Raw genomic sequence first — 55,536 nt, 5'->3', positions numbered from 1 at the left:
GCAGACGTGATCCGGGAACTGACGCGGGCCGTGGAGGATGCCCTGTTCCCGGCGGTGACGGCGCCCAAGTAGGGCACGCCACAGGGGAGGAGCGGGGCCCAAAGTCGCCCCCGCCCCGGGCTTTAGGACAGACTGTTACCGTGAGCAACAACCCCCGGACTGCCTTGGCCGTCGCAGGCCTCAGCCTGGGCACGGCACTGAACCCGCTGAACTCCTCCATGATCGCGGTTGCCCTGGTGGTGCTGCGCGCCGATTTTGGGCTCGACGTCGCTGCCGTCACATGGGTGATTACCTCCTTCTACCTCGCCTCCGCCGCGGGCCAGCCGGTGATGGGCAGGCTGGCCGACCGGTTCGGGCCGCGGCGGATGTTCCTGCTGGGCATGGGGCTCGTGGCAGTGACCTGCGCCCTGGCTCCGCTTGCCCCGAACTTCGCGCTGCTCTGTGTGGCACGCGCGGTCATGGCCCTCGGCACCGCCACGGCGTATCCCAGTGCCGTGGTGATGGTGGGGGCGCTCGCCCACCGGGCCAAGGTGGACTCCGCGCGGCCGCTGGGCCGCCTGCAGATGGTCAACACCTCCGCTGCCGCGGTGGGCCCCGTCGTCGGCGGTTTGCTGGTGGCGCTGGTGGGCTGGGAGGCGCTCTTCCTGATCAACGTTCCCCTGGCGCTGGCCGCGCTCCTGATCGTCCGGCGGGCGGCACCGCAGGACCAGGTCAGGGAGCACGGCAGTGTGGCGGAGCTCCTGCGGGATTCGGACATTCCCGGGATCGCCGGTTTCATCGGGGCTTTGCTGCTGGTGATGATGGCCGCGCTCAACGTCGCCCCGGACTACCGCTGGTCGATGCTGGCCGCGGGAACTGTCATCGCGGCGCTGTTCGCCTGGCGTGAGCTTCGCTTTGCCAAGCCGTTCCTGGACCTGCGGCTGCTGGGGCGGAACCGGCCGCTGATGCTGGTGTACCTGGCCTTCGCCGTGTTCAGCAGCGTCTACTACTTCGTCTTCTTCGGCCTGCCGCAGCTGCTGCAGGAGGCCGGCGGCTACGATCCGGGCCTGGTGGGTCTGCTGATGCTGCCCCTGGCGGGAATGTCCGTGCTGGCCACCCCGTGGGCAGTCGCCGCCATGGGACGGTTCGGTGTGCGCCGGGTGCTGATCGCCGGCGTCGTCCTCCTGACCGTGGTGGCCGCCCTGATGTGGCTGCTGACCGGCACCCTGGCCATTCCGTTCGTGGTGGTGCTCACCGCCCTGATGGGCGTTCCGTACGGGACTGTCAGCATCGCGTCCAACCAGGGCATGTTCCTTTCCACCCGGCCGCAGGACCGCGGCATCGCCGCCGGTATCTACCAGACCTGCCGCTACGTGGGAGCCATCACTGCCACGGTGATGATCGGCGTGTTCGCCTCGGGCGGTGTGGACCAGGCCGGCTGGATGCGGATGGTGCTGGCCATGCTGGTCCTCTGCGCCGTGACCTTGGGCATCTCGGTGTTCTGGAAGCAGCAGACCAGCCCCTAGGAACCGGCCTGTCCGCGTGCCATGCTGGCCCCATGGGAAACATGATGACGCTCGGAAACGCCTCGACGTCGGTGCATGCCTACGTCAGTGAACCCGCCGGAACGCCCAGGGGCGGCCTGGTGGTGGTCCACGAAGTGTGGGGCCTGGTGCGCCACACCAAGGACGTCGCGGACCGGTTCGCCGCCGAAGGGTACCTCGCGGTCGCGCCTGACCTGCTGACCGGTGCCGGGGGAACGGCGGACGTCACCGGAGAGCTGCAGGAGGCGGCGTTCGATCCAGAGCAGCGCAGCAACGCCCAGCCGCGGCTGCGCAAGCACATGGCCCCCATCCGCTCGCCGGAATATGCCAAACACGCCGTCGCCGCCCTCCGCGCCTGCTTCGACCACCTCGAGGGCGTGCCGGGACTGGCCGGACGGGTGGCGGCGACGGGCTTTTGCCTGGGCGGGACCTACACCTTCTCACTGGCCGTTGTCGAACCCCGGCTGCGGGCGGCCGTCCCGTTCTACGGCCACGCCGAGTTCAGGGACGCGGAGCTGCGTGGCATCTCCTGCCCGGTCCTGGCCTTCTACGGGGAGAGGGACAGCGCGCTCATGGAGGAACTGCCCGGGCTGAAGAAGCGGATGCAGGCGGCCGGCGTGGAGTTCGAAGCCGTGGTGTATCCGGGGGCGGGCCACGCCTTCTTCAACGACACCAACAAGTACACCTACAACGCCGAGGCTGCGGCTGACGCATGGACCCGCACCCTCGCGTTCCTTGAGCGTCACTTGCAGGAGTAGACCTCGCGGTCGTACTGCAGGCTGTCCCGGACCCTGCTTTCAGCGCCGGAGCCGCGTGCCGCCGTCGTGCCTTTCAGCCTCGTGTAGCATCCCGACCTGGCTGACCACCCAGCGGGGTGACCCGGACCCGCGCAATCCGGAGCCGGTCCATGGCAAGGACAGTCAGCACGTGTCCGGGAATCTGGACCCTGTCGCCGGTTTTGGGCAGGCGGCCCAGCCGGTCCATGATGAACCCCGCCACCGTCTCGTAGTGGCCCTCCGGCAGGTCGATCCCGGCGGCCGCCCTGAACTCCTGCAGGATCAGGCCGCCATCCACGTCGATGGTTCCGTTGGCCACGCTGACGCGGTCCTCGTGCTCGGCGCCGGTGTCGTACTCGTCGTAGATCTCGCCTACCAGTTCCTCCACCAGGTCTTCGAGCGTGACCACGCCATCCGTGCCCCCGTATTCGTCCACCACCAGCGCGATGTGCTGGTTGGTCCTGCGCATGCGGGACAGCGATGGCAGCACCCGGTTGGTGCCGGGCAGCGGGAGGATTTCCCGCGCGATGTCGCGCACCGGTGCCTGGTCCTGCGCCTCATCCCGGGGCATCAGGTCGCGGATGTGCACGAAGCCCAGGACGTCGTCGGGGCTTCTGCCAATGACCGGGAACCGGGAGTAGGGCCCATCCCTGACCATCCTGCGGGCGTCGGCGACCGTCATGGCGCCATCGATGAAGGTGACTTCCGTGCGCGGGCGCATCACCTCCTGAAGCGTCCTGTCCCCGGCACCGAACACGTCCGCGAGGATGGTCCGGCTGTTCTCTTCGATCAGTTCGTTCTCCGCCACCATGTCCCAGAGCTCTTCGGAACTGATGCTTTCCCGCCGGGCGTGCGGGTCACCACCCACGAGCCGGACCACCGCATTCGTGGAAACCGACAGGAGCCAGATGACGGGGCGCATGGTTTTGGCGAGGATGATCAGCGGCGGGGCCAGGATTTTGGTGAAAGGGACGGGTCTTTGCAGCGCCAGCCTCTTGGGCGCCAGTTCGCCCAGCACCAGCGACAAATAGGCCACCAGCAGGGTCATGCCGATGAAGGACACGGGCCCGGCCGCCGCCCCGAGCCCGATGGCCTCCAGCAGGGGCACGACGTTGGGCGCGATCGCCGAGGCGCCGTACGCCGCCGAGAAGAATCCGGACAGGGTCACCCCGATCTGGACGGTGGAAAGGAACCGGTTCGGGTTGCGGGCCAGCTCCGCAGTCCGGGCGCCGAGATCCCCGGACTTTTCAATCCGGCGGACCTGGCTTTCGCGGAGCGATACGAGCGCCATCTCGGCGGCAGCGAAGACACCGCCGAGCAGCACGAAACCGAGCACCAAAGCGACATTGAGCAGGGCACCGCTGTCCATGACACGACATTACCGAGCCGCGGCCGCCATGGCGCCAGGTTTGGACCAGCTCTGCCAGAACGCGGCGGCGCGTCAGGAGGCAGCGGAGCGGGGCCGGAGCCTCAGCGCCTGCATGCCGCCGTCCACGGCCAGGTCCACTCCGGTGGTGGAACCGGAAAGCGGGCTGGCCAGGTAAACGATGGCGGCCGCAACTTCCTCCGGGGAGACCAGCCGCCCGTGCGGCTGGCGCGCCTCCAGCGCCGCCCGTTCCGCCTCGGGATCCGGTGCACTGGAGAGGAGCCTGCCGATCCAGGGGGTGTCTGCCGTCCCGGGATTGACGCAGTTGACCCTCACGCCTTCCTGCAGGTGGTCTGCGGCCATGGCCAGGGTGAGCGACAGGACGGCGCCCTTCGTCGCGCTGTAAAGGGCGCGCTGGGGGAGCCCTGCGGTGGCTGCAACCGAGCACGTGTTCACGATCGCCGCATGGATGGACCGGCGCAGGTACGGTAGGGCGGCCCTGGAAACGCGGACCATCCCCAGCACGTTGATGTCGAACACGCGGTGCCATTCGTCGTCGTCGTTCGCTTCGATGGTGCCCTGGGCACCCACCCCGGCGTTATTCACCACGACGTCGATCCCGCCCAATTGCTCCGCCGCCTCTTCGATAGCCTGGCGGACTGAGGCGCCGTCGGAGACGTCGCAGCGGATGGCTTTGACCCCCGCCGCCTGGTCCGGGTTGAGGTCCAGCACGGCGACGTCGGCGCCGCGCTCCTGGAGCAGTTTCGCCGTCGCGGCCCCGATCCCGGAGGCTCCGCCGGTGACGATTGCCTTAAGTCCCGCAAACTCCATTGTTTGTCCTTTCGTAATTAGCCCTGGAAGAATTCCTGACGCTGGCGGCCCAGTCCCGCCACTTCGATGTCGACGACGTCTCCGGCCTTCAGGTAGGGGAAGCGCCCGGACAGCGCTACTCCCTCCGGGGTGCCGGTGCAGACAAGGTCGCCCGGTTCAAGGACCAGGAACTGGCTCAGGTCGTAGATCACCTGCTCCACGCCGAAGATCAGGTCGCGGGTGTTGGAGTCCTGCCGGATTTCGCCGTTGACCCAGCTGCGCAGCCGAAGGTTTCCTGCGTCGACTTCGTCCGGCGTGACCAGGTACGGTCCGGTGGGACAAAATCCTGCGCAACTCTTCCCCTTGGACCACTGGCCGCCGGACACTTCCAGCTGGAATGTGCGCTCAGACAGGTCATTCACGGTGACGTAGCCGGCGATGTAGTCCCGGGCCTGAGCAGGGTTTTCCAGGTAGGAGGCACGCCGGCCGATAACCACTCCCAGCTCGACTTCCCAGTCGGTCTTCGTGGAACCGCGGGGAATCGCCACGGCATCGAACGGGCCGCCCACGGTGTTCGGGGCTTTGTGGAAGATGATGGGCACGGCAGGGGGAGCAGACCCCGATTCGGTGGCGTGGGCCGCATAGTTCATGCCCACACAGATAACGGAGGACGGCCTGGCGATCGGTGCACCTATCCGGGCGCCGTCCACGGCGAGTTCCGCCAGTTCCCCCGCGGCCAGCGCCGCTGCCGCGCGGCCCGGGCCATCGGATTCCCAGAAATCGGCGTCGATGTCCCGGGCCACCTGCTCCAGGGAGTAATACTTCTTCCCGTGCAGCAGGGCGGGGACTTCCTTGCCGGGGGCACCTATGCGTGCAAATTGCATTCGTTTCTTCTTTTCTCGGTAGTACGGGGTGGTGTTTCTTAGGTGATCAGTCCGCGGTCGCGCAGATCGGCCCACAGCTGGTCAGGGACGGTCTGCGAGGCAAGGACCAGGTTTTGCTTCACCTGCGCCGGCGTCCGCATGCCAAGGACAACGCTGGTGACGGCCGGGTGCTGGTAGGGGTAGTGGAGGGCGGCGGCCGGCAACGTGGTGCCGTAGGATTCGCAGACGTCCGCCAGTAGGTTGGCCCTTTCCAGCAGTTCCTGCGGGGCTGGCGCGTAGTTATAGGTGGCGTTGGCGGCGGGCCGTTCCTTGGACAGCAGGCCCGAATTGAAGACGCCTACGTTCACCACGCCAACCCCGCGCTCCAGGCAGGCCGGAAGCAGGTCCTGTGCTGCGCCCTGCTCAAGGAGCGTGTACCGGCCCGCGAGCATGACTACGTCGATGTCCGTTTCGGTGACAAACCTGTGGAGCATCCCGGATTGGTTCATGCCCGCGCCCCAGGCCCCGATGACCCCTTCGTCCCGGAGGGCGGACAGCGCCGGGGCAGCGCCCTCCACGGCCTCTGCCCAGTAGTCGTCAGGGTCATGGATGTAGACGATGTCGATCCGGTCGGTCCCCAGCCGCTGCAGGCTTTCCTCGATGGAGCGCAGCACCCCGTCGCGGGAGTAGTCACGGACCCGGGTGAGGTCGTCCGGGACGTCGAAGCCCTCTGTGTCCTTGCCCTGGGGTGACGGGTTGGGGCGCAGGAGCCGCCCGATCTTCGTGCTCAGCACATAGCTGCCGCGGTCCTGCCCTGCGAGCGCGGCACCCAGGCGGCGCTCCGAGAGCCCAAGCCCATAGTGCGGCGCAGTATCGAAATAGCGGACGCCGCCCTCCCAGGCCGCGGTGACGGCGTCCACCGCTTCCTGCTCCGGGACCTGCCGGTAGAGGTTGCCGATGGGGGCCCCGCCGAAGCCGAGCACCGGCAGCCGGACATCGGTGCCGGGGATGGTGCGGGTTTCTGCTTGCATTCTCAGTCCTTCTCCTGGTTCATGGCTGTTTGTCCTTTATCCCGGGCCAGGCGATAGACGCGGGCCGCTGTTCCGGAGGCAACACTTCGGCGCTCGCCGCCGGACGCTCCCGCCAGCGATTGTTCTACCGCCCCAATCCAGTCCTGGTACGCGGCCGGGGTTGCCAGCGACACGGGGCAGTCACTGCCGATCATGCAGCGGTCCGGGCCGAAAAGGTGCAGTGTTTCCTGGATGAATGGAAGCGCCTGGGGCGCCAGCGGACGGTGCGGGTCAGCTTCCGCGCCGGCCCCGGAGATTTTGACGGTGACGTTGGGCCGCAGGGCAAGTTCCCGCATCCCGCTGCTCCAGGCAGCGAGTTCGCCGCTGGCGATGGGCGGTTTCCCCATATGGTCCAGCACAATCCCGAGTTCGGGTACACGGTGGGCAAAATCCGCTAATGCCGGCAGCTGTCCGGCACGGATGCAAGCGTCGAAAACGAGCCCCGCCTGGGCCACCTGGCGGGCACCTGCCAAGGTGCCCGGATGCAGAATGAAGGATTCGTCCCGGTCCTGGAAAAGTTGCCGCACGCCGCGGACCAGGGGCCGCTCCAGCAGCTGGTCCAGGTCCTCCGCTACCGCATCACCGCGGCTGATGGGAGCGAAGGCCACCATTCCCGCCAGCTGCGGCCAGGCAGCGTGCAGGCTGGATACCCAGTCCACTTCCTTCAGGGCCTGGTCATCACGGCAGTCGGCTTGGACAAAAACGGCAGCACGGGTGTTTGCCCTGGTGTGCGGGAGGTCTTCAGGCAGGAACGGCTTGTTCAGGGTGGGTGCATCCTCCAGCCAGGTGTAGTCGAGCCGGGCGGGATCCCAAATGTGGACGTGCGAATCGATGACCCGCAGAGAAGGCGTCCCCATCATGACGTGCCGTCGGGCCGGACGCCGATCGTCAGCAGGAGGTTCGCATAGTGCCGGGTGTCCCCGCTGGCAATGACGACGGCGACACTCGGCGAGCGTGCGGCGTCGTAGAAGTCGAAGCGCTGGTGGGAGGTGATGGGCACCTTTGTGCCAAGGGCGCGTTCGTAGCCCTTGACGGCTTCCGTCCAGTTACCGTCCGGGGGAGTCATCACGTCTGCCGCCTCCAGCGGCACGGCGTCGGTGAGCACCTCGAGGATCTGGTCGATGGTCAGCAGGCCGGGCCTCAGGTTCAGGGCAATCCGGCGGGCGGATGCGGGTGCACCGGTGTTGTGCGGGTAGTTGGCGTCGGCAACCAGGATTTGGGAGCCGTGGCCGGACTCGGCAAGCGCAGCCAAGAGGCCCGGATGGGTGAGGGTGTAATTGATCATGCCCCCACCTCCTGCCGTGCGCTCGCAAATGCCACCCGTCCGGGGGCGTTGCCGGCCCGCCAGGCCTGTTCGGCCCGGCCGGGGTCGGTTCCTGCCCAGTAGCTGCCATAGGGAAAGGCGTATTCCTGCAGCGTCTGCTCCTTCAGTTCGGCTGAATATCCCGGGTTTGCCGGCATGACATAGGCGCCGTCCCTGATGATGCACGGGTCCACGAAGTGTTCGTGCAGGTGGTCCACAAACTCCGTGACGCGTCCAGTGAGGTCTCCCGAGACGGCGATGAAGTCGAAGATGGAGAGGTGCTGGACCAGTTCGCACAGCCCCACCCCGCCGGCGTGGGGGCAGACGGGGATGCCGAACTTGGCGGCCATCAGCTGGACGGCGAGAACTTCGTTGACGCTGGCGAGCCGGCAGGCATCCAGCTGGCAGTAGTCGATGGCGCCGGCCTGGAAGAGTTGCTTAAAGAGGACGCGGTTCATGCCGTGTTCGCCCGTGGCTACTCCGATCGGCTGGACCGCCCGGCGGATTTCAGCGTGGCCAAGGATATCGTCCGGGCTGGTGGGTTCCTCGATCCACAGGGGATTGAACTCGGAAAGCTGCTTGACCCAGTCGATGGCCTGCGGGACATCCCATACCTGGTTGGCGTCGATCATGAGGTTGCCGGCAGGGCCGATAACTTCGCGCGCGATGCCGAGGCGGCGGATGTCGTCCTCCAGGGACGCGCCCACTTTCAGCTTGATGTGGCGGTAGCCCTGGTCCACCGCCTCCTGGCAAAGCCTCCGGAGCTTCTCGTCGGAGTACCCCAGCCAGCCGGCCGAGGTGGTGTAACACGGGTAACCGGTTTGGGCCAGCTGCTGGATGCGCTCCTCCCGGCTCGGTGCAAGGCGTGCCAACAGGCCCAGTGCCTCGTCGCGGGTCAGGGCGTCCGAGAGATAGGTGAGGTCGGCTGCGTCGACAATTTGCTCCGGGGTCATGTCCACCAGGAGGCGCCACAAGGGTTTACCCGCGGTCCGCGCTGCGAGGTCCCACACTGCGTTCATCACAGCTCCGAGGGCGAGGTGCTCCACGCCCTTGTCCGGCCCGAGCCAGCGCAACTGGGAATCGCGCTTCAGGTCCCTGTACGTCTCCCCGAGGTTGCGGCCGATAGAGTCAGTATCCTGTCCGATCAGGGGGCGGGCCCGCAATTCCATGGCTGCGGCGCAGACTTCATTGCCGCGGCCAATGGTGAAGGTAAACCCGCAGCCGTACACGGCCGGGTCCTCGGTCCTCAGCACTATGTAGGCGGCAGAATAGTCCCCGTTCTTGTTCATGGCATCCGAGCCGTCCGCGGACAGCGAGGTGGGAAACCGCACGTCAAACACGTCAAAACCGGTGATGCGTGGCATGGTGAGCCCTCCAGATTCAGGCTATGAAGATGACGCTCCAGCAACGATGCGAGCATCATCTGATGTATTTGAAAGTATTTGATGAGAATATAGGAACGCTAGGCATTTTCCAAGCAATACATCAGATGAAAGTGGATTCTCTGACGGGAACCTGCGGAGAAAACACAGCGAAGGGCGGTAGCTATGACGAGCGGCTCGACCAATGGTTCGATGTCCCAGACCGATGTGGTGATCACGGGCGTTAAGCGGATGCTGTCCTCCCGTCGGCTTCGGCCGGGTGACCGGCTACCGGTCGAGAAGGATCTCGCAGCAGAGCTTCAGGTATCGCGCGGCTCACTTCGGGAGGGTGTGCGCGCCCTCTCCACGATGGGCATCCTGGAAACCCGGCAAGGTGCCGGAACCTTTGTGACCCGGCTGGAACCCTCTGCCCTCCTGTCTGCCATGGAATTCTGGGTGGGACTCCAAGATGGGGAGCGGGCAAACCAGGTGCACACCGTTCGCAGGGCCTTGGAGACCGAGGCGGCTGCCGCCGCGGCGGTCTGTATCGGGAAAGACCAGCTGGATCAAGCCGAACGCATTTTGGAGCGCGCCCATTCCGCGATCCACGCGGCGCCGGTCCAGCATGAAGCGGCGATGCAGTGCGACGTGGAATTTCACCGGTTGATCGCCGAGGCGTCTGCCAATCACGTGCTGTCCGCGTTGATTGAGACCGTGTCCACCAACACCATCCGGGGACGGATGTGGCGGTCCATCCACGACAGCGAGGGCCTGCTGGCCACGCACCGCGAACACCTCGGGATCCTTGAAGCGCTGCGCCGGCATGATGTGGACCGTGCCCGGACGCGGATGGCCAACCACCTGTACGCGGTGGAGGACTACGTCACGGCCATCCCCGAACCGGACCTTGAGGGGCCCGCGCGGAATGCCGAGGCAGTTCTAGGCGATGAGGAAAGCGCTCCCTAGGCGGTATTCGTCTGATCTTGTTTCCCAAAAACCCGTGAAAGTCGCGGCTCGGTGGCGTTCCAGTCGAAATTCTTGAATAAAGATCAGATGATTCCTTGACTTACTGAGATGGCCCGGGTCATTCTGTTGGGACGAGGGTTGCGGACATCACACCAGGCAGGCCACGAGGACGTCGCCGGGCAACCCTTGTCCCCAGCTATGAAAGGACATCATCGTGTCGAAGAACCGTGTTACCAGCCGCCTGTTGACAGCGGCAGCGGTGGCAGCCCTCGCAGCGGGCACCTTGAGTGCCTGCGGTTCAAGCGCAGGGTCATCATCCGACGGGGGCAAGGAAGCCTCCTCGATGTACACATGGATCAGCAACGAAAACGACCGGGCGCAATGGCAGGCCTTCGTCGACGCGGCCAAGAAGAAAGACCCAGCGTTCAACCTCACGCTCGAGGGCCCCAGCTTCAACGACTACTGGACCAAAGTGAAGACGCGGTTGTCCAGTTCCGGTGCGCCGTGCATCATCACCACCCAGGCAGCCCGCGCGCAGGAGCTCAAGGACCTGACGGTGCCGCTTGACGACATGGTCAAGAGCAACAACGTTGACGTGTCCATGTACAACAAGGCGATGATTGACGGCTTGACGGTGGACGGAAGCCTCCGCGGCATCCCGTACGACGCCGAGCCCGTAGTCCTCTACTACAACAAGGACCTCCTGTCCGCAGCAGGAGTGAAGGAACCAACGCTCAACTACACCACCGCCCAGTTCACGTCCGACCTGAAGGCGCTGACGAAGGATGGCATCACGGGCCTGGCCGTTCCGCCGGGCTTCGGCGCAGGCCCAGGCTTGCCATTGGCCTTTGCCAACGGCAACGAACCGGTCAAGGACGGGAAGCTGGACCTGACCAACCAGGGTCTCGTGCAGGACCAGCAGTTCGCTTTTGACCTGGCCGCCAAGGAAAAGGTGGCGGCGCCTCCGCAGGCATCGGACGGCAGCGATGTTCCCGAGCAGCAGTTCATGAGCGGCAAGGCGGCCATGATCATCGACGGACCTTGGATGTACGACACCCTGACCACGAAAACGCAGGGCAAGGTGGGTATCGCGGTCATTCCTTCAACGTCGGGACAAAGCATCGGAATGATCCAGGGCTCGGCATTCGCCATCGCCGCATCCTGCAAGGACAAGGAAACGGCCTTCAAGAACATCATGAAGATTACGACGCCCGAGGTGGTTGGGGCCGTCGGGGCAGCCCGCGGGACCGTACCGTCCGTGGAATCCGCGATCAAGGACTGGGCCGGAAACAAGCCCGCGGCCGACGTCGCCGTGGTCGAAGCGCTGCTGAAATCGGGCCGGCCCTTGGTGACAACGCCCACCTGGAACCAAGTTGAAACGAACTTCACGCAGTACTCCGGCGACGGGTTCCGCGGCAGCAAGTCAGCCCAGGAAATCCTCTCCACCATCGCCAACTCAGCCAAGTAATCCTCCGGGGCGGGCTTCATTTCCGGAGCCTGCCCCGCTCAAGGAATAGGTCAACGATGACTGCTTTACCGACGCTCGCCGTAAAGAACGCAAAGAAGCCGGCCAGGGTTACCGGCCACGGGAAGCTTGCCGCTGTGTACCTTGCCCCCGGCATGCTGGGGTTCCTCATCTTTATCGTGGTTCCGCTCATCGCCTCCCTGGTCATCAGCCTGTTCGACTGGCCCCTGTTCGGCACCCCCAAGTTCGTCGGACTGGAAAACTACACCCGCATGCTGGCCGGGGACCCGGTCTTTTGGACGGTCCTGGGCAACACGTTGTTCTTCGCTATCTGCTACACCGTGCTGAATCTCGTTTTGGCGCTGGCGATATCTACGTGGCTGCACAACCTGGGGAGCTGGGGCCCGTTCTTCCGGGTCCTGTTCTTCATCCCGGTTGTCACGCCGATGGTTGCCAACGCGCTGGTATGGCGGCTCATGCTTACCGATGACGGCGTCGTCAACAGCTTCCTGGCCAATTTCGGCATCCACGGACCGTCCTGGCTCAGCAACAGCCAGTTGGCCATGGGCTCGCTAATCGCCATGTCCCTCTGGCAGGGAATCGGCTACAACATCATCGTCCTCGGTGCGGGGCTCAACGGGATTTCACCCAACCTGCTGGAAGCAGCGCGCATTGACGGTGCCGGGGCGTGGCAACGGTTCTTCCGCGTGGTGCTGCCGATGCTGTCGCCGTCACTTTTCTTCTGCACGGTGATGACCATTATCGGATCCTTCAAAGTCTTCACCCAGCCATACCTGCTCACCCTGGGCGGGCCAGGTGAATCAACTAACACCCTCGTGCTCTACCTGTACCGCAACGGATTTTCCTTCGACAAGCTTGGCTATGCCTCAGCGCTGGCATGGGCGCTGTTTGTGATCGTCATGCTTATCACCGCACTGCAGTTCTCCCAGCAGAAGAGGCTGGTCAATTATGACAACTGAAACCATGGCCAAGGACGCCGCCCCCAATACCGGCACCGTGAATAGCCAACCCCCTGCGCGTCGCAGGAAGATGCGGCCGGGAACCTACATCAGCAGGGCAGCCATTATCCTGGCAGGCCTCATTTTCTTCTTCCCGTTCCTGTGGATGGTGGCCACATCCCTGAAGCCGACTTCCGAGGTCTTCTCCACGGGTTCAAACTTCCTGGCTTCCCGTGTGGAGTGGTCCAACTACGTCACCGCTTGGACTGCCATACCGTTCGCGCAGGTGATCGCTAACAGCTTCCTGGTGTCCCTTGCCGGAGCAGCCCTGACCACCGTGGTGTCGCTGCTGTCCGCCTATGCCTTCGCGCGGCTGCAGTTCAAGCACCGCGACAAGCTGTTCCTTGTATTCCTGGGCACCCTGGTGCTGCCGCAGGAGGTCCTGGTCATCCCGCTGTACATCATGATGAACAAGCTGGATCAGGTGAATTCGCTTCCGGCGCTGATCGTTCCGTTCGCGTTCGGTGCGTTCGGTGCGTTCCTCATCAGGCAGTTCCTGCTTTCCCTCCCGGTCGAATTCGAAGAAGCCGCGCGGATAGACGGTGCCGGGTCCCTCCGGATCCTCTGGAGCGTCATCCTGCCACTGGTCCGTGCACCGCTCGCAGTGGTGGCTGTATTCAGCTTCATCGATTACTGGAGCAGCTTCCTGTGGCCTCTGATCGTGATCAATGACGTCTCCCGGGCCACGATTCCGCTTGGCCTGTCCATGTTCTCCGGCGAACGTGGAACGGACTGGGGGCCGTTGATGGCCGCCGCAACCGTAGCGGTGATTCCCAGCCTCTTGGTCGTCATCCTCCTGCAACGCCAGCTGGTCAAGGGCGTCAGCATGGGGGGATTCGGCGGCCGCTGAACAACCACCCAGACCCAAGATTCCCAGAATCACCTATCTGAAATTGGAGTGCAGCATGACTGACAGCACAGCCACGCCTGAAGACTGGAACAAGTTGTCCCGGCCTTTGCCGGAGTGGTTCCAGAACGCGCCGTTCGGCATCTTTATCCACTGGGGCGCCTACTCCGTTCCCGCCTGGGCCGAACCCATTGGCGCCCTGGGCACCATCGAGGACCGCGAGTGGTTTACCCACAACCCCTACGCGGAGTGGTACTACAACACCATCCGCATTGATGGCAGCCCTGCCCAACAGCACCACCGGGAGGTGTTTGGCGGCGAGGACTACGACGCCTTCCTGGACCAGTGGAAGGCCGAACAGTTCGATCCGGCCGACTGGGTGGAACTGTTCAAATTTGCCGGCGCCGACTACGTGGTTCCCACCACGAAGCACCATGACGGCATCGCCCTGTGGGACGCCCCGGGAACGGGGGAGCGGAACACGGTCCACCGTGGCCCGCGCAAGGACCTGATCGGCGAAATCGCCCGGGCAGTGGAGGACAAGGGACTGAAGCTGGGTCTTTACTACTCAGGCGGCCTGGACTGGCATGTGCGTCCCTTCCCGCCGCACATCACCAGTGAAAGCGTCCATGACACATCCCGGCCCAAGGACGCCGGCTACGCGGAGTACGCGTACAACCACGTGGCCGACCTGGTGGACAAATACCGGCCGCACATGCTGTGGAATGACATTGAATGGCCCGACGCCGGCAAGCACTTCGGTGAGCATGGGCTCGGCACCCTGTTCGAACGTTTCTACGCGGCTGTTCCCGACGGCGTGGTGAACGACCGCTGGGGTGACACTCACAAGGACTACGCCACCAGCGAGTACGAAGCTGCCAGGGAGAACGAGTCCGAATCCGAGTGGGAGAACTGCCGCGGCGTCGGGTTCTCCTTCGGCTACAACCAGGTGGAAGGCCCCGAGCAGTCGCTCACCGGCCAGGAGTTGGCGCGCCACCTGGCCGACGTTGTTTCCCGGGGCGGCCACTTCCTGTTGAACGTTGGTCCACGGGCTGACGGCACCATTCCGGAGATCCAGCGGCAGGCCCTGACGGACCTGGGCCACTGGATGGCAACCGCCAAGCAGTTCCTGGTGGGCGGCCGGCCGCTGCAGGCTGGTCCGGCGGCAGGCAGTGACGACGATAGCTGGGTCCGATGGCTGGACCGGGGGTCCGAGGTCATCGTCTTCGTTGACGCGCTCGACGGGAAGACCGACGCTGTGGTGACGCTGGACGCGGGCGCGTTCTCCCCGGCGCAGGCGTCGGTGGAGGGCGGCGGCGGAGCCGTGGAGGCTTCCGGCGGTGCACTCAAAGTGACGCTGTCACCTGACCGTTCCGGTCCTGTCATCGTGCGCATTCCCCGGGCGTAGGTCCCGAGGCTTCACGACGGCGGCTGCCCGCAACGTGGCGGCCGCCGTCGTCGCGCGTCAGGTGTACATCAGTGACCCGGGCGTCGTGAGCTTCTCCCCGGTCTCCAGCCAGGTCTTCAGGCCGGAGAGGATCATCGGCCAGCCGCCGTAAAGCTGTTCGTTGGCGCCCTCGCGCAGGTCGCTGTGCGTGACGGTGAGGTGGCAGGAATCGCCCACCGGTTCGATCTCCCAGGTGACCTTCGAGGTGCCCTCGGCCTTGACGTCCTCGCCCCAGAGGGCGCGCATGGTCTGGACCAGGCGGCGCGGCGGGTCCACCTCCAGGTTTTCGCCCTCGCCCAGCGGTGCACCCGCCTTGGGGTTGTTCATCACGAACCGGCCGCCAAGGGACCAGTCGGCCTCGATGGTGTTGCCGAACTGGTACTTGCTGCGGATGGTGCTGTCCGTGATGGCTTCCCAGAGCCGTTCCGGCGTGGTCTTGATGTAAATCTCGAAGATCTTTTCCATGGGACTTTCCAATCTGGATTTGAGGTCGCTGAGGGCAGCGGCCCATGGTTCTGCGTATTTGCTGACCCACCGGTCGTGGACCAGTCGGATGGGCACCGGGTTCAGGAAGTGCAGTTTTTCCCGGCCACGACGGCGGGTGACCACCAAGCCTGCGTCCTCCAGGATGCGGAGGTGCTTGGCGATCCCGAACCGGCTCATGTCGAACCGTGCCTCAAGGGCGCTCAGCGACTGCCCGTCCTCGCGGAACAGCTCGTCAAGCAGGTCCCGGCGGGTGGGGTCGGAGAGTGCCTTGAACACGTCATCCATAAGGCCAATGATAGGTGACCATATGGTCACCTATCAAGGGTTTCAGTTGCGGGAAGCCAAGCTGCGGTCCCGTTCCTCGAAGACCTCGTCCCCCGGCCCGGTAAAGGCCCGGGACCGCTCCACCGCTTCAATCGAGCCGGTGAACAGCTGCGATTCGTGCGGGTCCGCCGGGGGACGCACACCGCCTGCCACGGGCGACCCCAGCCCGCGCAGTGGTGCGCTGCGCGGGGCGGCCCTGCCGCCGTCGTGCGCCTGTTCCCAGCGCTGGTGCGGCAGTGCCTCCGGGTGCCCCTGCTGCAGGAAGGTGACCATGGTTTCACGCACGAGGCAGCGCAGGTCGAAGAGCGCGGCACTGTCCGCGGCGCTGACCAGGATCCGGACACGGACGAAACCACCCGTGGCGTCGGTGATCTGGAGTACGCCCACCCGCTCATCCCACAGTTCCGTCCCGGCCAGGACGCGGCGCAGCTCGGTGCGCATGTCCTCCACGGGGGCGCGCCAGTCCAGATCGAACTCCACAGTTCCCATCACCTCGGACTGGCGGCGGGTCCAGTTCTCGAACGGCGTGGTGGTGAAGTAGGTGGACGGCAGGATCAGCCGCCGGTCGTCCCACAGATGCACCACCACGTAGGTCAGCGTGATCTCCTCGATCCGGCCCCACTCCTTCTGGACCACCACCACATCGTCCACGCGGATGGCATCGGTGAACGCAAGCTGCATGCCGGCAAAGACGTTCACCAGCGAGGTCTGGGCAGCGAGGCCGGCAACAATGGAAATCACGCCGGCGGACGCCAGCAGCCCGGTGCCCAGGGCCTGGATGGCGGGGAAGGTCAGCATGGCGGTGCCCACCGCAAGCACCACCACCAAGGCCACTGCGATCCGCCGGGCCAGGATCATCTGCGTCCGCAGCCGCCGGGCCCGCCGGTTGTCCGCCACATCCACGCTGTGCCGCTTCAGCACTACTGCCTCAAGGATGAGCAGCACCGCAACGGCCAGCCAGGCGCAGGCACCGATGAGGGCTATCAGGAGGAAGTGGTCGACGGCGCCGTGCCAGCTTTCGGCGCCGGCTGTCATTCCCAGCGCGGCGCGGACGCCCACGAGGCACAGTGCCAGCCGCAGCGGCTGGCGGGCCACCCGGGAGGTGGCCTGCAGTTCGGGACGTTTCCGGTTCAGCCGCAGGACCACCTTGCGCAGCAGCCAGGACAGGGCGAGTCCGGCCACCACGGCCAGGGCCATGGCGATGAAGGGCATTGCTGGGTTCAGGACGTCTTGCATCCTTTAACGTCTATCAACTGCGGCCGGAGGGGCTGAAATCGGGGCCGCGCGCCGGCATGTCTGCCCGGTCCCGCAACAGGGCCTGCTAGGGGTGGGCCAACGGCTGGCGTGGCGCGATGTTGTGGTTGCGCCTGAAGAGGTTGTCCGGGTCGTACCGCTGTTTGAGGTCCAGCAGACGCCCGTACTTCTCCGGCCCGTAGGTCAGGGGCACCGCATTGGGGTCCTGCCGGGCTTCGCTGCCCAGGAAGTTAACGTACTCGCCCGTTTCGGCGAAGGGCTGCATCCGTGCATGCGCTGTGCGGGCAAATTCGCTAAGGCGCAGGTCGTCTTCAGCCGAAGCCCAGAACCCGTAGACATTCAGCAGGTAGCGTGCGGACCGGTTGGGGTAGGCGGTCGCTTCTTCCGGAACCCGCGCAAAGGCTCCGCCGAGAAGGTGGACGTCTATACCGGTGCCCTGCCACCGCACCTCGGAGGCGAACCCGGTCAACACGTCGATGACTTCCCCGTCGAGGCGGGAGAAGGAGACGTTCTTCCAGTAGCCCCTCGATCCGGTGGGAAAGAGGCTGTCCATGGCGCTCTGCCATTCAACCCAGGAAACCGGACCCACCTCCTCCTCGTCCGGCGGGGCGAGCGTGCGCAGCTGGTCGATCAGAGCCAGTCCGGGCCGGTGGTCGGCGCCCGCCCACGCACAGGCGAGGATCAGCCAGGGGTCACTTCCCATCCCGAACTCCGGCGGCAGGACCAGGAAGCTGCTGATGGGGTTCATCTCGTCAGGCAGGTCCCGGCTCCACCGCTCAAAGCCGGCCAGCGCTGTTGTCCAGTGGTCCGGCCGGTAAAAGAGGTTTCCGCCGAGTACGGGCTGGGGCAACTGACGGGCCCGGAAGGTGAAGGAGGACACAACACCGAAGTTGCCGCCGCCGCCGCGCAGCCCCCAAAACAGATCGGGATTCTCCCGGCCGCTGGCCTGCAGCTGCTCACCGGAGGCCGTGACCACAGTGGCGGAGTCCAGGTTGTCCAGCGTCAGTCCGTTGCTGCGGGTCAGCCAGCCAACACCTCCGCCAAGCGTCAGGCCGGCAACCCCGGTGGCACTGATGACGCCCAAAGGGACTGCCAGGCCGTGCTTCGTCGTTGCCGTGTCCACGTCCGCCAGCGTTGCGCCCGGTTCCACGGAGACCAGCCGTCTTTCCGTATCAACGGCAACCCTCCGGAGCTGGCTCAGGTCCAGGACCAGGCCGCCCTCCACGCTGCCGTGCCCGGCCACGTTGTGGCCCCCGCCCCGCACCGCCAGCGGCAGTCCGGTACTGCGTGCCGCGGCCAGGACAGGGGCGATGTCCGCAATTGAGCCGGCACGTGCAACAGCCCTTGGCCGCAGGTCATGCATCCCGTTCCAGATGCGGCGGGCCTCGTCATATCCCGCGTCGCCCGGTTCGATCACGCTGCCTGCAATCCGGGTCCGCAGGTCTTCCAGTTCCCTGGCCACCCGGCGTTCCGGCTCGCCACGCTCCACTAAACCCATGATCCGACCTCGCCAGGGGTGCTGGATCTCCGTCGATCCAGCCGGTTGAAAACGAAAAAAGTGCGCCTCGAAACGGCGCGACAGGCTGCGGCAGTCCAAGTATCCGGCGGCGCGCGGCGGCGGTCAAGATCCACGGGTCCCCTCAAGGAGGTTAGGGGCCCGGCTGCTGCAGGAGGAGGGCCACGAGGGCCGGAACCGTGGCTGCAAGGGTGGCTCCCTTGCGGGAAGAACGCGGGTAGCCTTGGGCGCATGCAGAAGATATCGATCGAAGCGCTGGCCCGGCAGCAGCTTGAGGCTGCGATCGGCTCCACTAACGGGCGTGCGGCGGACACTGTGTACGGCGGCCACGAGAAGGTCCTCCGCCAGACGGTCATGGCCATGACCGCCGGTACCCGGTTGAGTGAGCACCAGAATCCGGGCGATGCCACGGTCTTTGTGATCCAGGGCTGCGTCAACCTGCGGGCGGGCACGGAGTCCTGGCAGGGCAAGCCCGGAGACTTGTTAATCGTCCCGCCCGGCCTGCACAGCCTGGACGCCGAGGAGGATTCCACCTTCCTGTTCACGGTGGCCAAGTACCGCGACTGACTGCTGCTTCCGGAGCTCGGGTCAGCGCGACGGGTTGGTTTTGTCCCCCGGCTCCTCGGGCTGCCCGGAGGGCTGGCCCGGGCCGGGAACCGCTTCGCCGTTTCCGTTCCTGCCGGGACGGTCATCCGGTTTGAGCTCGGCCGGCTGGCCCGCCGCCGGAGGGCCCACCGGCTGGCGGGAATCCCTGGCCGGGACGGCAGGGGTGGCCTGTTCCCTTTGGCCATCCGGCAGGGCGTCCGGGGCCTCCCTCCCGGAGTCCTGGTGGAACGTTGGTGTGTGGTCGTCCGCTGGGCCACTGATCTCCGGAGCGTCCGGCATGGGAGGCTCTGCCCCGGGAAGAACAGCCGGAACACTGGCGGGCAAGGTTTCGGGGGAGGCAGGCACGACGGCGGGCGTCGCCGGGCTCGGTGCCCGCGGCCCCGGCTCGGGGGCAGCGGGAGTTGGCGGGGCCGGGGGTGCGAACGACCGGAAAATGCTGGTGACGGTGCCCTCTGCTCCGCGCCGCAGGTCCTCATTTCCGGCTGCGGCCCCGCCCGCGACGCCGAGCGAGGCAGCCACGCCCAGGGCGGTGAAGGCAAAGCGCCTGTTGCGCCGGGGCCGGCCGGGGTCCAGCCGGGCTACTGTTCCGGAAGCGGCCAGGAGCGCGGCGAGTTCGGCCGACGGCTCCGGGACTTCATCCGTCCGCAGGCTCCGCAGCTGCAGCAGCAGGTCACGCAGCTCTGCGTCCTCCCCGCAGCCCGCTTCGGCAAGCAGCGCGTCCACCGCGCGCTGGTCATCCAGCCGGTGCTGCTGCCGTGACTCGTCGTCGCCCGTCATGACTGGTCCTCTCTCCGTGAGGGGATGAGCTTGCGTAGCCGGCACAGTGCGCGGCGCTGCAGTTGCTTGATGGCCCCGGGGCTTTTGCCCATGATCTCCGCCGTCGTCTCGACGGACAGGTCGGCAACAACCCTCAACGCAATGACCTCCTGCTGGTCGCGCTGCAGGGTACTGAGCAATGATGTGACGCTGGCCGAGCTCTCAACCGCCAGCAACTGGTCCTCTGCGGAGTCGCTGCAGCGGGAGTCCGCGGCCGGATCGTAACCGGTGGTCGGCGGGGCCTTGAGCCGGCGCCGGTGCTCGTCCACGTAACGGGCGTGCGCAATGGAAAAGGCAAGAGACTTTGCCCCCTTCAACCCGCCGGACAGGTCGCCGAGTTTCGGGTAGAGAGCCAGGAAGACTTCCTGGGTGAGTCCTTCGGGATCCTCAACGCCGCGTGAGCGAAGGTAGCTGAGCACTCCGGGGGAGAGCTCCCGGTAGACGACGGAAAAGAAGCCGTCGTCGGTTTGCCCGGGCCGCTCCGCCTCGTGCCTGGTCCCTTGCATCCGCCCCCCTGCGGCAGATCCGGTTGCCCGGTGTGTGGCTGCCATGCCGGGACGATCAAACCGTCCCGGCACGGCAGTGCTTGCTGACAGGCTACCGCCGTCCGCCGCCGGAGTGCTGGGCTGCGTTGCCGCCCTGCTGTCCGGCAGCGCCGTTGTTGGCGGGGGCTGCCTGGCGCTCCGGTGCCTGCTGCTGCTGGACCTCATCCTGTTCCGAACCCGCCGGCTCGTCGTCCCCGTCTGCGGGAGCGGCAACGGTATCGCAGTAGGCGTCGATTCCGCTCTCGCCTCCCGCTGCGTCAGCGAGGGCGGCGTAGGCCACCGATGTGGTGTTCAAGCCGCCATTGGCGAAGGCGTTGCAGAGGCCGACGGCGGCCGGTCCCGTGGCGTCCGGACCTGCGGCCGTGGAGGTGGGCGACGGGTCCGCGGTTTCGGTGGGGACGGGCTCAGGCGCCTCGGTTTCCGTTTCGGTCGGAGTGGGTTCCGGAGCCTCGGTCTCAGTCTCCGTGGGAGTGGGATCCGGCGATTCGGTTTCCGTGGCCGTGGGGCTGGGATCCGGCGATTCCGTTTCCGTTGCGGTGGGGCTGGGTGACGGTGACTCCGTCTCCGCGAGTACCGACGGGCCGTCCGGCAGCGACTCCGCCATGGCGGCCACCCCGGTCCCGCCTACCGCCAGGGCGCCTGCTGCGAGCACGGTCATTGCGAGCTTGTTGCCTGAAAAGGTAAAGAAAGCCATGAGACCCTCCGTTGACGAATTTTATGGATTGCGATCAACTTCGCGGGATGTCCCCGCACTTAATGGATCGAAATCCGCGTCACAGAGGTTACGGGTTTGCGACAGGCCTTTTGACTAATTTGTCATTCCACTGGCGTCCAGGCTGCCGTGCACGTCCTCAGGCGCGTTCTTCCACTGCGGGTTCCGGCCGTTCCTTGACCGGCCGGGGCTCCAGCCACACCTGTTCCCGCGGACCCGGCGGGTAGGCGTGCCTCTTGCCGGTGAGGGTGATCACCAGGGCAGCCACCACCGGAACCGCGGCGGCCACCGGCACCAGCAGCGGGCCGCCCGCCACCAGCGCGCCCGAGCCGTACAGGGCGCCAACGGTGATCCCCAACTGGATGGTCAGCACCGTCAGGCCGTTGGCGGCCTCGCTGTACTCTCCACCGGCGCGCAGGATGGCCGCCTGGTTGTAGATGCCGATCGCACCCAGGCCCGCGCCCCAGACCGTCATGAGCGCCATCGCCAGCACAAGGTTGCCCACGGCCAAAGGCAGCAGGACCATCGACGCGGCGATCGCCGTCGTCGTCACCAGCAGCGAGCGGCGCGGACGCGAATCCACGGTGAGCCCGGCAACCCAGATGCCGAGCAGGCCCGAGGCGCCCAGGACGGTGAGCGACAGGCTGGTGGCATACTCGGGCAGCGCGGCTTCGCGGATGAACGGGGCGATGTAGGTGAACAGCGCGAAGTGGGCCAGCACCAGCAGCGGCCACGCCGTGGCCACCGCCTTCACACCCGGCTCGGCGATGGCACGCCGGATGGATGGCCGGGCGGCGTCGGAAATGCGCCGGACCCTCGGCAGCAGGAAGAAGGCAAGCACGGCAAGGACCAGCCCGAACCCGGCCAGCACCAGGAACGCGGCCCGCCAGCCCAGGAACCCGCCCAGGGCTGTACCTACCGGGGCGCCGATGGCCAGGCCCAGGCTGTTGCCGCTGAACACGATTGCCAGGGCCTTGCCCACCTTGTCCGCCGGAACCACCCGCGTGACGAACGGCGCCATGGTGGTCCAGAGCAGCCCGTGCGCCAGGCCGCCCACCAGTCGCGCGATCATCGCCGTCGTGAAGTCCGGTGCCAGCCCCACCCAGGCGTTGCTGGCCGCAAACGTCAGCACCAGGCCCACCAGCAGCGCGTGCCGGGGGATCCGGGCCAGCAGCCGCGCCACCGGGACCACCGTGACCACAATCACGGCGGCGTAGGCGGCTGCGAGGTAGCCGGCCACGGGCTCCGAAACGTTCAGGCCGGTGCTGATTTGCGGCAGCAAGCCGGAGGGGAGGAGCTCAGTGGTGATCGCGGTGAAGGCGATGGTGGCCAAAACCGCCATCGCGGCGTAGGGAAAACGGGCAGGGGACGGCGCGGAAATCGCGGAAAGCATGGGGGAGGGTCCATTCAAGGGGAGGGTTGGAACGCGGCTCGCTGGCCGGACAATTCCTCCCTTAAATTTACAGGATCAAACCCCCTACTCCGCGCGGTTTACGGCGTGTTCCGCCGTGGCCGGTGCGTGTCCGGCATCCTGCCCGGGGAAGGACCTGGGTTCCTAGTGACGGGGGCCAAAATCGGTGTCCGTGTAGGCTCCGGGCCGGCGGGCGGAGGCACCCTGGCAGGCGCAGTTGCCCTGCACTTCGATGCGCACCGCGGCCGGCACGCCGGCTTCGACGCGCAGGTCCAAAGGCTCAGAATTCGCAGCGGCGATGCGCAGCACCGGGTCCTGGGTGGAAATGGCAGTCATGGTTGTCCTTTTCTTAGGTGAGGTTCTGGTTGATTCGTGAGTCGAGCAGGCCCGCCGCTAGTGCCGGTGCCAGCCCGGGAGCCAGCGGAAGGCGCGGGACCACCAGGCAGTGCCACAGGTGGTAGATGTCCGCCTTGCCGGACCAGACGGTGGAGGTGACGTTGCCGTTCTCGTCGAGTTCCTGCTTCCAGGATCCGTGCTCGTAGTCGATGAACCAGTCGCGGGCGTGGTCCCAGATCCGCTCGTACCAGTCCGCGTATTTCTCTTCGCCCGTGGCGATGTAGAGGGCGGCGGCGCCCCCGATGGCCTCGGCGGGCACCCAGCGGATGCGGGTGGTGACAACCGGCTTGCCTTCCCAGTCCACCGTGTACACGAATCCGGGATGGCCGTCGGGCTGCCAGGCGTCGCGGATGGCGGCGTCGAACAGGCCCCTCGCGTCCTCCAGCAGCCATGCGGGGACGTCCAGGCCGCGGGCCTCGAGCCCGGCGCGGAGGTGGAGGAGCAGGCGCGCCCACTCCACCCAGTGGCCGGGGGTTCCGCCGTAGGCGCGGAACTGGCTGGCCCGGTCGTCGGTGTTGTACTCCGGCATGGGGTTCCACGCAGGGTCGAAGTGCTCGAACACCCGGTAGTTGTTGTTGCGCGCGAAGTCGTGGATGAGCACCTCGGCGATGTGCAGGGCGCGTTCGATCCAGCGGTTTTCCCCGGTCACGTCGGCGACGATCAGGTAGGCCTCAACGGAGTGCATGCTGGCGTTGCCGCCGCGGTAGGCCTCGGTTTCGGTGAAGTCCCGGTTCCAGGAGTCGAAGCACATGTTGGCCTGGTGGTCCCAGAATTTCGTGTCGGCCACCCGCAGCGCCTCATCCAGCAGTTCCCGCGCTCCGGGGCGCCCCGCGGCAACGGCACTGGCGGCAGCGAGGAGCACGAAGGAGTGCTGGTAGCCGGACTTGGTGTCGTTGACCGGGCCGTTGTCATCCACTTCGGCGTACCAGCCGCCGAATTCATCGTCGTGGAGGACACCGTTGAGGGCGGCGATGCCGTGGTCCACCAGGGTCGCGGCACCGGGCCGTCCCATCAGTGCGGCGACGGCGAAGCTGTGGGTCATCCGCGCGGTGATCCACAGGTGGGTTGGCTTGTCGGCGAACACCTTGCCGTAGTTGTCGAGCCAGCCGAATCCCGTGGGGACCTTGGAAGCTGTGGCGAAATTGATGAGCCGGTCGGTCTCCGCCTCGAGCCACCGTGCGTGGGCGGCACTGTCGAGCCAGGTCATGTCATGTCCTCTTTCTGGTGAAGGTGCAAAATGTCAGGTCAGCCGACGGCGTCGGATACGCCGCGGATGATGGTGGCGGCCGCTCCCAGGTAGGCCAGGATGATCAGGAGGATCTGGGCGGCGCGGGCGGGGACGTGCTTGGCGGCGAGGTCACCGAGCACCAGGCCGGCCAGGCAGGCGACGGCGACGGCGACCCACATGGCCAACGGCAGCGCCGGGAACGAGGCGGGGGCGGTGATCGCCTTCGAGACCAGGGAGAACGTGCCGATGGTGAAGAAGTACGGCTGCATCGTGGCCGCGAAGGATTTGTGCTGCCACCGGGTGGCGATGGAGTACATGCTGACCGCCGGCCCGCCCACGCCCGCCGCCGTGTTCATGAACCCGCTGAGGCCGCCGGCGGTGAAGAGGTAGCGGCGGCGCTCGGGCAGGGTGGCGGATTTCAGGACCAGCAGGACCGTCAGGCCGACGGCGAGGAGCACCCCGATGGAGATCTCCAGGATGGCCGGCGGTATGAGCCGGACCAGGATGGCCGCCGGGATGATCCCCAGCAGGGCTGAGGCCGCCAGCATCAGGTAGCGCTTCCAGTCAATGTCCCGGACCACCCGGAAGATGATGGCCCCCGCCGTCACGGCGCCGCACACGTTCACCAGCACTACGCCCTCCACCGGGCCCAGGAGCAGGACCAGGAAGGGGGCAGCAACCAGCGCGAACCCCATGCCGGTGACGCGCTGCATCCCCGCACCCATGACGACGGCGCCCAGCACCAGCCCGGTGGTCAGCATTTACGGCCTCCAGGCCACGTACTGGACCTCCTCGAACTCTTCGAGGCCCAGGCTTGATCCCTCCCGGCCGAGTCCGGACTGCTTGGCGCCGCCCATGGGGGCGAAGGCCACGGAAGGCAGGGGGTCGTTCACACCCACGATGCCTGCCTCGAGCCGCTCGGGGATCTCCCAGCCGCGCTTCGGGTTGCTGCTCCACACATAGGCGGCCAGGCCCATCTCGGTGGCGTTGGCCTTCCGGATCGCTTCGTCCTCCGAGGAGAAGGTGACGACGCCGGCAGCCGGGCCGAAGACTTCCTCGGTCACCAGGAATGCATCGTCCGGGACGTCGGCCAGCAGCGTGGGTGCCATGAACGCGCCTTTGCCGGGTACTGCAGTCCGCTGCGTGACCTGGCGGGCGCCGCGTTCCAGGGCGTCGTCCACCAGCGCCTGCACCGCGGACACCCGTTCGGCGTCGATGACCGGGCCGAGGTCCGGGACCGCCGTGCCGCCGTCGGGAACGCCGTGGCCGATGCTCATCGCGTCAAAGCGTGCGCCGAGCTTCTGCGCGAACTCGTCCGCGATGCTGTCCTGGACCAGGAACCGGTTGGCGGCCACGCAGGACTGTCCGGTGTTGCGCAGCCGGCCCAGGACGGCGCCTTCGACGGCGGCGTCCAGGTCCGCGTCCTCGAACACGATGAAGGGTGCGTTGCCCCCGAGTTCCAGCAGGGGCCGGACCACGCGTTCGGAAGCCGACGCCATGATCTGCCGGCCGACTCCGGTGGAGCCGGTGAAGCTGACGGCCCGGACCGCCGGGTGGGACATTAACGCGCCGGTGACCTCGCGGGAGGGGCCGTGGACCAGGTTGACCACGCCGGCGGGGAACCCGGCGTCGTGCAGGACCTCGAACAGGCCGGTGGCGGCAAGGGGAGCCTTCTCGGACACCCTGCCCACCACGGTGCAGCCGGCGGCCAGCATCGCCGCGAGCTTCCGGGCCTGGATGGAAACCGGGAAGTTCCAGGGCGTGAGGCTGAGGGCCACCCCGACCGGCTTGCGCAGGCTCAGGTGCCGGCGGCCCTGCAGTTCAGGCGGGCTGACGGTGCCGGTGGCGCGGCGGGCTTCCTCGGCGAACCATCGGAAATACTCCACCGAGAAGTCCACCTCGCCCTGTGCCTCCGGGAGCCGTTTACCGGCTTCCAGGGCCAGGGTGTGCGCGAGTTCGTCGCGGCGTTCGGCCAGGAGGTCGGCGGCGTTGCGGAGCAGGTCCGCCCGGTTGCGGACGGTGGTGCGGGACCAGGAGCCAAAGGCCTCCGCCGCGGCATCGGCCGCTTGCGTGGCATCCTCGGCGGTGCCCCAGGCCACCTCGCCCACGGTGCTGCCGTTGCCGGGATCAGTCACGTCCTTGGCGGTTCCGGCGGTGTGCCAGGTGCCGTTGACAAGGTGTCGGGCCGATTTGAGGTTCATGAATTCTGCCTTTCGTTGGCTGGGAGGGCGCGGCCGCCCGCGCAGCCGCCCGTCGTCGTCGTACTCATCCCTTGCTGGCGCCTGCGGTGATGCCGGCCACGAAGTAGCGCTGCAGGAAGACGTAGGCCACCACCACGGGCAGGGACGCCAGGATGACGCCGGCGAACAGGAGCGGGTAGTTGGTCTGGAATTCGCCCTGGAAGCTCAGCAGCGCCAGGGGCAGCGTGCGGTTGCCGGGGGTCTGGATGAACAGCAGCGGGTACAGCAGCTCGTTCCAGTGGATGACGAACAGGAAGATCGCGGCGGCGGCGATGGAGGGGGCGGAGAGTGGAAGGGCGATGGAGGCGTAGGTCTTCCACGGTCCGCTGCCGTCGATGGAGGATGCTTCGTAGAGTTCCTTGGGCAGCGTCCGCATGAACCCGCCCAGGATGAACACGGCGATGGGCAAGGTGGACACCACGTTGGCCAGGATCAGGCCGGCCAGGTTGTCCAGCAGGCCCAACCTGCCGAAGAGCACGTACAGCGGCACCATATTCGCCTGCGCCGGGATAGCCATGCCGAGGACCAGGAAACCGAAGATGGCCCAGGACATGAACCCCTTCAGCCGGGACACTGCGTAGCCGGCCAGGCTGGCCAGGAACAGGGTGAGCGGCACGGAGACGGCCGTGACGATCACGCTGTTCATGAAGGACGAGCCCAGGTTCTGGCCGCCCACCACCTCCGCGAAGTTATCGGGGGCGAGGGAGTGCGGGAGGCTGAACGGCCCGGCGAACAGTTCCTGCGTGGTCTTGAAGCTGCCGAAGGCCACCACGGTCAGCGGAACGATGATGATGACCGCGTAGATCGCCAGGATGGCGCGGCGGCTTATTGAGGCGAGCATGCTGCTAGTCCCCCTTCGGGGTCAGCCGGAGCAAACGGCGCTGCAGCCAGGTGACCAGGGCGATCATCGCCATGAAGATGATCGACTGGGCGGCGGCGTAGCCGAACTCCGAGTTGGCAAAGGTGCTGTAAATGCGGGTGGAGAGGATGTCCAGGGCAGCCTTGGGCGGGTTGCCGGCGATGCCGAGGATCAGGTCGAACGCCTTGAAGGACTGCACGGTGGTGTAGGCCACCACAATGGACGTTGCCGGTGCCACGAACGGCCAGGTGATGGACTTGAACTGCTGCCACTTGTTGGCACCGTCCATTTCCGCGGCCTCGTAGAGCTCCTTGGGGATGGCCTGCAGGCCTGCGATGTAGACCACCATCATCTGGCCCGAGTGGAACCACACCTGGGTGACGGCCACCCAGTACAGGGCCTGGGCGTCGTTGCCGAGGTAGGCGCCGCCGTCCAACCCCACAGTCCGAAGGACCGAATTGGCCAGGCCGAAGTTGGGGTCGTAGATGAACTTCCAGATGAAGGCCACCGACACGGAGGACAGGATGGTGGGGAAGAAGAACAGGGCCCGGAGCAGGATGCTGCCGCGCGAGTTCTTGGTCAGGAGCAGCGCCAGGACCAGGGAGAATGCGGTCTGGGCGATTACCACCAGCAGCACGAACTTCAGGTTGTTGGTCAGTGCGTTGGTGAACAGCGAGTCCTTGCTGAACGCGCGGATGAAGTTGTCCAGCCCCACGTAGTTGAACGCCGCCGAGAAGCCGTTCCAGTCCGTGATGGCGTACTGGAAGGCCTGCAGGGTAGGCATCACCAGGAAGAAGGCGATGACGGCGACGGCGGGCAACGGGAACAGGTACAGGGCCGGATTCACCCGGGTGGGAGAGCGGCGGCGCACCTTGGCAGGGTTGTCGGCATGTTGACTGTCCGGTGCCTTGCGTTTGGCAGCCGTTCCGGGATGGATGCTCATAGCCGTTCGTCCACAATCTTCTGGGCGGCTGCGGCTGCCTGCTCCGGGCTGGTGCCGGAGATGACGGCCGTGGCGCTGGCCTCGACCGCATTCCGGACATCCAGGTTGTTGAACTGGAACCGTGCGGCGAGGGCGGTCTTCTTCTGCAGCCAGGGGCTCAGGCGCTTGAGGTCCGGGTTGGTGTACTCCACCTTGTCCACGGAGACGTGCTGGGCGGTCTGGTTGGCATAGTAGCCGGCGTTTTCGGGCTCGGACAGGAAGTCGATCCAGGCTGCGGCGGCGGCCTGGTTCTTGCTGGCCGAGTTGACGCCCAGGATGAAGGTGGCGTTGTAGGCACCCTCATACTTGCCCTTGCCATCGGAGGTGGTGTTGGGGAACACCAGGTCGATGGGGAACTTGGCGCCCAACCCGCGGACCGCGGCGATATGGTACGAGCCCGTGGCCAGCATGGCGGCCTTGCCCTGCGAGAACAGGTTCTGCGCCGGCTCCACCGCGGTGCCGGTGGCGTTGGGCTGCAGGTACGGAATCAGGTCCTTGTACTGGTTCAGCATCTTGATGAACCAGTCGTCGGTCACCTTGAGCTTGCCCTGCTCGATCTGGGCGCACATGTCGTCCACCGGGGCGTTGTTGGCGATCATGCAGTTGAACAGCTGGCCGCCGTTTCCCACGTCCCCGCCGGGCCAGGAGATGGGGATGACGCCGGCGGAGGCGAGCTTCTCGCACATGCCCAGGAAGGCGTCCCAGTTGTTGGGGGCAATCTCGGCGCCGGCCTTGTCGAAGAGGTCCACGTTGGCCATGGGCATCGGGAACACCACCTGGTAGGGCAGGCCCAGCTGGCTGTCGCCGTTCTGCCCGGCGGAGAGCAGGCCCTTCTGGTAGTTCTTCACCGCCTGGCTGTCCTTGAGCTCCGTGTAGATCCCGGCTTCAGTGAAGTTCTTGAACTGGGCGCCGCGGAAGGTGGCGAAGGCGTCGCCGATGGAGCCGCCGCGCAGCTTCTGCAGGGCCTGGGCGTTGTAGTCGTTGGAGGTGGAGATGTCCTGGGCGACCTCCACGCCGCTGTGCTTTGCCGCGAAGCGCTTGATGAGCTCGTCAAACACGGCTTTGTCCTCGCCGCGCCAGTGCGCGAAGGAGACCTTGCCGGTGACGGCGCCGGTGGACGGGGCGGCCGGTCCGCTGGCTCCTCCGGGCGCGGTGGAACCGCCGGGCCCGGCGCACGCCGCCGCGGTGGCGCCGAAGCCAAGGGCCCCAAGAATGGCCATGGCCTGCCTGCGTGAAATCTGACTCACAATAATCTCCTCGTTGAGTGTTTGCTGTGCCTTGTTTGCTTGCTGCGGAGAGGGGTTGCCCCCGGCGCTTCGGTTCTCGGGCCGCCTAGGCGTGTGCCTTCTGGCTGGAGACGACGTCGTCCACCACGGCGCAGAGGCGCTGCAGCCGGCGGACGGCGTCCGTGGAGAGGGATTCGACGACGTCGGGGGCGCCGATGCAGGAAGCCCACACGGCGCGTCCGGAGAGGAAGCCGCTGGCGCCTTCCAGGCAGGCCCACCGGACGGCGTCGGGGAAGACGTCTTCGGGGACACCCGAGGACAGGACCACCCAGGGCCCGTCGATGGCCTTGGTCAGTTCGGCGCAGGCGGCGCGAACCTCTGCTTCGGAGGCCTGGCCCTTGAAGGGGACTTCTGCCTTGTAGAGGTCGGCGCCCAGGCTGCCGAGTTCCTTGGCGGCGGCGAGGATGCCGGCGTTCCAGTCGAAGTCGCCGCCGGCGAGGGGCTTGCGGGAGACGGGTTCGATGATGCTGATCAGCCCGGCGGACCGGCAGCTCTCCACGAATTCGCGGACCATGGCCACCCGGCCCTCGGCGGGCTCGTCCGGGCGGTACAGCACCAGCAGCTTGAGGGCTTTGGCGCCCAGGGCCTTGTACTTGTGCGGCTCCACCAGGCGGTCGATGGTCACTTCACCCACCAGCTCGCCGTGCGCGGATTCGAAGTGGTCTGCCGAGGCGATGAGTCCGCAGCCGGGGTCCACGACGCCGGCCTCGATGGCCTGGTCAAGGGCGAACTGCCGGTCGATAAGGATTCCCGAGGCATAGGGGCTGAGGATCCGTGCGGCCTCCAGCTTGAAGGTGCGCAGGTCCTCGTCGGTGACGGGCTGGTCCGTGTGCTCGGCGAACATGTTGCGCATGGCTTCGCGCTGGTCCACGGCGAGCATCGCGAAGGCGCCGGAGGGGCGCTGCAGGGGGGAAAGGTCGGTGTGGCTCATGGGCTGCTTCTTTCAGCTGGCTGGTGATGGGGCTAGGCAGGTTGGTTGGTGGCAAGTTCGGAGGTGACGGCCTGGTGCGGGATGGCCGAGCGGCCATCCAGCCCGGCGCAGGATGCTGCGGCGGTGCGGCCGGCGAACGCGGCGGCTTCCACCAGCGGGAGCCCGGCCGCGACGGCGGCGAGGAGCGCGCCGTGGTAGACGTCGCCGGCGCCAAGGGTGGAGACGATCTCTGCCGGCGTGACGGGCACGTGGACGGGCTCGCCGCCCCGTTCCAGGACCCAGGCGCCGTCTGCGCCGGCGGTGGCGACGACGGCGGAGGCGCCGTCGTCGACCGCTTTGCCCAGCAGCGCCGCGGGGGAGAGGTCCCCGCCGTACTCTGCGGCGAGCCTTTCGATGGTGGGGACGTAGAGTGCGACGCCCCGGGGGCTGAACGAAGGGATGGGGTTGCCGGCGTCCACACTGATGTTCAGGGCGGCGGTGCCGGTCACGGCGTTCCAGCCCAGGTGGTCCGTATGGACCCACGCGGCTGATGCCAGCAGTTCGAAGAACCGGCTCCCGGCAGGAAAGCTGACCGGGGGCACCGGCCGGGTGACGATAGCCCGGCTTTCGGTGGCCCGACTGACGATGATCACGCTGGCGCCGGTTTTAACCCCCGGATCGCGGATGACGGCCGAGGTGTCAACGCCCTCGGCCTCGAGTCCGGCGATGATGCGGTCGCCCTCTTCGTCGGTGCCGAGGACGCCGGCGAAGGCGGTGTTGGCGCCTGCCCGGGCCGCGGCGACGGCCGCGGTGGCTGCGGGGCCGCCGCCCGCCGTCGCAAAATCCGTGGCGACGGTGCGGCTGTCCGCTGCCGGGTAGTCCTGCACCAGGGCGATGGAGTCAAGGGTGGCGCAGCCTACGAAGAGCAGGGGTCCAGTTGACGGTTGGGGCACGTTCCACCTCGTTGTAGTTGCGGCTGGTACTGAAGAAATATACACACGCTATGTTGGAAAAACAACACTTTCTGTATAGTTGTGTTTGGGATGCAACGCCGCGGTCCCCCCACTCAACGTAGAGAAACGGAGCAGCTCATGTCATTGCCTACTGCGGAAACAGTCCGGACCATCCGGTACGGACTCATCGGAGCGGGCCATATGGCCCGTGAACACGTCCGGAACCTTGCACTGATTCCAGGAAGCCGGATCACCGCAGTCTCCGACCCCACGCCGGCCTCGCTCGAGGAGACCGCCCGGGAGATCGGCTACGAGGTACGCACCTTCGACTCGCACCGTGATCTGCTGGCCTCCGGCCTCGTGGATGCGCTGGTCATCGCCAGCCCCAACGACACCCACCTGGGCATCCTGAAGGACATCTTCGCCAGCGGAACCAACCTGCCCGTGCTCGTGGAAAAGCCCGTGTGCACCAGCGCCGAGCAGGCCGACGAACTCGAACAGCTCGCCGCCGGCTACCAGGCACCGGTGTGGGTGGCCATGGAATACCGCTACATGCCGCCCGTGCAGGAGGTCATCCAAGCCGCGCACAACGGCAAGCTCGGCAACATCTACATGCTCTCCATCGTGGAGCACCGCTTCCCGTTCCTGCACAAGGTGGACTCCTGGAACCGCTTTGCCGAACGGACCGGCGGCACCCTGGTGGAGAAGTGCTGCCACTTCTTTGACCTGATGCGGCTGATCCTGCAGGACGAACCGCTCCGCGTCTACGCCAGCGGAGGGCACGACGTGAACCACATGGACGAGGTGTATGACGGCCGGATCTCCGACATGGTGGACAACGCCTATGTCATTGTCGATTTCAAGGGTGGCCGCCGGGCCATGCTTGAGCTGTCCATGTTCGCCGAGGGGTCCAAGTTCCAGGAGCGGATCTCCATCGTGGGTGATGCCGCCAAGATCGAGACCCTGATTCCGGTGGCCGCCAACCACTGGATCCCCGGGGACGAGGCCGAGGCCACCGTCGAGTTCAGCCCGCGCTCGCCGCTGGGCCCGGAAAAGCACGAGGTCCCGGTGGACGAGGCAGTCCTCGCAGCAGGTGCGCACCACGGTTCCACCTACTACGAGCACCTGGGCTTCCGTAAGGCCATCCTGGGCGAGGGGCCGGTGGAAGTCACCGTCGCGGACGGCCTGCAATCGGTCCGGATGGGCCTGGCCGCCGAACGTTCCATTACGGAAGGCCGCCCCGTGGAGCTTACGAATGCCGCTTCCGGGGTACGTTCCTAAGTAGATTGGTGTTGGAATTGCAACACTCCGCCAGGCTCCGGCCCGGCATATTGGGGAGGAAAGAAGGGGATATGAGCACCGCACGGAAAGAGGGTGCGCTGACGCCCCGCCAGCGCACCATCCTGGACGAGCTGGGCAGGCGCGGGTTCATTTCCACGACCGACCTGGCGGAGACGTTTGCAGTTTCGGACATGACCGTCCGCCGCGACACCCGCGTGCTGTCCAAGCTGGGCCTGGCCCGGGTGGTCCACGGCGGCGTCAGCGCGGTCGACGGGCACGGACAGAATGCCGACTTCGCGGCGCGGGTCCGGGAGGACTCCGACGCCAAGCTGCGGGTGGCGCGGGCGTGCGTGGCGATGGTGGGTGAGCGGGACGCGATCATCCTGGACGCCGGCACCACCACGTACCAGATCGCGCAGCAGCTGCCCACGTCGTTCACGGGCACCATCATCACGCACTCCGCCCCCGCCATCCAGCGCTGCCTGCAACTGACCGCAGCCCGCACCATCTGCCTTGGCGGGGAACTCCTGCTGGACAGCCAGGCGTTCAACGGGCCCATGACTGTCAGCGCCGCTGCCGGCCTGCGGGCCAGGACGGCGTTCATCGGGGTGTCCGGCATCCACGACGAAGCTTTCTATATTGAGCGGGACGTGGAGCGCGCCACTAAGATCGCCCTTATGAATTCGGCTGAGCAGGTAGTGGTGGTGGCAACCCACCAGAAGATGCTGCGGTACGCGCTGGCGCGGCTCGCGGCTTTTGATGCGGTGGACGTCCTGGTAACGGATGCGCCGCCGCCAAGGGAAATCGAGAGCGCGCTCACCGCCGCCAACGTCAAGCTCGTGGTTGCCGCGTGAGGGCGCCGCTGCGGGTGTGCCTGCCCGACCAAAAGCTCATCGACGCGCTCGAGCCGATGGACGGCGTCGAGTTTGTCCTCTGGGACCTCTCCGGCCCCGCGCCGGAGGGCCGCCTGGACCTCCTGGTGCCCGGCTACATGGGAAAGCCCGCGGCGCTCGCCGCGCTGGAGGGCGTCGATGTCGGCCTGGTGCAGAGCCAGTCCATCGGGTACGACGGCGTCGCTTCCGTCCTGCCCGCGGGCGTCACCTTCGCGAACGCGGCGGGAGTCCACGAGACGTCGACGGCGGAGCTCGCCGTGGGCATGATGATCGCCTCCCAGCGCGGGGTCCCGGACTTCGTCCGGAACCAGGAGAGCGGAACCTGGGACAACAGCCAGCGGCCCAGCCTCGCGGACCGGCGCGTGCTGTTGGTGGGATACGGGGGAGTGGGCAAGGCGATCGAGGCCCGGCTCCTGCCCTTCGAAACGGAGGTCACCCGGATGGCCAGCCGCTCACGGGAGGATGACCGGGGAACCGTCCACGGCATCGACGAACTGTACGAGCAGTTGCCGCTTCACGAGATCGTGGTAGTCAGCGTCCCGCTGAGTGAGGCCACGGAGCGCCTCGTCGACGCGAAGTTCCTCGGCGCCATGCCGGACGGTGCCCTGCTGGTCAACGTGGCCCGGGGGCCGGTGGCGGACACGGACGCGTTGCTGGCCGAGGCCTCAAGCGGGCGCCTTCGCGCGGCACTGGACGTGACCGACCCCGAACCCCTGCCCGCTGGCCACCCCCTGTGGACAACGCCCGGCGTGCTGATCACCCCGCATGTGGGCGGGGCGAGTTCGGCAATGTTTCCGCGGATGGTACGGCTGGTCAGGAAGCAGATCGGCTTGCTGCTGGACGGCAAGGAACCGGTGAACGTGGTGCTGCCATAATGCTTCCGCGCCGCGCTACCCAGGGCCTGCCCCGGCTCCTATGCTTGGGCCATGTCCACCTTTGAAGTCCGCCGCAGTGCCGTCATCCCTGCCGCCGCCGAAGACATCTTTCCGCTGGTCAACAACTTCCACGAATGGACTGCCTGGTCCCCGTGGGAGGTGGTGGATCCCGGCATGAGCCGGCGCTACTTCGGCCCGGACTCGGGCGCCGGCGCTGGATACGAGTGGAGCGGCAACCGCAGGGCCGGCAGCGGAACCATGGAAATCGTTGAGTCGGCGCCGCCCAACACCATCCGCATCCGCCTGCAGTTCACCCGGCCCTTCAAGGCGCTGAACCCCACGACCTTTACGTTCGCGTCCGTCCCCGGCGGGACCGAGGTCACCTGGGTGATGACCGGAGAGAACAAGGGCCTGGGCAGGGTTTTCGCGCTGTTCATGAACATGGACAAGATGGTGGGCGCCGATTTCGAACGGGGACTCGACTCGTTGTCCGCGGCTGTGGCGGCGAAGGCGGGCTGAGCGGCCCGTGGGCCTGGTGGATGATGCCATCGCCGCGGTCTCGGAGCCGGACCGCGGCTGCCTGTGGCGCGTCGTGGAGATCGCCCGCGCCCTGGCGCCGGACGCCACCGAGGGCATGAGCTACGGCATGCCCGCGCTGAAGGTGGACGGCAAACCCTTGCTGGCGGCCGTGGCCACAGCCAGGCACCTCTCCGTCTTCCCCTTCTCTGCCGCCGTGGTGGAGGCGGTGGCCCCGAGGTTGGACGGCTACTCGCTGTCCAAGGGTACGATCCGCTTCACGGCGGACCACCCGCTGCCGGAGGACGTGGTCGAGGACATTGTCCGGCTGCGGCTGGCGGAGATCCGCACGTAGGGCAGGGGCACGTCCGGGCCACCGGGGCAACGGGACTTAAGGATCTTTCTGCCGACGGCCACGCTGCCTAGCCTGAGGACATGGCACATTCGTTTGAGTCCCTCGTGGACACCTTCCGGAACATGGGCGTCTCCAGGGCCTACGGCACCCCGGTGACTGTGGACGGCCAGGAGCTCGTTCCCGTCGCGCTGGTGACTTTCGGGTTCGGCGGCGGCAGTGAATCGGACCAGGGCGCCTCGGGCGGGGGTGGCGGCGGCATGGTGTTGCCGCTTGGCGTCTACGTCACCGAAAACGGGCGGCCGGTGTTCCGTCCCAACACCATCGCCGTCCTGGCGTGCCTGGTTCCGCTCGTTGGCGCTGCCGGCGTGGCCCTGCGCCGGGCGATTGCCGCGGCACGGAAATAACCCTCCGGGACCGCTTAAAACCCCTATTTCCCCGCCGCAGAAACGGTTCCATAATGGCCTCATAGGCTTCGGGGACCCCGCGCTGATGATGGCTGGCGCAGCGGACAAGGGTCCCAGGTGGCCGCCCCGGCAGTCGGCGCAAGGGTGGCCACGTGGCCCGGCGCGGGACGGCCGGACCGCGTTCGGGGGAGAGCAACGCCAGCAAAAAAATGTGGCAAGGAGAATTGTCATGCTCACAGATAAGCAAGTCATGGCTGTACTGCCGGCCAAGGATATCGACAGGGCCAGGGAATTCTACCGGGACAAGCTGGGCCTTGAACCCGCGCAGACGGTCGACAACGACAACCTCATCTACCGGTGCGGCAACGGAACCGGCTTCCTGCTTTACCGGACGGACAACGCCGGCTCCGCGAAGAATACCCAGATGGGCTGGGGCGTCGAAGACGTCGAAAAGGAAGTGGAAGAGTTGCGCGCCCGCGGGGTTGTTTTCGAAGACTACGACATGCCCGGCCTGAAAACCGAGAACGGCATCGCCACCATGGAAGGCATGGGCAAGGGTGCCTGGTTCCTGGACACTGAGGGCAACATCCTCAACATCTCCTCGATCCCCTCTTGACGGCCAGGGGCCGCAGCAGCAGGCTCAGCACATAGAACAACGACGCCGGCACCTGCCGCCGGGAGCGCCCCTTGCGCGGGTGCGCCGCAGCGGCAGGCCGGCGCCGCCGTCGAAGGGGCCGCAGGAAGGGGAACGCCGTGGATGGCGATGAAGTGGTGCCGGCGTCGAAAGGCGTGAGCGTTGAACTGCTGGCAACTGTGGACCTGGCGGGCAAGATCGACGGGATGGAGGGACGCCAACTGCGGATGCGTATGGTGACCATCGAGCCCGGCGGCGTCTTCGGTCCGCTGCATGACCACAAGGGCCGGCCCGGCACCGTCTATGTCCTTCAGGGCACCATCACCGAGCACCGGGACGGCGGGGTTACCGAGTACGGGCCCGGAGTGGGCTGGCGCGAGGACCGGCACACCACCCATTGGCTTGAGAACAGGGGCACGATTCCGGTGATCGAAATCTCCGTGGACATCGTCCGCAAGGACTGACCCCGCCTGATGCTTAGACGGCGGGTTCCCGCCTGCCCAGTGCCAGCCGGACGGCGTCCCGGAAGCTGAGCCTATTCCGCCGAGTCACCGCGATCACCGCGCCCAGCCCCGCCACCAGCACCACGATGCCTCCCGCAGCCACGGCCCAGCGCGCGCCGAACTCGCTGCCGATCCACCCCATCAGGGGCGCCCCCACCGCCGTTCCACCTTGGAGCACGGCAAAGTACAGGGCCAGCACACGGCCGCGGAAGTGCGGCTCCACCGAGAGCTGGATGCTGGTGTTGCAGTTGTTCAGGAACGTGATGGACGCCAGGCCCACGGGAACCAGCAATGCGGCGTAGAGCCAGAACGACGGCGCCACGCTCGCTGCCAGCGTGAAGATGCCCAGTCCCAGTGCCCCGCCGAGCAGGTACCGCAGCCGGGGCCCGGACCTGCGTGCCGCGAGCAGCGCGCCGGCCAGTGTGCCGACGGCCATGATGGAGCCAAGGAGGCCGAATTCGCTCGGGCCCATGTGGAACTCGGTGGTGGCCATCAGGGAGTTCGTGACCGGGAAGTTCATCCCGAAGGCGCCCAGTGCCCCCACCAGCACCATGATGAGCATGAGGTCCGGCCGGCGCCGGATGTAGCGGATGCCCTCAGCCACCTGGTGCTTGCTGCGGGCGGGACGGGCCGGCGGGGCGAGCTCGGACCTGCGGATCCTGAACAGCGAGACCAGGACGCCGGCAAAGCTGGCCGCATTCAGCAGGAATACCGGGCCGGTTCCTACCCAGGCGATGAGCACGCCGGCTATTGCCGGACCGGTGAGGCGTGCCGTGTTGAATGAGGCGGAGTTAAGTGCAACGGCGTTGGCGATGTTGTCCTGGCCGACGAGTTCGGACACGAAGGCCTGCCGGGCCGGAGCGTCCACGGCGCTGGCCACGCCCAGGCAGAACGCCGCCAGGTAGGCGTGCCACAGCTGGGCGGTACCGGTAACCACCAGGAGCCCGATGGCCAGGCCGGTCAAGCCCATGGCCAGCTGGGTCCAGCGCAGGATGATGCTCTTGCGGTAGCGGTCCGCCAGCACCCCGCCGTAGGGGCCGAAGAGCAGCATGGGCAGGAACTGCAGGCCCGTGGTGATGCCGACGGCGGCTCCGGAGTGGTCCGTGAGGACTGTCAGCACCAGCCAGTCCTGGGCCACGCGCTGCATCCAGGTGCCGATGTTGGAGACAAGGGCGCCGCTGGCCCAGATGCGGTAGTTGGGGTTTTCCAGCGCCCGGAACATCGCGCTCATTTGCCGCTCATCTCCTGCATGATGCGGGCGGCCTGGCTGAGGATCAACCGCTCTTCCCCGCTCAGCCCGGCCACACGCTGGGCGAGCCAGGCAGTGCGCTGGCTGCGTGCTTCTTCGAGTACGGTGCGGCCGGCATCGGTGATATCGATCCGGACCTGGCGGCCGTCGTCGGGATGGGCGGACCGGCCGACGAAGCCCTGGTCCGCGAGGGCGTTGACGATCCTGGTCATGGACGGGGCCTGGACGTGCTCGCGGTCGGCGAGTTCGCGAAGGGTGCGGGAACCGGACTCGTTCAGCTGGGCCAGGACGGTGTACTGCCCGGGGGTGATCACCTCCCCGGTGGCTTCGACCCTTAGCCTGCGCGAAGTGCGCATGACAGCGGTGCGGAGGTCGATGGCGAGGGTGTCCGGTGCGGTGGGGTCTGCGGTTTGCAGAGCTTTTGAGTGAGTGGGCGTCATATGTCCGGGTGCGCCTCCTGGCGGCGGTGACAATCAGGATACTGATGGTTAGCACTGCTAATTAGTTCTGCTAACCAGTATGCGCCTCTTGCTTGCCCGGGGCAACGGGTTGTGGGTGTGCTTCCTGCCATACCCCTTGCTCCGGGGATTGTTGAGGGGCCCCGGCTCTGGCCGGTACCGGTCGACGGGCGTAGGCTCAGGAGCACTATGACCGAGCAGCAGCCTTACGAGCTGGTCCGGCGCTACCCGCACTTCGAACTGCGCCGCTATCCGGAGTATGCCGTCGCCGAGGTTGCGGTGGCCGCGGACTTTGACCGTGCCGGCAACGCAGCTTTCCGCCACCTCTTCAACTACATCAGCGGAAACAACACGGGCCGGCAGAGGCTGGCCATGACCGCCCCGGTGATCCAGGAGCACGGCACTGGGGAGCAGGGGGCGCCGCAGAAGCTGGCGATGACTGCGCCGGTGATCCAGAGCGGCCCACTGCCGGGCAGCGGGGAGCCCGCCGAATTTGTTGTGGCCTTTGTGCTCCCGGCGGGAGTGACGGCGGAATCTGCCCCGGCACCCACGGACCCCAAAGTCACGCTGCGGGAGGTGCCGGGCTCCCTTGCCGCGGCTGTGCGCTTCTCCGGCAGCGGATCGGCGTCAGGTTTTGCGCGGCATAACGAGGGGCTGCAGGCGGCGCTTACCCTTGCCGGACTGACCCCCGTTGGGCCGCCCCGTTTTGCCCGCTTCGACCCGCCCTTCAAGCCCTGGTTCCTGCGGCGCAACGAAGTCATCCAGGACGTGCGCGAGTAGTCCGCAGCGCAAGGCCGGGCGATATCAGCCCCGGCAATGTGAGCCCTTAAAGGTCCGATAGTTTCCATGGTGGCGCAGGAAGCTGCTCGGAAAGTATCTTCCATCTATTCTGAACGTGCCTTCACCCGGATGCGGCCCGGCTTGTTAGCGCGCCCAGGCCCCGTGCCGCCTCAGAAATAGGCTTCTCCCACTTCGCCGTTATCTGTTGTTATTGCTGAAACTTTACGATAGTTTCTTCCGTGTGATGCAGGTCGCATTGGTGGGGAGCCCGCGGCCATATGCCAAACAAAGGACAATGATGACCAGCGAGCCCAGCGCCAGCACATCCGAACACCGCCTTAAACGCCTGCACGAACGCCTTGGCGGCATCGCCTACGGCGGGGACTACAACCCCGAACAGTGGCCCCGGGAGGTATGGCAGGACGACGTCCGGCTCATGAAGGAAGCCGGCGTCAACCTGGTCACCCTGGCCGTCTTCTCCTGGAGCCGGCTCGAAACCGCGGACGGGGTCTACGACTTCGGCTGGCTGGACGAAATCATGGACCTCCTGCACGCCAACGGCATCGGCGTGGATCTGGCTACCCCGGATGCCGTCCCGCCGGCCTGGCTCATCGCCCGGCATCCGGACATTCTCCCGGTCCTCGCGGACGGCTCCACCTTCGGCTTCGGCTCCCGCCAGCACTTCGACGTATCCCACCCGGCCTACCGGGAAAAGTCGCTGGCCATGGCGGAGAAAATGGGGGAGCGGTACGCCAACCACCCTGCCCTGTGCATGTGGCACGTCAACAACGAATACGGCCCCGTATCCTACGGCCCCCACGCGGACCGGGCCTTCCGCGAATGGCTGCAGGACAAGTACGGCAGCCTGGACGCTTTGAACGCCGCCTGGAGCACCGACGTGTGGGGCCAGGTCTACTCGGGGTGGTCCCAGGTTAACGCCCCCGCCCAGCCGCGGACCTGGTCCAACCCGTCCCGCCGCCTGGACTTCCACCGCTTCACCTCGGAGAGCATGCTGGCCCACTACAAGGCGGTACGAGACATCCTGCGCCGGCATACCCCGGACCTGCCTATCGTCACCAACTTCATGCGCTTCTACAAGAACAACGACTACTGGGCCTGGGCCGCCGAGGAGGATGCCGCCGCCCTGGACATCTACCCGGACCCGCGCGAGGACGACGCCCACGTGGCCGCCGCCCTCAACTTCGACCTGATGCGCTCCCTGCGGAAGGGCCAGCCCTGGCTGGTGATGGAACAGGCTACCGGCGCCGTCAGCCAGTGGTCCGTCAACGTTTCCAAGCTCCCGGGCAAGATGCGGCTGGGTTCCTACCAGGCCATCGCCCAGGGCGCCGACTCCATCCTCTTCTTCCAGTGGCGCCAGGCCAGGGGCGGCACGGAACGCTTCCACTCCGGCATGGTCAACCATGCCGGACCCAACACCCGCATCTTCCGGGAGGTCTGTGACCTGGGGCAGGAACTGAAGCACCTGGGCGCCATCACCGGCACCCGCTCTACGGCCAAAGTGGCCATGGTGTTCGACTGGGACTGCTGGTGGGCACTGGAACTGGGCAACTCCCCGCGCTCGGACCTGAACTACCCGCAGGAGGTCCTCCGCCTGTACCGGCCCTTCTTCGAGGCCAACACCACCGTGGACTTCGTGGACACGAAGAGCGACCTCAGCCAGTACAGCCTGCTGGTCCTGCCCGCCACCTACCTGTTGAGCGACCAAGCGGCACAGCGCATTCAGGACTGGGTCTCGGGCGGCGGCCGCCTGGTGGCCAGCTACCTGTCCGGCATTGTGGATCCGGACAACACCATCCGCCTTGGCGGCTACCCCGGCGCGCTGCGTAACGTCCTGGGCGCCTGGAGCGAAGAGATGCACCCGCTCGCCGGCGATGGCGAGGAAGTCAAACTTTCAACGGCCGACGGCGGCACGGCCTCCGCGGACTACTGGACCGAGCACCTGCACACCACCACGGCAGACGTCCTCGCCAGCTACGCCTCGGGCAGGCTGGCCGGCGCCCCGGCCGTCACCCGCAACAGCATCGGCGGCGGCAGCGCCCTGTATCTGTCCGCAAGGGTGGACAGCAGCTTCCTGGCGGAACTGCTCGCCGCCGAACGTGCCGCTGCCGGGATCTGCCCCGAACTGGACGCGCCGCTGGGAGTCCAGGTCCGCCGTCGTGCCGGCAACGGACGCAGCTACCTGATGGCCCTGAACCATAACGACGCCCCCGCCCTTGTGGACGTCGGGGCCGGCGGCACCGACCTGCTGGCAGGGGCAGCCGTGGCGGGCACCGTGGAGCTGGCCCCGAACGGCGTCCTGGTCCTCGAAGAAAAACCATCAGCATCAGCATCTACGGAAACAGGCCGGTAGGAGGCAGTCATGGCCATGCGATTGGAAGTGCCGCCCGAGGCAGCCACCACGGAACCGGCAAAGCGGCCCGATAAACCACGGAACAAACCGGGCAGCTGGAAGCTTGCCATCAAACGCGACTGGCGGCTCTACACCCTGGTGCTGCTGCCGCTGGCGTACTTCGCCGTATTCCGCTACCTGCCCATGGCAGGCAACGTGATCGCGTTCCGGCAGTTCCAGCCAGGCGGCAGCATCTTCGGCGAGAAATGGGTTGGCCTTAAATACGTCACCCTGTTCATCAACGATCCCAGCTTCTGGCAGGCGTTCCAGAACACCATTGTCCTGGGCGTCCTCACCCTCCTGTTCTGCTTTCCCATGCCCATCATCTTCGCGCTGATGCTCAACGAACTGCGCTCGCAGAAGTTCAAGAAGTTCGTCCAGACCGTGGCTTATCTGCCGCACTTCATGTCCGTGGTGATCATCGCCGGCATGATCCTGCAGAACTTCTCCATGACCGGCACCGTCAACCAGATCGCCAACACCGTCTTCGGCAGCACCGTGAACTTCACCCAGGACGCCGCCTGGTTCCGGCCCATGTACATCAGCTCCGAGGTGTGGCAGACCATGGGCTGGGGTGCCATCCTCTACCTGGCGGCCCTGACCCGGGTGGACGAGTCACTCTATGAGGCGGCCCGCATCGACGGCGCCAACCGCTGGCAACAGACCTGGCACGTCACCCTGCCGGCGATCCGGCCCACCATCATCACCCTGCTGATCCTTAACATCGGCACCTTCATGGCCGTGGGCTTCGAAAAGATCCTGCTGATCTACAACCCGCTGAACTACGAGACCTCCGACGTCATCTCCACCTACCTGTACCGGGTGGGCCTGGAGTCCAGCAACTTCAGCTACGCCGCCGCGATCGGCATGTTCGAATCCGTGATCGGCCTGACGCTGATCCTCTCCGCGAACGCCCTCTCAAAGCGGCTCGCAGGAACGAGCCTGTGGTGAAAGGGGCAACCATGAAAGAAACCGGAGTCCTGGTCAAGGATATGAAAGTCTCCAACGCCATGCGCGTGTTCCGGGGGGTGAACCTGGTATTCCTGCTGGTGGTGGTGTTCCTGACCCTGTACCCGTTCCTGAACATCATCGCGCAGAGCTTCTCCAGCGAGGGGTTCATCAACGCCGGCCAGGTCAACCTCTTCCCCAAGGGCTTCAACACCGAGACGTACCGGCTGATCCTTGCAGACTCGTCCTTCTGGCGGAACTACGGCAACACCGTCCTCTACACGGTGGTGGCCACCGCCATCTCCATGGTCCTGACCACCAGCTTCGCGTACGCCATTGCCAAGAAGGACCTGAAGGGCCGCAGCGTGTTCATCGGCATTGCCGTGTTCACCATGTTCTTCAACGGTGGCCTGATCCCCAACTACGTGCTCATCACCTCGCTGGGCATGCGGGACACGCTCTGGGCGGTGGTGCTGCCCAACGCCATCAGCGTCTTCAACCTGCTGATCATGAAGTCCTTCTTCGAGAACATGCCACGGGAACTGGAAGAGGCGGCGGCCATTGACGGGCTCACCCAGTACGGGGTCCTGTTCAAGGTGGTCCTGCCGCTGAGCAAGGCCATCGTGGCCACCATGGTGCTGTTCTACGCAGTGGCCAACTGGAACTCCTGGTTCCAGGCCTTCCTGTACCTGGACAACCCGGACCTCTTCCCGGTGACCATCTACCTGCGCAACATGATCGCCGGCGTCACCACGGCAGGGTCTGCCGGCGGCACGGCGGAGAACGTGGGCCAGATTGCCGCGAACATCCAGTCCGTCACCATCGTCCTCACCGTCATCCCCATCCTGTGCGTCTACCCCTTTGTCCAGAAGTACTTCTTTTCGGGCGTCATGCTCGGCTCCGTCAAGGAATAACCCGTTATGAAAGGAAAAACAATGATCCGCAGACGAGACTTCCTCGGCCTGTCCGCGCTCGCAGCCTTCGGCCTGGTAATGGCAGGGTGTGACTCCGATTCCGGCAGCAAGGTAGACACTTCCAAGGCACGCACCGGCGCGATGGACAGCTTCGGGGTGGGGGACACGTTCAAGGCGACGACGCCCCTGAGCTTCACCTTCCTCTTCAGTGACCAGCCCACCTACCCCATCAAGAAGGACTGGCTGCTGTTCACCAAGATGGCCAGCGACAACAACGTCACCCTGGAAACAACCGTGGTGCCGTTCAGCGATTATGAGCAGAAACGCAGCCTGCTCATCAGCTCCGGCAAGGCGCCGGAGATCATCGCCAAGACCTACCCCGGCCAGGAGAGCGCCTACGTGTCCTCCGGCGCCGTCCTGCCGGTCAGTGACTACGTGGACCTGATGCCGCACTACCAGGACAAGATCAAGAAGTGGAAGCTGGAACCGGAGATCGCCGGTCTCACCCAGGCGGATGGCAAGTACTACGTCCTCCCCGGCCTGCACGAGGAACTCTGGCCCGACTACACCTTGGCCTTCCGCACCGACATCCTGGAAAAGGAAGGCATTGCCGAGCCCAAGACCTGGGACGAGTTCCGCGAGGTGCTGCGCAAACTCAAGAAGGCCCACCCCGACGTCGTGCCCTTCTCCGACCGGTTCAACGGCAACAGCGTGCTCAACATTGCCGGCACCGCTTTCGGCACCGTGGCCGGCTGGGGGCTGGTGGACGGCCTGAGCTTCGACGAGGGCAAGAAGGAGTTCACGTTCGGCGCCGGCACCAGCCAGTTCAAGGACCTGGTGACGTACTTCAACTCGCTGGTGTCCGAAGGGCTGATGGACCCGGAGAGCTTCACGCAGACTGACGATTCGGCCATCCAGAAGTTCACGTCGGGCAAGTCGTTCGTGATCAGCGCCAACTCGCAGAACATCATCACCTACCGCACGTCCATGGAGCAGTCCCTGGGCAAGGGCAACTTCGCCGTCCGCAAGATCACCGTCCCGGGCGGCCCGGCGGGCGACATCATCGGCGGCTCGCGCCTGGAGAACGGCATCATGCTGAACTCGTCCGTCAAGGACAAGGACAGCTTCGTGGCACTGATGCAGTACATCGACTGGCTGTTCTACAGCGATGCCGGCCAGGAGTTCGCCAAGTGGGGGGTCGAGGGCACCACCTACACCAAGGAGGGCGGCAAGCGCGTCCTGGCCAAGGACATCAACTTCCAGGGCCTGAACCCCGCTGGCACCAAGGACCTGCGCGTGGATTATGGGTTCTCCGGCGGCAACTTCGCCTACGGCGGCACCACCGACCTGCTCCAGTCCACCTTTAACGAGGAGGAGCTGGCGTTCCAGAAGGCCATGAAGAGCAAGAAGCCGCGGCCGGTTTCCCCGCCCGTGCCGTACAACGACGCTGACCGCGAGCAGGCCACGCTGGTGCTCACCCCGCTGAAGGACCACGTCAAGCAGAACACGCTGAAGTTCATCACCGGCCAGCGTCCCCTCTCCGAGTTCGATGCCTACCTCAAGGAGCTGGACAGCAAGGGCATGGGCAAATACGTAGAGTTGGCCAACAAGGCGTACAAGGCGTACGCGGACAAGAAATAGGGCGGACGACGGCGGCCCGGGGACTTCCGCCGTGACCGAAAGGCTGTAGGTGGTTCAGAAGAAAGCGGAGTACGGTGCCGGCCCCCTGTTCAGGGTGGCCGGCACCGTGGCGGGCGTGATGATGGGCTCGGCCCTCCTGGTCCTGGCGAACCTGCTGCTGGTGCCGGCGCTGCTGCTGGCTCCTGCCGCCGGCACCTGGCTGCTGCTGGTCGCACTGGTGCCGCTCGGGCCTTCGCTGGTGGCCTGCGGCTACGCGTTCAACCGCCTCCTGGCCGGGCATGGGACCGGGGTGTTCCAGGACTTTATCCGCGGTTACCGGATGAACTTTGGCCAGGCTGCCCGGCTCTGGCTTCCTTACCTGCTCGTCCTGGCCATGATCGCGGCCAGCCTCACCGCGCTGCCCGCCGCCGTGGGGCCGGGGAGTGCCTCTGAGCCCGCCCTCCGGCTGGCGTTGCTGGTGCTGGCGCTGCTGGTGTCCACCGCGGCCCTGCATGCCCTGCTGTTGCTCTCCCGGTTCTCGTTCCGGACCCGGGACCTGCTCCGCCTGTCGCTGTACAGCTTCGGAGCTCAGAAGCGGGTGGCCCTCGGAAACGCCGGGATCCTGTTTGTCACCGCCACGCTGCTGCTGGCCACCACCGCGTTCCTACTGCCGGTTATTGCCGGCACCGTGGTGTTCCTGGCCTGCCTGAACTCCCGGCCGCTGCTGCGCCTGGTGGAGGAGCGCTTCACCGCTGGCTAGGGCCCCGTACCGAGGAGTCACCGCAACTGGCGTCAGCATCTCCCGTTCGAAGCCCACCACGCGGCGCTCGCCGTGCAGGATCACTTCGTGCGTGTGGACGTCGGCAGTACTGGACGTCGCCACGTGCAGCTTCACCAGGCCCGGCGTCACCACCCGCCTCAGGTCCACGCCGGTGAAGGACGTCCGGTCCGCGTGCACCGTGAACTCCACGCGGGCCGAGGCCCCGGCAGCGAGTTCCACCCGGGCGTAGCCAATGAGCTCCCGCACGGGCCGGACCACCTCGCCCACAGGGTCCTCCAGATACAGCTGCACCACTTCAGCGCCGTCGAGGGCACCGGTGTTGGTGAGCGTGCAACCGACCGTGACCGTGCCAGACGTTGACATGGTCGCCAAATCCGAGGCATGGTCCGAGAACCCGAAGGCCGTGTAGGACAGGCCGTGGCCGAAGCCGAACAGCGGGGACGGGTCCAGAGCGCTGACCTCGGTCCTGCCGGCCAGGCGGCTGTGCAGGTAGGTGCCCGGCTGGCCCCCGGAGGTGCGCGGCACGGAGACGGGAAGTTTGCCGGACGGGTTTACCGCCCCTGTCAGCACGTCCCACAGCGCCTCGGCACCCTCCTCGCCCGGGAAGAATCCCTGGACCGTTGCCCCGGCCCGCTCGGCGAAGTCGCCCAGGGCGTAAGGACGCCCGCTCAGGACTACGACGACGGTCCGCGTCCCTGCTGCCTCGGCGGCGGACAGCACCCGCTCCAGCATGGCGTGCTGGTCGCCGGGGAGCCGGAGGTCCGCCGCATCGTTGCCTTCGCCGGAGGTGCCCCGGCCGAAGAGGCCGGCGTTGTCGCCAACCACCACCACGCAGGTATCCACGGCCGCGGCGATGCCGCACGCCTCCAGGATTTGTTCTTCGCTAATCACCTCGCAGGTTCCCGTTGCGGCAGTGCTGACTGACTCAAAGCGGGCGGCGGCAGCGCCGGCCACCGTCGGAACCCGGATGCCCATGGGCACGTCCGGATGCGAGGCGCCCACATGGGCGTCGAACGAGTAGCAGCCCAGCATCGCGAACGGATCCTCGGCCAGGGGCCCCACAACGCCCAGTGTGTGGCCGGCTGAGCCGGGCGACGCCGTTGCCGGGCCCGACAGCGGCAGGCATGGCCCGCCGTCGTGCGTCCTGTTGGTGAGCAGCACCATCGACTGGGCCGCGATCTCCCGGGCCAGGGCACGGTTCGCCGCCGGGTCCAGATCGATCGATCCGGCAGTAAGGACCGGGGGAGCGGGACTGAAGTCGTGGGCGAGCAGCCCTGCTTCCTCCTTCTGCCGCAGCACTCGGCGCAGGGCGGTGTCAACCAGCGACTCAGGAACCGCACCGGACCGGACGCGCTCCAGCAGCGGAGTGCCATAGCAGTTCACGGTGGGCAGTTCCACGTCCACCCCGGCCGCCAGGGCAAGGGCGGCGGCTTCGCCGGAATCGGCGGCGACGCCATGCGTGACGTTCAGGAATGCGACGCCGAAATAGTCAGCCACCACCGTCCCGGCGAAGCCCCACTCTTCACGCAGCAGGGCGGTCAGCAGGGCCCGGTTCGCGGCGGCCGGGACACCGTCAGTGTCCGTGTATGCGTGCATCACGGAGCGGGCGCCGCCGTGCTTAATGGCAAGTTCGAACGGCGGCAGCATCACGTCAGCGAGTTCGCGCGGCCCCATGGACACCGGCGCGTGGTTGCGGCCGGCACGGGACGCGGAATAGCCCACGAAGTGCTTGAGCGTGGCCACGATCCCGGACTGTTCCAGGCCCGAGACGTAGGCGCTGGCGAGCGTGCCCACCAGGTAGGGGTCCTCGCCGATGGTTTCCTCCACCCGGCCCCAGCGCAGGTCCCGCACCACGTCGAGTACGGGCGCCAATCCCTGGTGGACGCCGAGCGCGCGCATCTGGGCGCCGATCAGTCCGGCCATCCGGTGCACCAGGACCGGGTTGAAGGTGGCGCCCCAGGCCAGGGGCACGGGGAATGCGGTGGCTTTCCAGGCGGCCAGCCCGGCGAGGCATTCCTCGTGCACCTGCGCCGGGATCCGGAAGCGGGAGGCAGCCATGATCTGTTCCTGCGCCGCCGCCAGCCGGCGCGCGCCTTCCAGCGGTTCCAGCGGCACGGTGCCGTACATCCGGGTGATCTGGCCGAGGCCGGAGGAGATCACGTCCTCCCAGGACCGGGCGTCGCCGGCCATTTCGTTCTGGAGCGGTGCCACGGAGTCGCCGTCCGTGGACGCGTTCACCCACACGCCCACCAACTGCGCGAGTTTCTCCTCCAGTGTCATCTGCCGCACCAGGTCTTCCACGGAACGTCCGACGGCGAGGTGGGCGTTCTCGCCGGACGCGTCGCTGGGTGGGGCTTGCTTTTCGGCGGCACCGCTGGTCACGGGCGTCTCCTTGCAGTGGGAAAGTAGTTTCTAAGAAAGTATCAGAAACTTTTGTTTAGTTTCTAGGTCAAATTCCCTTGACTCTTCAGCGCAAGCGTTCCTACGGTTGAGAGCGTGGGTCGTCATTCCCGGCCGGACGGCTTCCCGAAAGTTCAAGCGCAGCACCGAAACTTTCTCAGAGCGCGGCCCTTACACCCGCTTCAACAGGCGATCACTGCAAAGACGGAGAGAACATGCGGACGTACAAAGTGGCCATCGTAGGAACCGGCGGCATCGCGGCCGTTCACGCGGACAACCTGGCCCGCACTGGCGGACGCGCCGAGCTCGTGGCCGCCTGCGATGTGGACCAGGGCCGGCTGGAGGCTTTCGCGGACGCGCACCGAATTCCCGGCAGGTACCTGGACCTCGCGGACCTCCTGGCGCAGGCAAAGCCGGACATCGTGCACCTGTGCACCCCACCCATGCTGCACATCGACCAGGCCATCGAATGCCTTGAGGCGGGGGTCCACGTGCTCTCCGAGAAGCCGCCGGCGTTAAGCCTTGCCGACTTCGACCGGCTGGAGAAGGCGCAGGTGAAGGGCGGCGCCCAGTTCTCCTGCGTGTTCCAGCACCGCTTCGGTGATGCCTCCGCGGCAGCGCAGCGGCTGATTGCCGGGACGGAGTTTGGCCGTCCCCTGGTGGCCCGTTGCGACACCCTCTGGTACCGACCGGACAGCTACTGGGACCTGCCCTGGCGCGGCACGTGGAGCGCCGAGGGCGGCGGGCCCACCATGGGCCACGGCATCCATCAGTTCGACCTGCTGCTGCACCTGCTCGGCCCTTGGGAGGAGGTCACGGCGATTGCCGGCCGGCAGGCACGCGCCACGTCCACGGAAGACCTGTCCGCCGCGCTGGTCCGGTTCCGCAACGGGACCGTGGCCACCGTCATCAACTCCCTGCTCTCGCCCCGGGAAACCTCCGACATCCGGATCGACTGTGAATTCGCCACGGTGGAACTGAGCCACCTCTACGGTTACAGCACCGGCAACTGGACCATCACCGGTGCGCCGGGCTACGAGGAACGGGTTGACGGGGCCTGGGCCGCGCAACCGCTGGAACGCGGCAGCGGCCACAGTGCCCAGTTCCTGGCGATGTATGACGCGCTCGACGCCGGCCGTCCCCTTCCTGCCGGAGCGGACTCCGCCCGGCAGACGCTGGAACTCGCTGCCGCGATTTACGCCTCTGCGTTCACCGGCCAGCCAGTGCGGCGCGGGGTGATCGTTCCCGGACACCCCTTCTACGGCGGCATGGACGGCGACGGCCTCGGCGCCAAGGTCCTGGATGCCACAGCCCTGAACGAAACCGCCTTCGATTCCATCCGCGCCTGACCGCCAACTTCCCCAGGAGATCCCCATGACCACACCAGCGAGCGCAGTTCCCCGGGCAGCCACCGTGGGCCGCCTCAGTTTCGACGATGATGGAGCAGCCCTTACCTTCACCGTCAGCGGCCGGCCCATCGCCACTTATACCTACAAGCCGGCCGATGACCAGTACGAGAGCCCCCGGCCGTTCTTCCATCCGCTCACCACCTTGGGCGGGGACGAGGTCACCATTTCCCGCCCGTGGGACCACGTCTGGCACAAGGGGCTTTCCTGGGCTCTGCCGAACGTGGGCAGGCACAACTTCTGGGGCGGCGCCACGTACACGCGCGCCACCGAGTACGCCAACCTGGACAACAACGGCGCCATGACCCACGGGTCCTTCACCGGGATCGACCAGTCCGACGCCGGGATCACCGCCTCGGAGTCCCTCACCTGGACCTCGCAGGAAGGGGAGCCCGTCATTGCGGAGAGCCGCCGCTTCGGCATTCAACTGCTGGAAGGAGAAGCCGGCAGCCACGCCGGGGGTGCGTACGCCATCCTCTTCGAGACCCGGATGAGCAACATCTCCGGCGAGGAGATCAGCATCGGCAGCCCCACCACCGAGGGCCGCCACAACGCCGGCTACGGGGGCCTGTTCTGGCGCGGCCCCCGCTCGTTCACCGGCGGCACGTTCCGGAACCAGGACGGCACGGGCACTGACGAGTTCATGGGCACGCGCTCGCCGTGGATCGCCTTCACCGGCACACACGACGGGAGCTGCCGGTCCTCAACCATTGCCTTCGTGGAAGACGCGGGCAACCCCGGAGCACCCAACCAGTGGTTCGCCAGGTCGTCCATGTTCGCGTGCCTGGGCTCAGCCCCGTTCTTCAGCGCGGAGGTGCCGCTACGCGAGGGCTCGCCGCTGATGTACCGCTACGCCGTGATCATTGCCGACGGCGGCGTGGACGCCGAGCGTGCGCAGCGGCTGGCCGACGCCGCGCAGGCCGCACTCAACAGCTGGGCATAGGTGTGGGGTCCACCTTTCCGGGCGCCACCGGACTGTCCGAGATCAGCATTTACGACTGGCCCGGAGCCGACGGCGCCGCAGGCGGCTCCCCGCACGTGCACACCGCCTCCACGGAGGCCTACGTGGTGCTGTCCGGTTCCGGACGTCTTGAAACCCTGGACTCACGGGGCTACACATCCACCCCGCTGGTCCCGGGCGTGGTCTTGTGGTTCACTCCCGGCACCGTGCACCGTGCCGTGAACGATTCCGGCGACCTGAAGGTCCTGGTGGTGATGCAGAACGCGGGGCTGCCCGAGCATGGGGACGCTGTCATGACCTTCCCGCCGGAGTATCTCGCGGACAGCGGAACGTACCGCAGGGCTGCAACGCTCGAGCACAAGGACGCCGACGCCGGACTGGCCGCCGGGGAGGAAGCCGCCCGCCGCCGTCGTGACCTGGCGCTGGAGGGGTACCTTTCGCTCAAGGATGCCGTGATGGAATCCGGGCCGGACGCCTTGGCCGGCTTCCACGCGGCGGCTGCCCGGCTGGTCAGGGCCAGGACTGGGCAGTGGGCGGAGCTGCTGGCCGGGGGAGCAGCCCGGCAGGCGGCGGCCACGCAGCAGCAATTGGCGGCCCTGGACACGGCAGAAAGTTTCTATCTGGCCAACGCCAGAACTACCATGGGAAAACGGGAAAAGCGCAGGATTTACGGCATGTGTGGCCGGATCCAGACGTGGGAACTTTCCGATAACTAGCGCCGGGCGCGGAGTCCGGGTGAGAGGTGGTTTCCGTGGTGAGCAAGCAGGACACCAGGCGCGCGACGATCAGCGAGATCGCCCGGGAGGCAGGCGTTTCGGTCCCCACCGTCTCCAAAGTCCTCAACGGGCACGCCCACGTGGCGGCGGAAACGCGTGCGCGGGTGGAAGAGATCATTGCCCGGCGGGATTATGCCCGCCGGCCCGCCAAGCGCCGGCAGAAGGCCGGCTTGGTGGACCTTGTGTTCCCGGGCCTGGGTTCCGAATGGGCGCTGGAGATCATCGAGGGCGTGGAGCGCGTGGCGCAGGACGCCGGGTACGGCACCGTGGTGAGCAGCCTCAGCCTTGACGGCTCCAGGATCCGGCCCTGGCTGGCCAATCTGGCCGAGCGGAAATCCGATGGCCTGCTGATGGCGGTGTACCAGTTGGACGCCAAGCAGATCCAGAGGGTCAAGTCGCTGGGAATTCCTGTGGTGCTGATCGATCCCGTGGGCCAGCCCGGTCCGGATCTGATGACGGTGGGCGCGGCTAACTGGGAGGGCGGCTTCTCAGCCACCGACCACCTGCTGCAGCTGGGGCACAAGAGAATCGCCATGATCGGCGGACGCGAGGACCTGCAGTGCAGCAGCGCCCGCGAGGACGGCTACAGTGCGGCGCTTCGCCGGGCCGGTATTGCCCTGGACCCGGCGCTCATGGTGCCGGGCGATTTCTCGATCGAAGCCGGCGAGGCCGCCACGCGCAAGCTGCTGGAGCTGCCAAACCGGCCGACCGCGATCTTCACCGGCAATGACGACCAGGCGCTGGGCGCCTACCGGGCGGCGCGTGCTGCCGGGCTCCGGATTCCGGAGGATCTGTCCATCATCGGGTTCGACGACGTTCCTGCTGCGGGGTGGGTTGAGCCGGGGCTGACCACCATCCGCCAGCCGGTGGTGCAGATGGCTGAGACTGCTATGCGGGCGCTGCTGCGCCACCTGGACGGGGATGAGGAACTGCCGCAGCGGATCGAACTGGGCACAGAACTGGTGGTGCGGGGCTCGACGGCGCCGCCCGCCGGGAAGTAGCTCTCCCGTTTTGCCGGTGGCTGCCTATTTCTTGTAGGCGTCGCGGACGGCTGCCGGCGTCTGCCCCTGCATCACCCACCGGTTGCCGTCAGGGTCGCTGAAGTAGGCGAACAGGACGCCACCCAAGTCCTGGATGTCGCTGATATCGGCGCCGCGCCCCACCAGCTCGTTCCTGACCTCTGTGATGTCCGGAACTACAAGCTGCAACCCGTCGAGGCTGCCCGCTGCCATGGTGGTCATTCCCGTGCCGATGACAATTGAAGCCGCGGAACCCGGAGGGGTCAGCTGGACCACGCGCATCCCGGGAATGTGCTCCACGTCGTGGTCCAGGACGAAGCCCAGCTTTTCGGTATAAAAGGCCTTTGACCTGTCGACGTCGGACACGGGGACCTGGACAACCTCGAGGCGCATCTGCATGCGGGCCACTTTATCGATGACCCAGCCGGCTGGGAATGGGATCCTTCCCGCGCTGGTCCGGACGTGGTTTGCGCCGGAATTGTTAAGCGCCGAAGCCCAAATGCGAAGTGGTTCCTCAAGGTCCCATCAAGACTGGCTGAATGTTGGCTGAGGAACGCGAAAGCGGGGCGAAATGTCCCTGAACAGCACATAGGCTCCGGACGACAAGTTTGTCGGGCTTAGCAGCAGGCCCGGCAAATGCAGGGCCCCGTTTGTGGTCCGCATCAATGGGGAAACAATGTCCGATTACCGAACCCTTCCCGGGTCCGTTCCGCCTGCTCATCAACCGAAGCCGCCGCGCAAGCCCCGCGCCTCCACCTTTGTCGTCGGCGGCATCACCGCACTGTTCATGCTCCTGGGCGCAATGAGCAAGGGCATCGGCCTCGCGCTCATCTTCCTGGCCATCACAGCGGCGCTCACCGGTTTGTACGTCCTCGCCACTGGGCGGCGCTCCTGGGCATGGCTTCCCGCCCGGCGCAAAGCCGGCGCTGTCGCGCTTGCCGCGTCCCTTGTCCTTTTCGTCGGCGGGGGCATTGCCCTGCCGCACGTTTCAGGCGCGGACCTCGAGGCGGCGTCGTCTGGGAGCGCGGCTAAGGCGGCGACCGCGAAGGCAAGCGCCACCGCCCCAGCCAGCCCGTCGCCGTCGTCCATTCCCACGCCGACTCCGACGGCGCAGGACACCGGGGAACCGCTGGACCCGGACAACCCGTACGTTCTGGCGGCAGGAGTTGCGGCCACCGCGCCCCATGCGCAGCCCGCCTACGCCACCAAGGCGCTGGATCTGCTGGCCACCCTTCCCATCAAGGGCCGGGCGCCGAAGACCGGGTACGACCGGGCCCTGTTCGGCCAGGCGTGGGCGGATGTTGACCGTAACGGCTGCGACACCCGCAACGACATCCTCAAGCGGGACCTGACCGGCATCACGTATACGAACAGCGTGCCCTGCAAGGTCCAGTCGGGCACCCTGGCCGACCCCTACACGGGCACGAGCATCAGCTTTGTCCGCGGTTCCGCCACCAGCAGCGCAGTGCAGATCGACCACGTGGTGGCGTTGAGCGATGCCTGGCAGAAGGGAGCCCAGCAGCTGACCACGGAGCAGCGGACCGCGTTCGCTAACGATCCGTTGAACCTGCAGGCCACAGACGGGCCCACGAACATCAAGAAGGGCGACGGCGACGCCGCCACCTGGCTGCCGCCCAACAAAGGTTTCCGTTGCGAGTACGTAGCCCGGCAGATTTCGGTCAAGGCGACGTACGGGCTGTGGGTCACCCAGGCGGAACATGACGCTATGGCACGCATCCTGGGCGATTGCTCGGGGCAGTTGGCGCCAACGAACCAGACGGCACCTGTCGTTGAACCGGTTCCGGCCCCTGCTGCCGTGGCTCCCGCCGCTCCAGTTGCGCCGGCACCTGTTGCTCCGGCGCCTGCCCCTGCTGCCCCGGCACCCGCTCCTGTTGCTCCGGCGCCTGTTGCCCCTGCCCCTGCTGTTCCGGCGCCTGCGCCGGCCGCCGTCTACTACGCCAACTGCGCGGCGGTCCGTGCCGCCGGAGCTGCGCCGCTGTACGCCGGCCAGGCAGGCTATCGCTCTGCACTTGACCGTGACTCCGACGGCATCGCCTGCGAGTAGCGGCGCCCACGTCCTTCCATCACCATCACAACCATTCCTAGGGGGAAACATGAAAGAAAGTTCCAAACTTGCAGCTGGCACATTGCAGAAGACTCTGGCGCTGGCCGTGCTGACCGGGCTTCTGCTGACGGGGTGCGGCGGCAAGCAGGCGGCGACGCAGCCGACGGCCACGGCAACCGCTGTTTCGCAGACAACTGAGAACGTCACAGTTCCCGGGGTGGTTGGCCTGACGCTGGACAAGGCGACAGACCAGCTGAAGAAGCTCGGGCTCAAGGTCGAAGCCGTGGACACCGCCCACGGCAAGTCCATCATCGTCGAGAAAAACTGGCAGGTGATTTCACAGGACCCCGCCAACGGGGCACAGGCGGCCAAGGGTTCTGCGGTGCACCTCGGTGTCAAGAGCCTTGACGATATCGCAGCGGAGAAAGCCGCCGCTGAGAAGGCTGCAGCGGACAAGGCCGCAGCAGAACAGGCCGCTGCGGCAAAGGCGGCTGCAGATAAAGCTGCTGCCGAACAGGCCGCTGCTGCAAAAGCTGCCGCGGACCAGGCCGCGCGGGATGCAGCAGCCAAGGCAGCCGCAGAGCAGGCAGCTGCCCAGAAGACTGTCCCGGCTCCGGTCCAAGCACCGGCACCGGCACCGGCACCGGCGCCGGCGACGGCGTACTACGCCAACTGCTCTGCCGCGAAGGCCGCAGGCGCCGCGCCCCTGTACAGGGGACAGGCAGGATACAGCTCTTCCCTCGACCGTGACGGGGACGGCGTTGCCTGCGAGCGATAGCCGGTCCTGGCACGACTAGGACATGCCGTGGACGCCTCTTCCGGGAGGTGTCCACGGCATTGCTCTTTCTGTGCTGCAGCACACACAAAGCCATGACGACGGCGGAGGGCCGCCTGAGTGCCTCCAAGGCCCCTTCTGCCGCGGAAATCCGGGGAATCGGAGGCCCCCGA

General features: G+C 66.6%; 56 protein-coding genes (1 of these 56 only partly in view). 29 read left to right on the top strand and 27 right to left on the bottom strand.

What is annotated here, in order from left to right; genetic code table 11:
* From AC3IMC_RS16840 to AC3IMC_RS16830, 3 genes are all read left to right on the top strand, one after another.
* Positions 1-72: the end of a serine hydrolase gene (locus AC3IMC_RS16840; protein WP_490919809.1), read on the top strand. 861 nt of this gene lie to the left of the window's left edge; 72 of the gene's 933 nt are visible here — the last part of the coding sequence; its start codon lies beyond the left edge, outside the window; it ends in the stop codon at positions 70-72.
* A gap of 68 nt (positions 73-140) precedes the next feature.
* On the top strand, positions 141-1,505 hold the full coding sequence (locus tag AC3IMC_RS16835) for an MFS transporter (protein WP_490919808.1): 1,365 nt from the start codon (positions 141-143) through the stop codon (positions 1,503-1,505).
* Between the two features lie 32 nt (positions 1,506-1,537).
* Complete coding sequence (locus tag AC3IMC_RS16830; RefSeq protein ID WP_490919807.1) at positions 1,538-2,281, top strand: dienelactone hydrolase family protein; 744 nt, start codon at positions 1,538-1,540, stop codon at positions 2,279-2,281.
* A gap of 73 nt (positions 2,282-2,354) precedes the next feature.
* On the opposite strand, the gene AC3IMC_RS16825 is transcribed toward AC3IMC_RS16830, so the two are convergent.
* The 7 genes from AC3IMC_RS16825 to AC3IMC_RS16795 all read right to left on the bottom strand — a co-directional run bounded on the left by AC3IMC_RS16825 (position 2,355) and on the right by AC3IMC_RS16795 (position 9,075).
* Positions 2,355-3,668 (bottom strand): hemolysin family protein, encoded by a 1,314-nt coding sequence (locus tag AC3IMC_RS16825; protein ID WP_490919806.1) that lies wholly within the window; start codon positions 3,666-3,668, stop codon positions 2,355-2,357.
* 72 nt (positions 3,669-3,740) lie between these two features.
* Positions 3,741-4,496 carry an SDR family NAD(P)-dependent oxidoreductase gene (locus AC3IMC_RS16820; RefSeq protein ID WP_490919805.1) on the bottom strand — a complete coding sequence of 252 codons (756 nt, stop codon included), beginning with the start codon at positions 4,494-4,496 and terminating at the stop codon, positions 3,741-3,743.
* A 17-nt stretch (positions 4,497-4,513) separates the two neighbouring features.
* Complete coding sequence (locus AC3IMC_RS16815) at positions 4,514-5,359, bottom strand: fumarylacetoacetate hydrolase family protein (RefSeq protein ID WP_490919804.1); 846 nt, start codon at positions 5,357-5,359, stop codon at positions 4,514-4,516.
* Between the two features lie 38 nt (positions 5,360-5,397).
* Positions 5,398-6,369 (bottom strand): aldo/keto reductase, encoded by a 972-nt coding sequence (locus AC3IMC_RS16810; RefSeq protein ID WP_490919803.1) that lies wholly within the window; start codon positions 6,367-6,369, stop codon positions 5,398-5,400.
* A gap of 2 nt (positions 6,370-6,371) precedes the next feature.
* Complete coding sequence (locus AC3IMC_RS16805) at positions 6,372-7,265, bottom strand: amidohydrolase family protein (protein ID WP_490919801.1); 894 nt, start codon at positions 7,263-7,265, stop codon at positions 6,372-6,374.
* The gene (locus tag AC3IMC_RS16800; protein WP_490919800.1) at positions 7,265-7,693 is read right to left on the bottom strand and encodes an RbsD/FucU family protein; all 429 of its coding nucleotides are present in this window, start codon (positions 7,691-7,693) and stop codon (positions 7,265-7,267) included. Before AC3IMC_RS16800 ends, AC3IMC_RS16805 begins: the two co-directional genes overlap by 1 nt.
* Positions 7,690-9,075 (bottom strand): L-fuconate dehydratase, encoded by a 1,386-nt coding sequence (locus tag AC3IMC_RS16795; protein WP_490919799.1) that lies wholly within the window; start codon positions 9,073-9,075, stop codon positions 7,690-7,692. The genes AC3IMC_RS16800 and AC3IMC_RS16795 overlap by 4 nt, the downstream gene beginning before the upstream one ends.
* 210 nt (positions 9,076-9,285) lie before the next feature.
* Between AC3IMC_RS16795 and AC3IMC_RS16790 the strand changes: the two genes are divergently transcribed.
* From AC3IMC_RS16790 to AC3IMC_RS16770, 5 genes are all read left to right on the top strand, one after another.
* Entirely contained in the window at positions 9,286-10,038 is a 753-nt protein-coding gene (locus AC3IMC_RS16790; protein WP_490919797.1) for a FadR/GntR family transcriptional regulator, read from the top strand.
* A 214-nt stretch (positions 10,039-10,252) separates the two neighbouring features.
* Entirely contained in the window at positions 10,253-11,506 is a 1,254-nt protein-coding gene (locus tag AC3IMC_RS16785) for an ABC transporter substrate-binding protein (protein ID WP_490919796.1), read from the top strand.
* Between the two features lie 56 nt (positions 11,507-11,562).
* Positions 11,563-12,483: a carbohydrate ABC transporter permease gene (locus AC3IMC_RS16780; protein ID WP_490919794.1), complete on the top strand. Its 921-nt coding sequence runs from the start codon at positions 11,563-11,565 to the stop codon at positions 12,481-12,483.
* Positions 12,473-13,372 carry a carbohydrate ABC transporter permease gene (locus AC3IMC_RS16775; RefSeq protein WP_490919793.1) on the top strand — a complete coding sequence of 300 codons (900 nt, stop codon included), beginning with the start codon at positions 12,473-12,475 and terminating at the stop codon, positions 13,370-13,372. The genes AC3IMC_RS16780 and AC3IMC_RS16775 overlap by 11 nt, the downstream gene beginning before the upstream one ends.
* 55 nt (positions 13,373-13,427) lie before the next feature.
* Positions 13,428-14,777 (top strand): alpha-L-fucosidase, encoded by a 1,350-nt coding sequence (locus tag AC3IMC_RS16770; protein WP_490919791.1) that lies wholly within the window; start codon positions 13,428-13,430, stop codon positions 14,775-14,777.
* Positions 14,778-14,834: 57 nt separating this feature from the next.
* Here the strand turns inward: AC3IMC_RS16770 and AC3IMC_RS16765 are convergent, their stop codons facing one another.
* The 3 genes from AC3IMC_RS16765 to AC3IMC_RS16755 all read right to left on the bottom strand — a co-directional run bounded on the left by AC3IMC_RS16765 (position 14,835) and on the right by AC3IMC_RS16755 (position 18,378).
* Positions 14,835-15,587, bottom strand: a complete 753-nt coding sequence (locus tag AC3IMC_RS16765; protein ID WP_490919789.1) for an ArsR/SmtB family transcription factor — start codon at positions 15,585-15,587, stop codon at positions 14,835-14,837.
* Positions 15,588-15,629: 42 nt separating this feature from the next.
* On the bottom strand, positions 15,630-16,862 hold the full coding sequence (locus AC3IMC_RS16760) for a mechanosensitive ion channel family protein (protein WP_490919787.1): 1,233 nt from the start codon (positions 16,860-16,862) through the stop codon (positions 15,630-15,632).
* A gap of 85 nt (positions 16,863-16,947) precedes the next feature.
* Positions 16,948-18,378: an FAD-binding oxidoreductase gene (locus tag AC3IMC_RS16755; protein WP_490919785.1), complete on the bottom strand. Its 1,431-nt coding sequence runs from the start codon at positions 18,376-18,378 to the stop codon at positions 16,948-16,950.
* A 249-nt stretch (positions 18,379-18,627) separates the two neighbouring features.
* Here AC3IMC_RS16755 and AC3IMC_RS16750 point away from each other — a divergent pair, with 249 nt between their 5' ends.
* Entirely contained in the window at positions 18,628-18,963 is a 336-nt protein-coding gene (locus tag AC3IMC_RS16750; protein WP_490919784.1) for a cupin domain-containing protein, read from the top strand.
* 21 nt (positions 18,964-18,984) lie between these two features.
* On the opposite strand, the gene AC3IMC_RS16745 is transcribed toward AC3IMC_RS16750, so the two are convergent.
* From AC3IMC_RS16745 to AC3IMC_RS16685, 13 genes are all read right to left on the bottom strand, one after another.
* Entirely contained in the window at positions 18,985-19,779 is a 795-nt protein-coding gene (locus AC3IMC_RS16745; RefSeq protein ID WP_490919782.1) for a hypothetical protein, read from the bottom strand.
* Positions 19,776-20,324 (bottom strand): RNA polymerase sigma factor, encoded by a 549-nt coding sequence (locus tag AC3IMC_RS16740; protein ID WP_490919780.1) that lies wholly within the window; start codon positions 20,322-20,324, stop codon positions 19,776-19,778. Before AC3IMC_RS16740 ends, AC3IMC_RS16745 begins: the two co-directional genes overlap by 4 nt.
* Positions 20,325-20,415: 91 nt before the next feature.
* The gene (locus tag AC3IMC_RS16735; protein ID WP_490919779.1) at positions 20,416-21,057 is read right to left on the bottom strand and encodes a hypothetical protein; all 642 of its coding nucleotides are present in this window, start codon (positions 21,055-21,057) and stop codon (positions 20,416-20,418) included.
* A 157-nt stretch (positions 21,058-21,214) separates the two neighbouring features.
* The gene (locus AC3IMC_RS16730) at positions 21,215-22,468 is read right to left on the bottom strand and encodes an MFS transporter (RefSeq protein WP_490919778.1); all 1,254 of its coding nucleotides are present in this window, start codon (positions 22,466-22,468) and stop codon (positions 21,215-21,217) included.
* A 162-nt stretch (positions 22,469-22,630) separates the two neighbouring features.
* Positions 22,631-22,822 carry a hypothetical protein gene (locus AC3IMC_RS16725; protein ID WP_490919777.1) on the bottom strand — a complete coding sequence of 64 codons (192 nt, stop codon included), beginning with the start codon at positions 22,820-22,822 and terminating at the stop codon, positions 22,631-22,633.
* Between the two features lie 13 nt (positions 22,823-22,835).
* Entirely contained in the window at positions 22,836-24,089 is a 1,254-nt protein-coding gene (locus tag AC3IMC_RS16720; protein ID WP_490919776.1) for an AGE family epimerase/isomerase, read from the bottom strand.
* A gap of 38 nt (positions 24,090-24,127) precedes the next feature.
* A complete protein-coding gene (locus AC3IMC_RS16715) occupies positions 24,128-24,871 on the bottom strand; it encodes a sulfite exporter TauE/SafE family protein (RefSeq protein ID WP_490919775.1) in 744 nt (247 codons plus the stop codon).
* Positions 24,872-26,311 (bottom strand): NAD-dependent succinate-semialdehyde dehydrogenase, encoded by a 1,440-nt coding sequence (locus tag AC3IMC_RS16710; RefSeq protein ID WP_490919773.1) that lies wholly within the window; start codon positions 26,309-26,311, stop codon positions 24,872-24,874.
* A gap of 64 nt (positions 26,312-26,375) precedes the next feature.
* The gene (locus AC3IMC_RS16705; protein ID WP_490919772.1) at positions 26,376-27,191 is read right to left on the bottom strand and encodes a carbohydrate ABC transporter permease; all 816 of its coding nucleotides are present in this window, start codon (positions 27,189-27,191) and stop codon (positions 26,376-26,378) included.
* 4 nt (positions 27,192-27,195) lie between these two features.
* Entirely contained in the window at positions 27,196-28,152 is a 957-nt protein-coding gene (locus tag AC3IMC_RS16700; protein ID WP_490919771.1) for a carbohydrate ABC transporter permease, read from the bottom strand.
* Positions 28,149-29,438, bottom strand: a complete 1,290-nt coding sequence (locus AC3IMC_RS16695) for an ABC transporter substrate-binding protein (protein ID WP_490919770.1) — start codon at positions 29,436-29,438, stop codon at positions 28,149-28,151. Before AC3IMC_RS16695 ends, AC3IMC_RS16700 begins: the two co-directional genes overlap by 4 nt.
* A gap of 85 nt (positions 29,439-29,523) precedes the next feature.
* Positions 29,524-30,408: an aldolase gene (locus tag AC3IMC_RS16690; RefSeq protein WP_490919768.1), complete on the bottom strand. Its 885-nt coding sequence runs from the start codon at positions 30,406-30,408 to the stop codon at positions 29,524-29,526.
* A gap of 32 nt (positions 30,409-30,440) precedes the next feature.
* Positions 30,441-31,340, bottom strand: coding sequence for a carbohydrate kinase family protein (locus tag AC3IMC_RS16685; protein WP_490919767.1), 900 nt, complete (start codon positions 31,338-31,340; stop codon positions 30,441-30,443).
* A 138-nt stretch (positions 31,341-31,478) separates the two neighbouring features.
* Here AC3IMC_RS16685 and AC3IMC_RS16680 point away from each other — a divergent pair, with 138 nt between their 5' ends.
* The 8 genes from AC3IMC_RS16680 (at position 31,479) to AC3IMC_RS16645 (ending at position 36,762) form a co-directional block, all read left to right on the top strand.
* A complete protein-coding gene (locus tag AC3IMC_RS16680) occupies positions 31,479-32,621 on the top strand; it encodes a Gfo/Idh/MocA family protein (protein WP_490919765.1) in 1,143 nt (380 codons plus the stop codon).
* Between the two features lie 71 nt (positions 32,622-32,692).
* A complete protein-coding gene (locus AC3IMC_RS16675) occupies positions 32,693-33,475 on the top strand; it encodes a DeoR/GlpR family DNA-binding transcription regulator (RefSeq protein ID WP_490919763.1) in 783 nt (260 codons plus the stop codon).
* Complete coding sequence (locus tag AC3IMC_RS16670; protein ID WP_490919762.1) at positions 33,472-34,389, top strand: 2-hydroxyacid dehydrogenase; 918 nt, start codon at positions 33,472-33,474, stop codon at positions 34,387-34,389. The genes AC3IMC_RS16675 and AC3IMC_RS16670 overlap by 4 nt, the downstream gene beginning before the upstream one ends.
* Before the next feature lie 51 nt (positions 34,390-34,440).
* Positions 34,441-34,908 carry an SRPBCC family protein gene (locus AC3IMC_RS16665; RefSeq protein ID WP_490919761.1) on the top strand — a complete coding sequence of 156 codons (468 nt, stop codon included), beginning with the start codon at positions 34,441-34,443 and terminating at the stop codon, positions 34,906-34,908.
* A 7-nt stretch (positions 34,909-34,915) separates the two neighbouring features.
* Complete coding sequence (locus AC3IMC_RS16660) at positions 34,916-35,260, top strand: iron chaperone (protein ID WP_490919760.1); 345 nt, start codon at positions 34,916-34,918, stop codon at positions 35,258-35,260.
* 80 nt (positions 35,261-35,340) lie between these two features.
* Positions 35,341-35,664, top strand: coding sequence for a hypothetical protein (locus tag AC3IMC_RS16655; RefSeq protein WP_490919758.1), 324 nt, complete (start codon positions 35,341-35,343; stop codon positions 35,662-35,664).
* A 229-nt stretch (positions 35,665-35,893) separates the two neighbouring features.
* Entirely contained in the window at positions 35,894-36,280 is a 387-nt protein-coding gene (locus AC3IMC_RS16650) for a VOC family protein (RefSeq protein ID WP_454482382.1), read from the top strand.
* Between the two features lie 137 nt (positions 36,281-36,417).
* Positions 36,418-36,762 (top strand): cupin domain-containing protein, encoded by a 345-nt coding sequence (locus AC3IMC_RS16645; protein WP_490919756.1) that lies wholly within the window; start codon positions 36,418-36,420, stop codon positions 36,760-36,762.
* A gap of 13 nt (positions 36,763-36,775) precedes the next feature.
* Here the strand turns inward: AC3IMC_RS16645 and AC3IMC_RS16640 are convergent, their stop codons facing one another.
* A complete protein-coding gene (locus tag AC3IMC_RS16640) occupies positions 36,776-38,032 on the bottom strand; it encodes an MFS transporter (RefSeq protein ID WP_490919755.1) in 1,257 nt (418 codons plus the stop codon).
* Positions 38,029-38,490: a MarR family winged helix-turn-helix transcriptional regulator gene (locus AC3IMC_RS16635; protein WP_490919754.1), complete on the bottom strand. Its 462-nt coding sequence runs from the start codon at positions 38,488-38,490 to the stop codon at positions 38,029-38,031. The genes AC3IMC_RS16640 and AC3IMC_RS16635 overlap by 4 nt, the downstream gene beginning before the upstream one ends.
* Positions 38,491-38,697: 207 nt before the next feature.
* Here AC3IMC_RS16635 and AC3IMC_RS16630 point away from each other — a divergent pair, with 207 nt between their 5' ends.
* The 6 genes from AC3IMC_RS16630 (at position 38,698) to AC3IMC_RS16605 (ending at position 45,940) form a co-directional block, all read left to right on the top strand.
* Positions 38,698-39,288 carry an SOUL family heme-binding protein gene (locus AC3IMC_RS16630; RefSeq protein ID WP_490919753.1) on the top strand — a complete coding sequence of 197 codons (591 nt, stop codon included), beginning with the start codon at positions 38,698-38,700 and terminating at the stop codon, positions 39,286-39,288.
* A gap of 298 nt (positions 39,289-39,586) precedes the next feature.
* Positions 39,587-41,659, top strand: a complete 2,073-nt coding sequence (locus tag AC3IMC_RS16625; RefSeq protein WP_490919752.1) for a beta-galactosidase — start codon at positions 39,587-39,589, stop codon at positions 41,657-41,659.
* 9 nt (positions 41,660-41,668) lie between these two features.
* Positions 41,669-42,649, top strand: coding sequence for an ABC transporter permease (locus tag AC3IMC_RS16620; RefSeq protein ID WP_490919750.1), 981 nt, complete (start codon positions 41,669-41,671; stop codon positions 42,647-42,649).
* 11 nt (positions 42,650-42,660) lie between these two features.
* Entirely contained in the window at positions 42,661-43,560 is a 900-nt protein-coding gene (locus tag AC3IMC_RS16615; protein WP_221386993.1) for a carbohydrate ABC transporter permease, read from the top strand.
* Between the two features lie 6 nt (positions 43,561-43,566).
* Positions 43,567-45,201, top strand: coding sequence for an ABC transporter substrate-binding protein (locus tag AC3IMC_RS16610; RefSeq protein WP_490919749.1), 1,635 nt, complete (start codon positions 43,567-43,569; stop codon positions 45,199-45,201).
* Positions 45,202-45,250: 49 nt separating this feature from the next.
* Positions 45,251-45,940 carry a DUF624 domain-containing protein gene (locus AC3IMC_RS16605; protein ID WP_490919748.1) on the top strand — a complete coding sequence of 230 codons (690 nt, stop codon included), beginning with the start codon at positions 45,251-45,253 and terminating at the stop codon, positions 45,938-45,940.
* Here the strand turns inward: AC3IMC_RS16605 and AC3IMC_RS16600 are convergent.
* The gene (locus AC3IMC_RS16600; protein WP_490919747.1) at positions 45,845-48,343 is read right to left on the bottom strand and encodes a glycoside hydrolase family 3 N-terminal domain-containing protein; all 2,499 of its coding nucleotides are present in this window, start codon (positions 48,341-48,343) and stop codon (positions 45,845-45,847) included. The two genes, AC3IMC_RS16605 and AC3IMC_RS16600, sit on opposite strands and share 96 nt — an antisense overlap.
* 233 nt (positions 48,344-48,576) lie before the next feature.
* Between AC3IMC_RS16600 and AC3IMC_RS16595 the strand changes: the two genes are divergently transcribed.
* The 4 genes from AC3IMC_RS16595 to AC3IMC_RS16580 are packed head-to-tail and all read left to right on the top strand — an operon-like array spanning position 48,577 to position 52,505.
* Positions 48,577-49,710: a Gfo/Idh/MocA family protein gene (locus tag AC3IMC_RS16595; RefSeq protein ID WP_490919745.1), complete on the top strand. Its 1,134-nt coding sequence runs from the start codon at positions 48,577-48,579 to the stop codon at positions 49,708-49,710.
* A 25-nt stretch (positions 49,711-49,735) separates the two neighbouring features.
* Positions 49,736-50,710: a DUF6807 domain-containing protein gene (locus AC3IMC_RS16590; RefSeq protein WP_490919744.1), complete on the top strand. Its 975-nt coding sequence runs from the start codon at positions 49,736-49,738 to the stop codon at positions 50,708-50,710.
* Positions 50,711-50,712: 2 nt separating this feature from the next.
* Positions 50,713-51,444 (top strand): cupin domain-containing protein, encoded by a 732-nt coding sequence (locus tag AC3IMC_RS16585; RefSeq protein WP_490919743.1) that lies wholly within the window; start codon positions 50,713-50,715, stop codon positions 51,442-51,444.
* A 35-nt stretch (positions 51,445-51,479) separates the two neighbouring features.
* Positions 51,480-52,505, top strand: a complete 1,026-nt coding sequence (locus AC3IMC_RS16580) for a LacI family DNA-binding transcriptional regulator (protein ID WP_490919742.1) — start codon at positions 51,480-51,482, stop codon at positions 52,503-52,505.
* A gap of 24 nt (positions 52,506-52,529) precedes the next feature.
* Here AC3IMC_RS16580 and AC3IMC_RS16575 read toward each other — a convergent pair whose 3' ends face one another.
* Positions 52,530-52,922 (bottom strand): VOC family protein, encoded by a 393-nt coding sequence (locus AC3IMC_RS16575; RefSeq protein ID WP_490919741.1) that lies wholly within the window; start codon positions 52,920-52,922, stop codon positions 52,530-52,532.
* Positions 52,923-53,199: 277 nt separating this feature from the next.
* Between AC3IMC_RS16575 and AC3IMC_RS16570 the strand changes: the two genes are divergently transcribed.
* On the top strand, positions 53,200-54,588 hold the full coding sequence (locus AC3IMC_RS16570; protein WP_490919740.1) for a GmrSD restriction endonuclease domain-containing protein: 1,389 nt from the start codon (positions 53,200-53,202) through the stop codon (positions 54,586-54,588).
* 49 nt (positions 54,589-54,637) lie between these two features.
* The gene (locus tag AC3IMC_RS16565) at positions 54,638-55,366 is read left to right on the top strand and encodes an excalibur calcium-binding domain-containing protein (RefSeq protein WP_490919739.1); all 729 of its coding nucleotides are present in this window, start codon (positions 54,638-54,640) and stop codon (positions 55,364-55,366) included.
* The last annotated feature ends 170 nt before the right edge of the window (positions 55,367-55,536 follow it).

This window comes from Arthrobacter sp. E70, assembly GCF_058266945.1.
Note: the sequence above shows the minus strand (reverse complement) of the source record. Positions and strands in the feature narration are given on the sequence as shown.

What these genes read in the sequence shown, in the direction of transcription:
- AC3IMC_RS16825 (WP_490919806.1), bottom strand. Translation starts at nt 3,668, where the DNA reads ATGGACAGCGGTGCCCTGCTCAATGTCGCTTTGGTGCTCGGTTTCGTG.
- AC3IMC_RS16780 (WP_490919794.1), top strand. Translation starts at nt 11,563, where the DNA reads ATGACTGCTTTACCGACGCTCGCCGTAAAGAACGCAAAGAAGCCGGCC.
- AC3IMC_RS16650 (WP_454482382.1), top strand. Translation starts at nt 35,894, where the DNA reads ATGCTCACAGATAAGCAAGTCATGGCTGTACTGCCGGCCAAGGATATC.
- AC3IMC_RS16760 (WP_490919787.1), bottom strand. Translation starts at nt 16,862, where the DNA reads ATGCAAGACGTCCTGAACCCAGCAATGCCCTTCATCGCCATGGCCCTG.
- AC3IMC_RS16565 (WP_490919739.1), top strand. Translation starts at nt 54,638, where the DNA reads ATGAAAGAAAGTTCCAAACTTGCAGCTGGCACATTGCAGAAGACTCTG.
- AC3IMC_RS16675 (WP_490919763.1), top strand. Translation starts at nt 32,693, where the DNA reads ATGAGCACCGCACGGAAAGAGGGTGCGCTGACGCCCCGCCAGCGCACC.
- AC3IMC_RS16700 (WP_490919771.1), bottom strand. Translation starts at nt 28,152, where the DNA reads ATGAGCATCCATCCCGGAACGGCTGCCAAACGCAAGGCACCGGACAGT.
- AC3IMC_RS16745 (WP_490919782.1), bottom strand. Translation starts at nt 19,779, where the DNA reads ATGACGGGCGACGACGAGTCACGGCAGCAGCACCGGCTGGATGACCAG.
- AC3IMC_RS16800 (WP_490919800.1), bottom strand. Translation starts at nt 7,693, where the DNA reads ATGATCAATTACACCCTCACCCATCCGGGCCTCTTGGCTGCGCTTGCC.
- AC3IMC_RS16710 (WP_490919773.1), bottom strand. Translation starts at nt 26,311, where the DNA reads ATGAACCTCAAATCGGCCCGACACCTTGTCAACGGCACCTGGCACACC.
- AC3IMC_RS16610 (WP_490919749.1), top strand. Translation starts at nt 43,567, where the DNA reads ATGAAAGGAAAAACAATGATCCGCAGACGAGACTTCCTCGGCCTGTCC.
- AC3IMC_RS16820 (WP_490919805.1), bottom strand. Translation starts at nt 4,496, where the DNA reads ATGGAGTTTGCGGGACTTAAGGCAATCGTCACCGGCGGAGCCTCCGGG.
- AC3IMC_RS16570 (WP_490919740.1), top strand. Translation starts at nt 53,200, where the DNA reads ATGTCCGATTACCGAACCCTTCCCGGGTCCGTTCCGCCTGCTCATCAA.
- AC3IMC_RS16625 (WP_490919752.1), top strand. Translation starts at nt 39,587, where the DNA reads ATGACCAGCGAGCCCAGCGCCAGCACATCCGAACACCGCCTTAAACGC.
- AC3IMC_RS16750 (WP_490919784.1), top strand. Translation starts at nt 18,628, where the DNA reads ATGCAGAAGATATCGATCGAAGCGCTGGCCCGGCAGCAGCTTGAGGCT.
- AC3IMC_RS16765 (WP_490919789.1), bottom strand. Translation starts at nt 15,587, where the DNA reads ATGGATGACGTGTTCAAGGCACTCTCCGACCCCACCCGCCGGGACCTG.
- AC3IMC_RS16630 (WP_490919753.1), top strand. Translation starts at nt 38,698, where the DNA reads ATGACCGAGCAGCAGCCTTACGAGCTGGTCCGGCGCTACCCGCACTTC.
- AC3IMC_RS16720 (WP_490919776.1), bottom strand. Translation starts at nt 24,089, where the DNA reads ATGACCTGGCTCGACAGTGCCGCCCACGCACGGTGGCTCGAGGCGGAG.
- AC3IMC_RS16635 (WP_490919754.1), bottom strand. Translation starts at nt 38,490, where the DNA reads ATGACGCCCACTCACTCAAAAGCTCTGCAAACCGCAGACCCCACCGCA.
- AC3IMC_RS16665 (WP_490919761.1), top strand. Translation starts at nt 34,441, where the DNA reads ATGTCCACCTTTGAAGTCCGCCGCAGTGCCGTCATCCCTGCCGCCGCC.
- AC3IMC_RS16575 (WP_490919741.1), bottom strand. Translation starts at nt 52,922, where the DNA reads ATGCAGATGCGCCTCGAGGTTGTCCAGGTCCCCGTGTCCGACGTCGAC.
- AC3IMC_RS16640 (WP_490919755.1), bottom strand. Translation starts at nt 38,032, where the DNA reads ATGAGCGCGATGTTCCGGGCGCTGGAAAACCCCAACTACCGCATCTGG.
- AC3IMC_RS16740 (WP_490919780.1), bottom strand. Translation starts at nt 20,324, where the DNA reads ATGCAAGGGACCAGGCACGAGGCGGAGCGGCCCGGGCAAACCGACGAC.
- AC3IMC_RS16735 (WP_490919779.1), bottom strand. Translation starts at nt 21,057, where the DNA reads ATGGCTTTCTTTACCTTTTCAGGCAACAAGCTCGCAATGACCGTGCTC.
- AC3IMC_RS16595 (WP_490919745.1), top strand. Translation starts at nt 48,577, where the DNA reads ATGCGGACGTACAAAGTGGCCATCGTAGGAACCGGCGGCATCGCGGCC.
- AC3IMC_RS16620 (WP_490919750.1), top strand. Translation starts at nt 41,669, where the DNA reads ATGGCCATGCGATTGGAAGTGCCGCCCGAGGCAGCCACCACGGAACCG.
- AC3IMC_RS16755 (WP_490919785.1), bottom strand. Translation starts at nt 18,378, where the DNA reads ATGGGTTTAGTGGAGCGTGGCGAGCCGGAACGCCGGGTGGCCAGGGAA.
- AC3IMC_RS16680 (WP_490919765.1), top strand. Translation starts at nt 31,479, where the DNA reads ATGTCATTGCCTACTGCGGAAACAGTCCGGACCATCCGGTACGGACTC.
- AC3IMC_RS16810 (WP_490919803.1), bottom strand. Translation starts at nt 6,369, where the DNA reads ATGCAAGCAGAAACCCGCACCATCCCCGGCACCGATGTCCGGCTGCCG.
- AC3IMC_RS16730 (WP_490919778.1), bottom strand. Translation starts at nt 22,468, where the DNA reads ATGCTTTCCGCGATTTCCGCGCCGTCCCCTGCCCGTTTTCCCTACGCC.
- AC3IMC_RS16815 (WP_490919804.1), bottom strand. Translation starts at nt 5,359, where the DNA reads ATGCAATTTGCACGCATAGGTGCCCCCGGCAAGGAAGTCCCCGCCCTG.
- AC3IMC_RS16770 (WP_490919791.1), top strand. Translation starts at nt 13,428, where the DNA reads ATGACTGACAGCACAGCCACGCCTGAAGACTGGAACAAGTTGTCCCGG.
- AC3IMC_RS16690 (WP_490919768.1), bottom strand. Translation starts at nt 30,408, where the DNA reads ATGAGCCACACCGACCTTTCCCCCCTGCAGCGCCCCTCCGGCGCCTTC.
- AC3IMC_RS16725 (WP_490919777.1), bottom strand. Translation starts at nt 22,822, where the DNA reads ATGACTGCCATTTCCACCCAGGACCCGGTGCTGCGCATCGCCGCTGCG.
- AC3IMC_RS16715 (WP_490919775.1), bottom strand. Translation starts at nt 24,871, where the DNA reads ATGCTGACCACCGGGCTGGTGCTGGGCGCCGTCGTCATGGGTGCGGGG.
- AC3IMC_RS16790 (WP_490919797.1), top strand. Translation starts at nt 9,286, where the DNA reads ATGTCCCAGACCGATGTGGTGATCACGGGCGTTAAGCGGATGCTGTCC.
- AC3IMC_RS16805 (WP_490919801.1), bottom strand. Translation starts at nt 7,265, where the DNA reads ATGGGGACGCCTTCTCTGCGGGTCATCGATTCGCACGTCCACATTTGG.
- AC3IMC_RS16795 (WP_490919799.1), bottom strand. Translation starts at nt 9,075, where the DNA reads ATGCCACGCATCACCGGTTTTGACGTGTTTGACGTGCGGTTTCCCACC.
- AC3IMC_RS16830 (WP_490919807.1), top strand. Translation starts at nt 1,538, where the DNA reads ATGGGAAACATGATGACGCTCGGAAACGCCTCGACGTCGGTGCATGCC.
- AC3IMC_RS16775 (WP_490919793.1), top strand. Translation starts at nt 12,473, where the DNA reads ATGACAACTGAAACCATGGCCAAGGACGCCGCCCCCAATACCGGCACC.
- AC3IMC_RS16705 (WP_490919772.1), bottom strand. Translation starts at nt 27,191, where the DNA reads ATGCTCGCCTCAATAAGCCGCCGCGCCATCCTGGCGATCTACGCGGTC.
- AC3IMC_RS16655 (WP_490919758.1), top strand. Translation starts at nt 35,341, where the DNA reads ATGGCACATTCGTTTGAGTCCCTCGTGGACACCTTCCGGAACATGGGC.
- AC3IMC_RS16590 (WP_490919744.1), top strand. Translation starts at nt 49,736, where the DNA reads ATGACCACACCAGCGAGCGCAGTTCCCCGGGCAGCCACCGTGGGCCGC.
- AC3IMC_RS16615 (WP_221386993.1), top strand. Translation starts at nt 42,661, where the DNA reads ATGAAAGAAACCGGAGTCCTGGTCAAGGATATGAAAGTCTCCAACGCC.